Raw genomic sequence first — 56419 nt, 5'->3', positions numbered from 1 at the left:
GTGCAGTTCCCCAGCTTCGTCGCATTCGGTACGTTCTCCTGCGCGATGAGTACTCCCCCGGACCCCACCCGCATCGACGACCGCACCGCCTTCGCCGAGGCGCTCACCCAGCTGCGCGAGCGGGCCGGGCTCTCGGTCCGCCAGGTCGCCGCGAAGGCCGGCGCCCGCAACTCGCTGAGCACCCTCGGGGACTGGTTCTCCGGCAAGGGCCTGCCGTCGCTGAACTCCCAGCCGCTGTTCACGCGGGTGCTGGAGACGTGCGCGGTCCCGGCCGGCGAACTCCCGGCCTGGCTGGAGGCCTGGCACCGGATCCGGCACCGGCCGGTCGGGCGGGGCGCCGACGGGGAGCCGTACCGCGGCCTGGCGAGCTTCCAGCCCGAGGACGCCGCCTGGTTCTTCGGCCGCGAACGGATGACCGCCGCCCTGCGCGAACGCGTCGAGGCCCGCCAGGCGGCCGGCGGCGGGCTGCTGCTCGTGGTCGGCGCGTCCGGCTCGGGCAAGTCGTCGCTGCTGCGCGCCGGGCTGGTCGCGGCGCTGCGGTCCGCGGGGTGGACGGCCGAGGTGGTGACCCCGGGCAGCGACGAGCCGGCGTTCCCGGCGATGGCGGCCGGGCGCGCCCTGCTCGTCGTCGATCAGGCGGAGGAGCTCTTCACCAGCGGTACCGAACCCGCCGCATTTCTGACCGCCTGCCATCCCCCGCCGGGCGCGGTCGTCGTGCTCGCCCTGCGCGCCGACCTCTACGCGCAGGCCCTCGCCGACCCGGCCCTGCTGGCGGCCGCGCAGGAGCACCAGTTCACGGTCGGCCCGATGACCCGCGAGGAGCTGCGCGCCGTCGTCGTGGAGCCCGCCCGCCGGGCCGGCGTGGACGTCGAGGCCGGCCTCGTCGAGCTCCTGCTGGCCGACCTGGGCACCGAGCAGGCCGGGCTGCCGCTGCTGGCGCACGTGCTGTACACGATGTGGAAGGCCGACCGCCGCCTGACCCTGGCCGGCTACCGGCGGGCCGGCGGGATCAGCGGCGCCGTCGCCGCCACGGCCGAGGAGGTCTACGCGGGCCTGCCCGACGACCGCCGCGCCCTCGCCCGCCGCCTGCTCACCGCGCTCGTGCACGTCGGCGTCGACACCGTCGACACGCGGCGGGTGGTGCCGACCGCCCGCCTGCTCGAGGAGCTCGCCGTCGACAGCGCGGACACCGCCGAGGCCGAGGCGATCCTGGAACGGTTCGTGCGGCACCGGCTCGTCACCGCCGAGGCCGGCACCGTCCAGCTCAGCCACGAGGCGCTGCTCACCGCCTGGCCCCGGCTGCACGACTGGCTGCGCGCCGGGCGGACCGGGCTGGTCGTGCGCCAGCAGCTCGCCGCGGCCGCCACCACCTGGCAGCAGGAACGCCGCGACCCGACCGCCCTCTACGCCGGCACCCGCCTCGCCGCGGCGCAGGACTGGGCCGCCGAGCACCCGGCCGAGCTGGCGCCGCACCTCGCCGAGTTCCTGCGGGCCAGTGCCCGACACTCCAGAAGAACGACCCGCCGTTTGTACCGCACGATCGCCGGCCTCACCGTGCTCGCCCTCAGCACGCTGTTCCTGGCCGGGTACGCGTTCCAGCAGCGGCACGCGGCCGTCGGCCAGCGCAACGAGGCCCTCTCCCGGATGATCGCCGGACGGGCCGACTGGCTGCGCGAGCGCGACCCCACCCTCGCCGGCCAGGTCGCCCTGGCCGCGTACCGGACGGCGCCGACGGTCGAGGCCCGCTCCAGCCTCCTCGACGCGGCCGCCACCCCGGCCCCGGCCCGCCTCGGCCCGTTCGAGCGCGCGGCGCAGGCGGTCGTGCTGCTGCCGACCCGTGGGCTGCTGGCCGCGGCGGGCGCGGACCAGACGGTGCGGCTGTGGGACACCTCGGTCAGCCCGCCCCGCGCCGGTGCCGCCCTGCAGGGGTCGACCGGCGCCCTGTTCGCGCTGGCCGCCAGCCCCGACGGCCGGCTGCTGGCCGCGGCGGGCGCCGACGCCAAGGTGCACGTGTGGCGCCTCGGCAGCCTCACCCACCCCGAGGCCCTGCCCGCCCTCGACGGACCGGGCGGCACCGTCTACGCCCTCGCCTTCAGCCCCGACGGGCAGACGCTGGCCGCGGCCGGAGCCGATCACGCCGTGCACCTCTGGCACGTCGATTCCGCGGGTGTACTGCCTGTTGCCTCCCTCCCCGACTCCCCCGCCGTCCTGCAGTCCCTGGCCTGGAGCCCCGACGGGCGCGCCCTGGCCGCCGGGGCCGCCGACGGCGCCGTGCACCGCTGGGACCTCGCCGACCCCGCCCGCCCGGCGCACCTCGCGCCGCTGACGGGGCACACCGGCAAGGTCCTCGCCCTCGCCTACAGCCCCGACGGCGCGCTGCTGGCCAGCGGCAGCGGCGACGCCACGGTGCGGCTGTGGGACGCGGGCCCCGGCACCGCCCACGGCGCCCCGATCACCGGCCCGACCAGCTGGGTCAACGCGCTCGCGTTCACCCCGGCCGGGGACCGGCTGCTGGCCGGGTCCAGCGACAGGACCGTCGCCGTGTTCGAGGTCGCCTCCGGCCGCCGGCTGCAGTCGCTGCACCACCCGGCCCCGGTCACCGCCCTCGCCCTCACCGCCGACGGGCACGGCCTGGCCACCGCCGGCACCGACGGGTACGTGCGCACCTGGACCCTGCCCGGCCCGCTGCTCACCGGCCCGGCCGGCGGCGTGTTCGGCACCGCCTACAGCCCCGACGGCACCACCCTGGCCGTGGCCGGCAAGGACCAGACGGTGCGGCTGTGGCACGTCACCGACCCGGCCGGCCCGTCCCTGTGGGGCGCGCCGCTGCACCGCCCGGCGGGCGGCGACGGCTACGCGGGCACCACCGCGTACGCGCCCGGCGGCCGGCTGCTCGCCGCCGCCACCCGCAAGGGCGAGATCGACCTGTGGAACGTCGCCGATCCGGCGCACCCGGTGCCGGCCGGCGCGCCGCTTACCGGGGCCGAGGACCTGATCGAGACCCTGGCGTTCGCTCCGGACGGCTCGGTGCTGGCCGCGGCCGGCGACGACGGCAACGTGTACATGTGGGACGTCGCCGCCGCCCGCCTGCTCGCCACCGTCCCCGGCAGCAAGGCGATCGTGTTCTCGGTCGCGTTCCACCCGACCCGCCCGCTGCTGGCCGCGACCGACACCGACGGCAACGTGCGCCTCTTCGACCTCGCCGACCGGTCCCGGCCCCGGCTGGTGAGCACGCTCGGGGGGTTCGGCGGGTACGCGTACAGCGCCGCCTTCAGCCCCGACGGCCGCCTGCTCGCCGCCGGCAGCGCCGACAAGACCGTGCAGCTGTGGACGATCGCCGACCCGGCCCATCCGGTGCCGCTGCCCCGGCGGCTGACCGGGCCGGCCTCCTACGTGGACTGGGTCGCGTTCAACCCGCGCGGCGACCGGCTCGCGGCCGCCTCGACCGACGGGACCGTGTGGATCTGGGACGTGCACGACCCGGCCCGGCCGTCCACGGTCGCGACCCTGGGCCGGGCCGACGAGGCGTACTACGTCGTCGCCTACAGCCCGGACGGGCGCACCCTCGCTGCGGGCAGCGACGACGCCACCACCCGGCTGTGGCCGACCGATCCGGACGCGGTGGCGGCAACGATGTGCCGTTCCGTGGGGAGCGTGATGAGCCGGGCGGAGTGGGAGCAGTACGTGCCGTCGGCGCCGTTCACCCAGCCCTGCTGAGCCGGCCCGCGTGTCCGGACCTGTCCGGAGTGCTGGACGCGGACGGGGCCGGACGGTTGGCTGGATGGCACGCGTTCCGAGGGGGGCGCCGCCCGCCGGGGGAACTCCAGCTTCCCGGCGGGCGGCCTCACCCCGCCGCATACTGACCCGGTGACGCGGCCGATGATCAGGATCAATCAGCTCGGGTACCGCACCGGCGCGCCGAAGGTCGCCACCTGGGTGACGGACCGCGCCGCGCCGGCCGCGTTCGCCGTGACCCAGGGCGACGCCGTGGTCCTGCGGGGGCACTCGCAGCCGTGGGGGCGCGATGCCGGGTCGGCACTGGACGTACAACTGCTGGATCTTGGGGCTCTTGAGGACGGCGCCGGGTATCGCGTCGTCGCCGGGGACGACCGCAGCCACGAGTTCCGGGTCGGCGCCGGCCTCTATGCGGGGTTGCGCTCGGACGCCCTGCGGGTGCTGACCCGGCTGCGCTGCGAGCACACCGGGGACGTGGCCGTGCCCGGGTGGACCGGGCCCGACGCGGAGCGGCTGTACCCGGGGTGGCGGCCGACCGGCACCTTCGACGTGTCGGGCGGGTGGTACGACGCCGGGGACTACGGCAAGTACACGGTCAGCGGCGGGATCGCGCTGTGGCAGCTGCTGTTCGCGCTGCGGTGGCGGTGGGACGACGAGCTGGCGGCCGAGTGCCGGTGGCAGCTGGAGTGGATGCTGCGGATGCGGGTGCCGGCCGGGCAGCCGTACGCGGGGATGGCGTTCCACCGGGTGCACGGGACGACGTGGTCGCCGATGCCGGGGCGGGCCGGCGACGATCCGACCGTGCGGGTGCTGCACCGGCCGTCCACCGCGGCGACGTTGCACGTGGCGGCCGTGTGCGCGTACGCGTACCGGGTGTTCCGGGAGGAGCGCCTGCTGCACAGCGCGCTCTCCGCGTACGCGGCCGCCGCCGCGCATCCGGTGCTGATCGCGCCCGACGATCAGGGGCGGTTCGGCGGGGGGCCGTACGGGGATCCGGACGTCCGGGACGACTTCTTCTGGGCCTCGGCGGAGCTCTGGCTGGCCCGTGGTGGCACCTTGGACGAGTTCGAGCCGACGTTTCCGCTCGACGGGTTCGACTTCGATCGGGTCGCGCCGCCGGCGTGGCTGGACCTGGCGCTCGAGGGCGGGCGGGGGGTCGAGCACGTCCTCGCCGCCGGGGAGCGGCTGCTCGCGGTGCAGGCGGGGCAGGCGTGGGGGCAGCCGTACGCGCCCGGGGACGGCTGGCAGTGGGGGTCGAACGGGCGGATCCTCAACAACCTCGTGGTGCTGGCCGCCGCGCACGAGCTGAGCGGTGCGCGGCGGTTCCGCGACGGGGTGGCGACCGGGATGGACTACCTGCTCGGGCGCAACGCACTCGGGCAGAGCTACATCGTCGGGTACGGTCCGGACGCCACCCGGCACCTGCGGACCCGGCAGTTCGGGCACGACCTCGACCCGACCCTGCCGCCGCCTCCCCCGGGCGCCGTGGCGGGCGGCGCGAACTCGGTGCCGACGCCGGGCTTCCCCAGCGATCCGCGGCTCGCCGGGCTCGCGCCGCAGCTGTGCTACCTGGACGAGCCGACCTCGGAGACCACCAACGACCTGTGCATCCGGTGGAACGCGCCGCTGGTCTTCGTGGCCGGCTTCCTCGCCTAGTTGGTGGTCTGGGACAGCGCCTCGCGGCGGTTCGCGATCAGGCTGGTGGCCGTGACCGCGACCAGGGTCACGATGATGACGATCAGGGACAGCGGGGTCGGCACGTCCGGGACCCAGGACCACACCGTGTGCGCCCAGTGCAGGACCAGCTTGGCGCCGATGAACGCCAGGATGATCGCCAGCCCGTGGTTGAGGTGGCGCAGCTTCGACAGCGCGTTGCGCAGCACGAAGTAGAGCGCGCGCAGGCCGAGCAGGGCGAACGCGTTGGTGGCGAACACCAGGTACGGGTCGCTGGTCACGCCGTACACGGCCGGGACGGAGTCGACCGCGAACACCACGTCGGTGAGGAACACCGCCGCGACGACCAGGGCCATCGGGGTGAGCGCGCGCTTGCCGGCCTGGCGGATCGTGAGCTTGGTGCCGTGGTACTCGTCGGCGACCGGCATGAGCCGCCGCAGCAGCTTCGTCGCGCGCATGTTGCCGGGGTCGACCGCATGCTCGGTGTGCCGGACCGCGTCCCGCATGACCTTGATCGCGGTCACGATGAGCACCGCCCCGAACAGCAGGAACGCCCAGGTCCCGGCCGACAGCAGGGCCGCCCCGGCCGCGATGAAGATGCCGCGCAGCACCAGGGCCCCGACGATGCCGTAGAGCAGGACGCGCTGGGTGAGTTTCGCCGGTACCGCGAAGGCGCTCAACAACAGCATGAACACGAACAGGTTGTCGACGGAGAGCGACTTCTCCACGACGTAGCCGGTGAAGAACTCGACCCCGGGCTCGCTGCCGTGCGCCAGCCACACGTAGACGCCGAACACCGCGGGCAGCGCCAGATAGAACACCGACCACGCGACGGCCTCGCGCATCGGCACGTCATGCGGCTTGCGGGTGAGCACGAAGTCGAGCGCCAACAGCCCAAGCAGGACCGCAATGGTCACCGCCCAGAGCTGCGGCGACGCGATGGACTCGGTAGGCATACGGGTCTCCTCGAACGCAGCGTGACACGTTCGAGGTCTCCCCCACCCGCCTTGGTGCCGCGGCGGGTGTCCGCCCGGGAACCGCAACGGCGGCTCGTACTGACCGGGACAGCGCTTACGGGGTACTCCCCTCAGCCCCGAACTATACGGGCCGTCCCTGGACGTTTCCTGAAAGCGCCCGGTTGCCTTCGGGTTGCCGCCACTTTTCCGCCCACTTTCCTCACCCCACCAGCCAGTTTCCTCACCCACCCCGCCGAGTTGCCGCCCCTTTCCGCAACCCATCACGCGCTTTCCTTCGTTTGCCGCAGCACGCCGCCAAGTTGCCGCCGCTTTCCGCAAGCCATCGCCGAGTTGCCACCGAGTTTCCGCAGACGATCGCCAAGTTGCCGCCGATTTCCGCAACACCACGCAGAGTTGCCGGCCAGTTTTCCAAGCCCGCGACGGAGTTGCCGCTGCGTTGGGCGCGATGTGTCCCATTCGCCGTCGGGGTTTCCATTCCCCGCGGGTGATTTTCCGCCCATCGCCGGGCGTCGAACGGCGGGCTGGTTTTCCGTCCGTCGCCGCGCGTCTAGCCGTGGGCTAGTTGGAGATGACCTCGAAGCCGGGCGGTGGCGAGGCGGCGCTGGTTTCGGTCTGGGGCTGCGGGTTGGTCCCGGTCGCCGGTTCGGTGCCGGTGCTGGCCGGGGTCGACTCGGTCGGTTCGACGGTGGCCGTCGGCGTCGGGTCGGAAGTCGGGGTGGCCGTCGGCGTCGGGGAGGCTGTGGCCGTAGGAGTCGGCGACTTGGTCGGCGTCGCCGAGGCGGACTCGGCCGGGCGCGTGGTCGGCGCCGGGTTGCCCGGGCCGCCGCCGTTCGCGGGCCGGGTCGTGCTCGTCACCGGGCGGTTTTTCGTCGTCGTGCCGGTCGCGGTCGGCCGGGGCGCGTCCACGGTCGGGTCGGCGGTCTTCCCAGGCGGGGCGACGTCCTGCCCGGTCGGCGGGGCGTCAATGGGGGGCGGCACGGCGGCCACCTCCGGAGAGTGGCCGAACCACGGCACCACGCCGCTCTGCGACGAGCCCAGGGCGCCGACCGCACCGGCCAGCACGACGGCGACGCCCACGCTGACAGCTCCCGTGCGGAACGCCCAACGCCGAGTACGGAAGCGCTCCGACTGCTCCCAGGCCCGGCGGCCCAGCGCGCGGGCCGAGGCGACCAGAGCGGTGCCGTCGAGCATGCCGCCGCTGCCGAACAGGCCCGCCGCACGACGGTCGCCGGCTGAGCCACGACTCCCCAACAGCCCGAAACGGCCAGCGGTCGGCTGCACGCCCGAGGCCGCGCCCGAAGCTGCGTCCGAAGCCGCGTCCAGGGCAGCGTCCGGGGCAGCGTGGTCGACGACCGGGCCGCGATTACCCAGGCGGCCGAATCGCGCGAACCGCCCACCGGCCCCACCAGCCGAACCGCCCCCAAGAGCCGAGCCAGCGGCCGCACCCGACCCAGCAGCGGCCAGGTCGGAGTCCGCCCCCGCGCGATCGGCAAGTGAGCCGCGATCAGCGTTCGGCCCGCGGTTGCCGTAGCGACTCAAGCGCGAGAAGCGGCCCGCAGCCGGCGGCGCAGCGTGAGCAGGCTCGCCGGCCTGCGCCGCACGCATCCCGGCGAGATCCGCGGACGACATCGGGCTGGTCGGCTCATAGTCAGACGCCGACATCGCCGAACTGAACTCGTCCGCCGACATCGCGCGGGTCGGTCCGAAGTCCGACATCGCCTCGTCGGCCGCCCGGGCCAGCCGCTCAGACGCGAACCCACCCCCGGAAGCGCCCACCCGCGGAGCATCCCCCGACGCGAACCCGCCGGAAGCAGCCAACCGCGAAGCATCCCCCGCCGCGAACCCACCGTCGGACGCCAACGCGCCGCCGATCACGCCGGCCTGCGCAGAGTCCACAGCGCCGAAAGCGGCCGCGCCGTCAAAGGAGTCCGCGCCGTCAAAGGCAGCCGGGGCCAAGGCCGAGCCGGTGTCGGACAGCCCGGCCCGGTACGCCCCCTCCGCGTCCGACATCCGCTGGTCCAGCCACGTCTCACGGACGGCGCGCGACGGGCGTTCCGACTCGTAGGTGGTGTCGTGCCAAGAGGCCTGGGCGGACTTCGCGGCGCGGCGGGACTGCCGGTCCGACCAGGTGCCGGCGCCGTCGGTCTGGGCGTGGCGGCCGGGGCGGGCGAAGCGGCCGGCGATGGCGGTGCCGCCGAAGAGGATGGAGCGGCCCAGGCGGGAGGCGAGCGACGGGCGGGAGTCGTGGTCGAACTCGGCCGGGCGGATCGTGGCCAGGACCGCGGTGCGCCGCGACTCGGCGGCCTCGCTCAGCCAGGCGGGCAGGTCGACGGTGGTGCCCGACAGTTCGGCGAGGATCAGGGCGACCTCGTCGCTGGAGGGGCGAGCGGCCGCGTCGGCGGCGAGGCAGCGGTCGACGAGGTCGTAGAGCTCGGCGGGTGGCGCGCCGGTGATGCAGCGGGACAGGACGCCGCCCAGGGCGTGGATGTCGGCGGCGGCCGCGGCCGGGTCGTACTCGGTGCGCTCGGAGAAGCCGACGACCTTGGCGCCGAGCTCGCCGATGAGGATCTTGGAGGTGCTCAGGGTGCCGTGCAGGACCCACTGGCCGTGTGCGTGGGCCAGGGCGGCGGCGACCTGGGCGCCGAGGCGGGCGGCCTCGCGCCAGGTCATCGGGGCGTCGGCGAGGCGGGCGTCGAGGGACGGGCCGTCGGCGAGCTCCATCACGACGTACGGCGTGCGGCCCCGCTCCGGCAGCTCGGCGATGCCCACGTCGTAGACGGCGGCGATGTTCGCGTGGACCAGCCGCGCGGCGGTCCGCCCGTCGGCGAGGAACTGCTCGGCGACATCCAAGTCGGCGGTGTGCGGGATGCGAACCGCGACCGGCCGATGCAGCAATCGGTCGGCGCCATGCCAGATCTCCGCGGTGCCACCGGTCCCGGCCAGCCGGTCCAGGCGGTACCGCCCCTCAAGCTCCATGGTCTCCTGCAACGCCCCCCAGCTCTGCCCGGATGCCACCCTCTGCCGCACTGCAACAGTACCGTCCGCCGACCAGCCACCACGTGACGGTTAGGTGTCGATTCGGCTGGTCTCGGCGCATCTTGTTCCCCGGTCAGGGGCCCATTCACCCGCTCGGGGTGTGGCCCGTGTCACCGGACCGTGTGACGCCGCCCGCCACACTGGAGCGATGAGCGCACGCGCCGCCTACCGACTGGCCGTCCTGGGGGTCATCGCCGTGTGCGTCATCGTGTCCTGGACCGTCATCCGGCACCGCCTCGGCAACAAGCCGCCGCCCGCGCCGCCCGGCCCGCGGCCCGCCTTCCAGCTGCCGTTTCCGTGCGGGGAATCGTGGACGCTCACGACGTACAGCGGACACCACGACTTCGACATCGACTTCTTCGCGAGGTCCGGGAACACCGGCGGGCGCACGGTGCTCGCCTCGGCGGCGGGGACGGTCACGTGGGCGGGCTGGAGCGCGACGCTCGGTGACGGCAAGCCCGCCCCGCCGGGGTCGTCGGGGACCCGCGGCGGGCTCGGCTACGGCGTGATCCTCGACCACGGCGGCGGCTGGTTCACCGAGTACGGGCATCTCGCCGCCGAGCCCAAGGTGCGCACCGGCGACACGGTCGGGCTCGGGCAGCCGCTCGGGGTGGTCGGGCACACCGGTTCGACGACCGTCGACCACCTGCACTACGAGCAGCTCAACGACCGCCTCGACGCGCGGCGCACGCGGGGCAACGGCGACAAGGTCGAGGCCGTGTTCGACGGCGTACCGTCCGGCATCACCGCCGACGACACCTCCAAGGACCAGGTCCGCACCAGCCGGAACTGCCCGCCGGCCGGTCCGTGAATCGGCACCCGCCGGGCAACGGCACGGCACCGCGGACGCACTCGACGATCCCCACGCTCATGGTCGACGCCATCCCCGAAACCCAGGAGGCCCGCCATGAAGCTCGTCCGACCGCTCACCACCGGGATCGTCGCCGTGGCGGCGTTCCTGGCCCTGCTGCCCGCCACCGCCGAGGCCGCGCCGACTGGCACCGCCAAGGGCCAGGTGCTGCACTCGACGGCCTGCAAGTTCCGGTCGCCCTCGTGCCGCTGGAGCTGAACGTCAAGACACTGTCATGATCCGGCGGATTGTCCGTCGTACAACGGTCACGTCCATCACGACGGCTCCGGCGCGGGTTCGAGCGCCGGGCCCTCGGCCCCGCCGCCGCGCCGGCGGGCGATGCGCCGGCTGAGCGGTTCCAGGGACCGGGCCAGGATCGGGCCGAGCACGGCGAGCACGAGGACGTACGCGGCGGCGAGGGGGCCGATGCTCTCGTTGAGCCCGGCCGACACCGCGAGCCCGGCGATGACGATGTTGAACTCGCCGCGTGGGCTGAGGGCCACGCCGGCCCGGGCCCGGCCGATCGGGCTGATCCCGGCTCTTCGCGCCGCCCACCAGCCGGTGGCGAACTTGGTCAGCACGCCGACGAACGCCAGCAGGACCGCGATGCCGAGCATCGGCGGCAGCGCCCGCGGGTCGGTGTGCAGGCCGAAGAAGACGAAGAACACCGCGGCGAACAGGTCCCGCAGCGGGCTGAGCAGCTGCCGGGCGGTGTGCGCGAGCGGGCCGGACAGCGCGATGCCGACGAGGAACGCGCCGACCGCCGCCGAGACCTGCAGCAGCTGCGCGACGCCCGCCACCAGGACGGTCAGGCCGAGCGCCTTGAGCAGCAGCACCTCCTCGTTCGGGGAGGCGACGAACATTTCGACGTACCGTCCGAAGCGCAGCGCGATCACGAGGATCACGGTGATCGTGGCGGCCGCGATGGCGAGGGTCGTGAGGCCCGCCACGAGGCCGACTCCGGCGAGCAGGGCGGTGAGGATCGGGAGGTACACGGCCATCGTCAGGTCTTCGAAGACCAGCAGCGACAGCACGATCGGCACCTCGCGGTGGCCGAGCCAGTTGAGGTCGGCGAGGACCTTCGCGGTGATGCCGGACGAGGTGACGTAGGTGACGCCGCCGAGCGCGACGGCGGCCACCGGGCCCCAGCCCAGGATGAGCGCGGTCGCCACCCCGGGTGCGGCGTTGAGCACGAGGTCGACCACGCCGGCCAGCGCGTTGTGGCGCAGGGTGCCGACGAGCTCCGGCGCGGTGTACTCCAGGCCGAGCGTGAAGAGCAGGAGGATGACGCCGATCTCGGCGCCGGTCGCGGTGAACTCCTCGCTGGTGGCCAGCGGCAGGATGCCGCCCTGCCCGAAGGCGAGCCCGGCGATGAGGTAGAGCGGGATCGGCGAGATGGCGAACTTCGCCGACACCGCGCCGAGGAGTCCCAGACCGAGGATGACCGCCCCGATCTCGATCAATGCGGCAGCACCGTGCATGCGCTCAGCCGTTGGCGAGGATGTCGGTGACCGCGGCGGTGCCCTCGGCCGTGCCCACGACGACGACGAGGTCGCCCGGGAAGAACGTGAAGTCGGGGCGCGGGCTGGCCAGGATCTGCCCGGCCCGGATGACGGCCACGATCGACGCGCCCGTGCGGGTGCGGGCCTGGGTGGCGCCGAGGTCCCGCCCGTCGTACGGCGAGCCGGCGGTGATCGGCACCTGGACCGTCTTGAGCCCGGTGACCTGGCGCTGCAGGTCGGCCAGCCGCTCGACGATGCGGGCCGTGCCGAGCAGCTCGGCGACGCCGTTGGCCTCGTCGGTGTTCAGCGACAGCGTGGCCACCACGGTGTCGGGATCCTCGCTGCTGTACAGCACGATGTCCCGCCGCCCCGACACGTGCGACACGACCGCCGCGCTCTGTCCCTTGGCGGTCTTGAACTCGTGCCGCAGACCGATGCCGGGCAGGGCGGTGCGTTCGACGTCCATGGTGCTCCTCTCAGGGACGCGGGCGGGTCACCGGTCGCCCGGTGCCCGCCCGCGTGGTGCCGCAGCAACCTTTACCGATCGATATGACCGAAATTCCGCGAGGCTGTGACAGTCGTGTGACGAAAGGCGGTCACGAGAAGTACCGCAGCCACACATACCCCCAGGCGATGACGGTCGTCATGACGGTGGTAATGATGCCGTACCGCGTGAACTGCCAGAAGCTGATCGGCTCGCCCGACCGCGCCGCGATGCCGAGCACGACCACGTTGGCGCTGGCCGCGACCGCCGTACCGTTGCCGCCGAAATCCGCCCCGAGCGCGAAGGCCCACCAGAGGGACCGGCCCGTCTCCGGGTCCGGGGTGGTGGCGACCATGTCCTCGACGATCGGGGCCATGGTGGCCACGTACGGGATGTTGTCGAAGAACGCGCCGAGCACGGCCGAGCCGAACAGCAGCCCGGTCGCGGCCACGAAATAGTCGTCGCCGACCTGGCCGACCACCCAGCCGCCGATGCGGTGGATGACGCCGGTCTCCACGAGGCCGCCGACCATCACGAACAGGCCCATGAAGAACACCAGCGTGGACCATTCGACCTCGGCGAGGTACTTCTCGGTCTCCACCCGCGAGACGAGCACCATGAGCCCGGCCCCCAGCAGCGCGACGATCGCCGGGTCGACGTGGATGACGGTGTGCAGCGCGAACCCGGACACGACCAGGCCCAGCACGATCATGCAGCGGACGAGCAGCCTGCGGTCGGTGATGGCGGCCTTCTCGTCGAGCTGCATGATCTCGGCGACCCGCTCGGGGTGATACTCGAAGCGCTTGCGGAACATCACCCACGACAGCAGGACGAACAGCACGAACAGCACGGCCACGATCGGGGCCATGTGCACCACGAAGTCGTTGAACGACAGGCCCGCCCGGCTGCCGATGATGATGTTCGGCGGGTCGCCGACGAGGGTCGCCGCGCCGCCGATGTTCGACGCGAGCGCCTCGGCGATGAGGTAGGGCGCGAACGGGATGCCCAGCTTGCGGCAGACCAGCACGGTCACCGGGGCCACCAGCATGATCGTGGTGACATTGTCCAGGAACGGCGAGGCCACCGCGGTGATGACCATGAGCATCACGAGCAGCTTGTACGGCCGCCCGCGCGAGCGTTTCGCCGCCCAGATGGCCAGGAACTCGAACAGCCCGGTCTGCTTGATGACCCCGACGATGATCATCATGCCGAGCAGCAGGAAGATGACGTTCCAGTCGATGCCGGCGTGCTCGGAGAAGAAGACGTCGTGCCCCGGGACCAGGCCGAGCAGCGCCATGGCCCCGGCCGCACCGAGCGCGACGGCGACACGGTGCACCTTTTCGGTCGCGATGAGGACGAACGCGACGGTGAAGATCGCGATCGCCAGGACAGCACTCATATGGGATGTACCTCCTGAAGGCAAACGGGAATCGGCCGTCGACCCGGAGGGGGCCACGGCTGGGTGGTGCTGGAATGCCTTCAGGAGTTGGGTGGGCCCCGGCAGCCGGCGGCCTCCCCGGACCACCCGGCGTGGGTCCGGTCGGGTTCGGATTCCGGTGTACCGTCGGCAAAGCGCGGTTCGTCGCCGCCCTCGCCCGCCACGGGTGATTCGGCCGCGGTGTCACGGACCTCGGCCACGGCGACCGTCTGGCCGTGCGCGGCGCGCAGCACCTGGAACGTGTCCCCCGGCACCGCGTGGTGGGCCATCGTGAGCCCGAGCAGCAGCGCGCAGACCGACAGCGCAAGGCTGACGGCGGTCGCACGCATTCGCATAGGCTTACCTTACCAGGCGCCGTAAGTCCACAATGGACGGTTTGACCCGCCGGCAACGGGGTAGTCGCGCGCGCATGACACCCAGGCCGCCGCTGCCGCCGTTCACCCTCGAGACCGCCCGCGCCAAGGTGCAGGCGGCCGAGGACGCCTGGAACACCCGCGATCCGGAGAAGGTCGCGCTCGCCTACACCGAGGACTCCGTCTGGCGCAACCGCGACGAGTTCCTCACCGGCCGCGCCGAGATCGTGGCGTTCCTGACCCGCAAGTGGGAGCGGGAGCTGGACTACGCGCTGCGCAAGGAGCTGTGGACGTACCACGACAACCGCATCGCCGTGCACTTCCAGTACGAGTGCCACGACCCGACCGGGCACTGGTACCGCAGCTACGGCAACGAGCTGTGGGAGTTCACCGAGGACGGCCTGATGGCCCGCCGCGAGGCCAGCATCAACGACGTCCCCATCCTTGAGCACGAACGGCGCATCTTCGGGCCCCGCGGCTCGTAGGAGCTCAGCCGGCCGGGCCGGTGGCGAGGCGGATGTTGGCGGTGCGGGTGCGGCCGCCCTGGTCGATCCAGGTCACGCGGACGGTGTCGCCGGGCTGGTGGGTGTCGATGAGGCCGGTGAGGGCGGCCGCGTTCTGGACGTCGCGGCCGTCGAAGGTGCGGATGACGTCGCCGGCGCCGATGCCGGCGCGGGCGGCCGGGCCGTCGGTGAGGACGCCGGTGACGGCGGCGCCGCCCGTGCGGCCGTCGGCGTCCTTGGTGCTGACGCCGAGCAGGGCGGTGGGTCCGATGTGGACGGTGTCGGAGGACTCGCCGTTCTCGATGCGCTGGGCGATGGCCAGGGCGGCGTTGCTCGGGATGGCGAAGCCGATGCCGGCGCCGGTGTCGGTCGACGCGGCGGTGTTGATGCCGATGAGTTTCGCGTTGCGGTCGACGAGCGGGCCGCCCGAGTCGCCCGGCTTGATGTCGGCGGCGACCTGGATGAGACCGGTCAGCCGGCGGGAGCCCTCGCCCTCCGGGTCCTGGGCGGTGATGGTTTTATTGAGGCCGGTGACGGAGCCGGACACCGCCTCCGGGGTGCCGCCCTGGCCGCCCGCGTTGCCAACGGCGACGATCGGGTCGCCGACCTGGACCTTGGCCGAGTCGGCCACGCCGAGGCGGGTCAGGCCGGTGGCGTTGGCGAGCTGGATGACGGCGATGTCGTGGGTACGGTCGAATCCGACCACGGTCGCCGCGAACGTGCGCCCGTTGGCGACGGTGACGCCGCTGATGGCGGTGGCGCCCGCGATCACGTGGTTGTTGGTGAGCACCAGGCCCGTCGAGGAGAGGATGACGCCGGTCCCCGCGGCGCGGGAGTTGCGCAGGCCGAGGGTGCTGGTGATGTTCACGACGCTCTTGTTGACGGAGGCGGCGATCGTGGCGGTGTCGGGCGGTACCGTTGCCGCGCTTGGAACCGGCTCGGACGGCTGGTCGGAAAGCGCGTCGCCGGGCGTGGCGGGGGCCGCCGCGCCGGGCCGCACGGCGGTTGGCGTCGGGCGCGGCTTCGGGGATTCCGAGCGCGCCTGCAACGTTGCCACCAGCCCGGCGACGCTGACCATGGCGGCGAGACCGACGAGCATGATCACGCCGACGATCCACTTGAGCACCGACCGGCCGCGGTGCGCCGGGGCCGGCCGCTCCAGGAAACGCGGCGGGCGGTCCGGCGGGGGTCCCCAGTCGGGGCCGCCCCACTCCGACGGCCGGGACCACTCCGGCGGGCGGGGCGGCGGCACCGGCCCGTCGCCCCACCCGGTCCAGCGCCCGGACCCGACCACGGCGGTCACCGGCACCGCCGTCACGGGTGCGTCGGTGTCACGGGCGACCGCGGCACCCTGCGCGTAACGCGCTGCTGTCATGCGTTCCACCACCGCCCGGAGTCGGCCATCTATCCGGGACTACGGCGCCGACGGGTGAACGGTTCGATACGGAGGGTCAAAAGCTGTCGCCGGTACGGCTGATTGGTTAGGCTTACCTACCTGCGGATTCATCCGCCGTTCATCGCACGGTCATCAATGCGACAAACGTCGACGCATCTGCATTCGGCTGTGGCGTAGCAGAGTGCCACCATGACCATTTCTCGTCGTCAAGTGCTCTCCGGAACGGCTGCCGCGGGTGTCGGTCTGACCGTCGCGGGTGCGCTCCCGACCCTGGCCGAGCCGGCGGCCGCCTCGCACGGCCAGGACGATTACCGCCCCGGACACGGCAACGGCCACGGCGGCAACGGCCGCCCCTTCCCGCCGCTGCAGGACGACCCCAAGGGCATCCTCGCGCTGCCCGCGGGCTTCTCGTACAAGATCGTCACCCGCGAGGGTGAGACCGACATGGCCGGTGGGCAGGGCAAGACTCCCGCGTACCACGACGGCACCGGTGTGGTCGGCTCCGACCGCAACGGCCTGACCATCATCCAGAACCACGAGATGACCCCGTACATGTCGACGTACGGCGTGCCGCACATCGAGGGCACCGTCTACGACCCGGGTGCGGAGAACGCCAGCGGCTGCACGGTCATCACCACCGACCGCGACGGGCGCAAGAAGAGCGAGTGGGTCGGCATCTCCGGCACCGTGCGCAACTGCGCCGGCGGCGTCACCCCGTGGGGCACCTGGCTGACCTGCGAGGAGACCTTCATCAACGCGGGGACCGCCTGGTCGGCGGCCGGGCACACCGGCACCTACCAGAAGGACCACGGCTACGTCTTCGAGGTGCTCACCACCGACTCGAAGCACCAGCTGCCCAAGCCGATCAAGGCGTTCGGCCGGTTCGAGCACGAGGCGCTCGCGGTCGAGCCGAACCTCAAGCACGTCTACCTCTCCGAGGACGCCTCCGGCCCCAACGGCCTGTTCTACCGCTGGACCGCGCCCAACGGCACCCGCCTGCGCCAGGGCCTGGCCAACCAGCTCAGCGACACCGCGGGCAAGCTCGAGGCGATGCAGATCCGCCTCGACGACGGCAGCATCCTGCCGGACGTGGCGTTCCTGACCTCCGCCCAGCTCGGCCGCCCGTTCAAGGTCAGCTGGATCGAGGTGCCGGACCGCGACGCGCGCACCAAGACGATCCGCACCCAGTTCACCGACGAGCAGGTGACCCGCGGCAAGAAGTTCGAGGGCGTCTGGAGCACCTCCAAGGGCTGCTACATCGTCAACAGCTTCGCGTTCGGCGCCAGCGACCTGCCGGCCGGCGCGACCAAGCACGACGGCATGGTGTGGTTCTACGACTACGAGGACCAGACCATCACCCTCGTGACGTACTTCCCGCACAACCCGGAGTCCGAGGGCGAGGGCGCCTTCCCGAAGTTCGCCGACATGGTCTTCGACGGCCCGGACAACGTCACGGTGACCCCGTGGGGCACCCTGGTGCTGGCCGAGGACGGCGTGAAGGCGTCGCACGTGCTGAGCTCCGTCCCGGGCGGCCCGACCTACGCGATCGCCCGCAACATGATCGTCAACGGCACGTCCAACGGCGCGTCGACGTACTCGGAGTTCACCGGCCCGACGTTCTCCCCCGACGGCCGCGTCCTGTTCGTCAACATCCAGGCGCCGGGCGTGACGCTCGCGATCACCGGCCCGTGGGAGAAGTACCTCGGCTGATCCTGGCGATTTCGCCCATGGCCGTCGTTGTGCCCGCCACGGCACAATGGCGGCCATGTTCGCTTTCGGGGTCGACCGACAGGACTTCACCGCCACGACGATCGTCGAGGCCGCGGCGCCCGAGGCGGGCGACGGCGAGGCGGTGCTGCGCGTGGACCGGGTCGGGGTGACGGCCAACAACGTGACCTACGCGGTCCTGGGCGATGCCATGCGCTACTGGCAGTTCTTCCCGCCCGCCGCGTTCGGCCTGGAGCCGCGGTGGGGCCTCGTGCCGCTGTGGGGTTTCGCCGAGATCGTTGCTTCTCGTGTACCGCACGTGCCGGTGGGCGGCCGCGTCTACGGCTACCTCCCGCCCGCCGGGCACCTGGTCGTGCGGCCGGGCCGGATCGACGGGACCGGGTTCCGCGACGAGAGCCCGCACCGGGCCGGACTGGCGTCGCCGTACAACGCCTACCGGCTCACCACCGGCGACCCCGTCTGGCGGGCGGAGCAGGAGGACCTGCTCGTGCTGTACCGGCCGCTGTTCTTCACCTCGTTCATGCTCGCCGACCAGGTGCTCGACCAGGGCGCCTACGGGGCCGGGCAGGTGGTGCTGTCCTCGGCGTCGAGCAAGACCGCGTACGCCGCCGCCTTCGAGCTGCGTGGCCACGGCCCGCGGGTGGTCGGCCTGACCTCGCCGGGCAATGTGGCCTTCACGGAGTCGCTGGGCTGCTACGACGAGGTTCTGCCCTACGCCGGGATTCGGGATCTGCAGGCGGTACCGACGGCGTATCTGGATCTTTCTGGTTCTGCCCCGACGCGGGAAGCGCTGCGGGAGCGCCTCGGCGACCGGCTGGTGCGCGACATCGCGGTCGGCCTCACCACCCAGTCCCCCAACGCCATGGCGGCCGGCGAGGTGTTCTTCGCCCCGACCCAGATGCGCAAGCGCTCGGCCGACTGGGGCCGCGACGGCCTGGACGCGCGCTTCGCGGTCGCCTGGGAACGCTTCGCCGCGGCCGTCGCGTCGTGGGTGGACGTCCGCCTCGGCCACGGCCCGGCCGGCCTGCGCGAGGCGTGGCTGGAGGTGGCGGCCGGCCGCACCCCGCCGCGAGTGGGACACGTCATCCAGTTGTGAGCGGCACGACGTACTGGATGAAGCCCCGGTTCTCCGCCACCTTGTCATAGAGCCGCCGCGCGGTCGCGTTGTCCTCGCGGGTGTGCCAGTAGACGCGTTCGCAGCCCTTGCGCCGGGCCTCCTCGGCGACGGCGGCGATCAGTGCCCGGGCGACACCCCGGCCGCGCAGGTCGGCGTCGGTGAAGAGGTCCTGCAGATAGCACACGTCGCCGGCCGTGGTGCTGGGGTGGAACAGGAAGTGCGTGAGCCCGACCGCCCGCCCGTCGAGGCGGGCCACGAGCGCGTGGATACGGTCGTCGCGGCGGAAGTCGTGCCAGGCCTGCTCGTACCGCTCCTCGGGCCATTCGCGGCCGTAGAAGGCGTTGTAGCCGCGGAACAGCTCCTGCCACGCGGTCCGGTCGCCGTCTTCCAGCCCGCCGATCTCGATCTCTGCCACGCGGGTCAGCGTAGGCCCTGCCCTGCCGCGGTTGTGCGGGCGGACCAGCACAGTGCTGGAGCCCGGCAACAGGGGGTCCACCGGCGGTGCGGCGATCCCTGCCGCAACTTCGGGATGGCGAGCTCGACCGTGCCGGCCCGGGTGTCCCAGTCCCGCTGCCGACACCCGTTGCGCTGATTCGTCCGCTCCTCGCTGCGTTCGCCGCAGGGCGCGCCGCAGACCGCGTCAGCCTCCGCCGACATGAGCGCCTCAGCGAACATCTTCACCATCGAACGCAGCAGATCGGGTGACGCCGAGCCGAGGTCCTCACACAGGAACCGCCCGACGTCCGCACTCTTTGGGTGCGGTCATTGCTTGATCTCTCCTTCGCACTTTGGTCAGTTCGAAGGACGGATGCGGAACATCTCTCTGGCGATGTAGCGCTTGAGGCAGCGGCGGATCTCCTTGGTCGACCTGCCTTCGGCTCGGCGTCGGGCTGCGTAGTCCTGGGTGCGGGCGTCGACTCGCAGCCAGGTGGTGACGATGTCGTACAGCGCGCGGTTGAGCTGCCGGTCGCCGCCGCGGTTGAGCCGGTGCCGGGTGGTCCAGCCGCTGCTGGCGGGTAGTGGGCTGACACCGGCGAGGGCAGCGAACGCAGCGTCGTTGCGGCAGCGGCCGGCGTGGGACCACGACACGATCGCCTGGGCAGCACTGACCGGTCCGATCCCGGCCCGCTCGAGGAGCTTCGGCGCCACCAGCGCGACGGACGTGGCGAGTTGGTGCTTGTTGTCGGTCAACTGCCGGTCGGCCTCCGCGATCGCCAGGGCCGAGCGGCGAGCTTCACCTCGGCGGATCGCGTGTTCCCGCGCTTCCGTGCGTGCGCCGCGCCGACGAGCGATCGCGGTCAGCCGCAGACCGCTCACCGGACCCCGGAGTAGTGCCCGATCGGCGTCGGTTCCGGTCAGCAGCAGCGCGGAGCCTGCTGACCTGGGGGGTCTCGGTTGTCACAAGTTCCTGCCGAGCGCTCAGCAGAATCCGCAGCGCTTCACGCTCGCCGTCGCAGCGCGGCACCGGCAGTTTTTTCACCGGCAATTGCAGCGTCCGCAGCACTGCCAGGTGGGCGTCCAGTGCATCGCTCTTGCCTTTCCGGCGTGCCGACCGGCTGGGCCGTTCCACCTCCACCACCGGCAGCCCGGCCGCGCCTACCGCTCGGGCCAACCCGATGCCGTAGCTCCGGGTGCCCTCCTACGCCACCAGCACCCGCGGGCCGGGTGCCAGCTCGGCGATCCAGGCCAATGCTGCAGCAAACCCATCCGCGTCGTTGCTGATCTGCAGCGTTGCCAGCGGCACGCCAGCGGGCGACGCCATCTCCAACGTGTGGGTGTCCAAGTGCGTGTCGCCACCCACAACCACATCGAACTGCTCGGCCACAACAGCCACTACGAGCTCCTTCCGCCAACAGCAGGGAAACGCTCCTGGCAGGAGACACCGAGCGGCACATCTGTGACGGGTCTCGCGAGACCTCGCGGACAAGCTTCTGATCAGGCCAGCCGGTGCGCCAGGTCGGCGCCGACGCCCGAGGTCCTTCGAAAGGCACACCAGAAGCGGCCAAATCAAGCGTGAGTCAGTCGCGGGCATCGGCATCGATCATGGCAACGATCCCGCCGGGACCGCACAACACACTCACAGATCAAGCGGTGACCGCCTGCATCCCCTCAACCACCACGCCAGACGCGCTGCGATCTACCGAGCCAGCCTGCAACCCATCACGAAATGTCGGGCGCTGGCGCGCCACAACATTTCGGACATTTCGGATATGCCCTACTTCAGGCGCGGCGTGGCGAGCTTGAAGATCTGGGTTGCGACGGCGGCCTGGTGGCCGATCATCAGCTGCGAGGCGAAGTCGATGGAGAGCTGCCCCGCGGGCACGTCGACGAGGACCTTGCCGAACTGGCCGAGGTCGGCGTGCCAGGCCCCGTCGACCCCCGCCAGCCGGGTGGCCCCCGGGTACGGCTGGTCCTTCCCGCCCGGCTTCCACGTGAGCGTCACGCTGCCCGTGCCGCCGGTGTACTCGGAGATCACGTAGGCGCACGAGTTGTCGTCGGCCTTGCCGGTGCCGACCAGCATCACCTGCCCGAACTCGGCGTTGAGGGCCTGGATCAGCTCGCCCGCCTCGAGGAACCGGCAGCCGGGCGGCAGCGAGGGCGGCGGCGCCGACGACTCGGTGTGGGGCACCGGCGCGGACGGCGGCCCGCCGGGCGACTTGAGCGGCAGCGTCAGGGTGGTGCCGCAGATTCCGTACGCACCGGCCGCGCTGTACGCCGACCGCCCGTCCACGTCGATCCCGCACCGCAGCCGGTACGTGCCGGGCGTGGTGCCCTTGACCGACAGCTGCAGCTGGACGTACGCGATCCCGGCCGGCACCTCGACGTCGGCGCGCCACGACGGCACGATCGTCGGATAGGACTCGGTCTTCGTGGCGGTGCCGGCGGTGTAGGTCACCTGCTGATCGCTGTTGATGTTCCCACCGCCGGAGGTGTACCAGTACGTGACCTTGTACGGCGGCCCCTCGGTCGTCGCGGCGCGCGGCGTGGAGTAGTCCTTGGTGAACGTCAGCCAGAGCGGCACCAAGCCGAGCACGGCCCCGGCCGCGACGATCCCGGCGATGATGAGCACGATGGCCCGCGCGGAGAGCTGCCCCTTGGGCCCCCGCTCCAGCGGCGGTCCTTGCGGCGGTCCCGGACGCATAGATCCGATCGTATATGAGGACCTAGTCGCCCGAGGTCCAGCGGACGATGGCCTCGGTGCGGCTGCGGACCTGGAGCTTGGCGAACACGTGGTTGAGGTGGTTCTTGACCGTCTTCTCCGTGAGCCGCAGCCGGTGGGCGATCGAGGCGTTCGACAGCCCCTCGCACAGCAGCCGCATCACGTCCTCCTCGCGGTCGGTCAGGCCGTAGTTGCGCCGGGCCAGGTGCTGCTGATGGCGTACCCGCTCCCGGGCCTGCTGGTCGCGCACCATCGACGCGGCCACCGAGGCGGCGATCGGGGACAGCCAGCCGCGCCCCCCGGCCACCTCGCGGACCGCGCGCAGCAGCTCCGGCGGGTCGAACTCGCCGTGCACGAGGTACCCGCGGGCGCCCTGGTGCAGCATGCCCGCGATCAGTTCGGCGTCGGAGTCGCTCGTCAGGACCAGCACCGAGCTGTACTGCGAGATCGTCGCGATCACCGACAGCCCGTCCGCGATCGGCATGCGGTGGTCGAGCAGGGTCACGGTCGGCTGGAAGCGGCGGGCGGCGGCGATGGCCTCGCGACCGTTCGCGGCCTCGGCCAGCACCCGCATGCCGCCGTCGCTCTCGATGATCCCGCGCAGCGCGGCGCGGACGATCGGGTTGTCGTCGACGATCACGAGGTCGGTCATGGCGCGCCGTCCACGGCCGCGTACGCGCTGGTCGGCACCCGGACGGTGATCGTGGTGCCGGCGCCCGGAGCCGAGTCCACGTGCAGCTCGCCGCCGACGTTGCGCGCGCGTTCGGTCATGCCCACGATGCCGAAATGGCCGGCGGTCTGCAGGCGGGTGAGATCGCGCGGTACCGCGAAACCCTGACCGTCGTCGGAAATCTCCAGCAGGATGCCGCGCCGGGTCGGGGCGAGCCGGACCGTGACCCGCCGGGCGTAGGCGTGGTTGGCGATGTTCGCCAGCGCCTCGCGCACGATCCGGCTCAGCTCGTAACCCACGGTGATCGGCGGGTCGAGGTGCTCCAGCACGGTGCGGACGGGCACGCCGGTGGCCGCCGTCCAGGCGGCACAGAGCTCGCGCAGGCTGGTGGCGAAGTCGCGGTCGGGCACGTCCAGCCGCATCTCCTCGAGCAGCTCGCGGGCCTGCCGGGCGGCGGCCGTGGCGCCCGCGGCGACGGTACCGGCGAGCTGCTCGGCCAGGGCGGGCTGGCGGCGCAGGGAGGTCGGCAGGGCCAGGGCGGCCAGGGACACCCCGCGCAGCGTCTTGCTCACCGAGTCGTGCAGCTCCCGCGCGAGGCGGGCGCGCTCGGAGGCGGCGGCGGAGCGCTGGGCCGAGGCGACCAGGCTGCGCGAGAGCTCCAGGTATCGCGTCAGCGCCGACGTCAGGATCGACGCCCCCAGCCCGGCCAGCGCACCGGCGAGCGGGAACGCGACCACGAACGCGGCCAGCTCGGCGGGCGGGTCGAGGCGGTGCAGGACCCGGCCGATCACGGCGAAGCTCAGCGCGGCCTGCACGGTCCAGACCGGCACCGCGCGCAGGCCGAGCACGACCCCGGCGAGGGCCCCGGCGCCGGCCGCGAACGCGAAGTACCCGACGTCGCCCCCGCTCAGCGCCAGCACCCCGAGCAGCAGCACCGAGTCGGCGGCGATCGCCACCAGCGGGCGCGCGGCCAGCCGCGGCCACCGGGCGAGCAGGCCGACCTCGACGCCCGTGCCCAGGGCCACCAGCGCCAGCACCTCGGCGACCCGCCACCGGTCGTCGACCAGCATCAATCCGGCCGCGGCCGCGATCATCGTCGCCACCGCACGGCCGATGAGCACCGCGCGGGCCAGCGCGGCTGCGGCGACCGAACGGTCGGTACTCACCACGGAGGCGACGCTACTGTGCGCAGGTTCCCGGTCGTATCGCGGGCTCGGCGCTTAACCGGGATTTGCACCCATCCTAAAGTCAACCTACGACAATTTCGTCGAGGTCCGGCGCCGGCGCGGAGTCGTTGTACAGCGTCAGCTCCACGGTCCCGGCCGGCAGCTCGGCGGTGAACCGGAACGACTGCGGCACCGTCCAGTCCGGCCCGCTCGCCGGGAACGTCCGCGCCGCGCCCCCGTTCACCCGCACCTTGAGCGACCGGTCGCCGTCCGACTCGTAGTACACGGTCACCGTGCGTGCACCGGCGCTCGGCAGCGTGAAGCGGACCACGAGGGTGCAGTCCGCGCACATGTACCGCACCCGCTTCCCGCCCCGGCACGTCGAGCACGACACCGCGGAGGCCCCGCCGGTGAGCTTGTTGTCCGGGTCCTCGGCCTGGATGGCCACAGGCGCAAAGCTGGGACTCGCGCCCGGCTGAAATGCACTAGCCGGAGGGTTGAAGGAGGGCGAGAGCGACGGCGCGACGGGCTCGTGGTCGGGAAGGATCAGGGGCGGCACGATGATCGCGGCGCCGGCGATGCCGACGGCCACCACCGTCACGCCGATCCACTGCCGCACACGCGCTCCTCGCTCGCCGATCCGGCGTCAGACAATACGCCACGACGGCGCCGCCGCCCCAGCATCGGGACGGCGGCGCCGCTTCTTACCAGAGGGGGGTTACGGGAGAACGTAGTTGTTGTTCAGCACGTACGGCGCGGGCTGCTGGTCGTCCCGCCCGTCGTGACCCTGGGCGTCGCACTGCCGGGCCGCCACGATGCACCCGTCGATCATCGCCTTGAGGGTCCGGTCGTCCCACGCGTTGACGAAGTCGTAGTGGAACGTCGGGCCGGCGCCGCTGGCGAAGTGCACCTTCGACATGTCACCGTTGACCGGCCACGCCATCTTGAACTCGAGCTTCGGCACCGCCACCGGGTGGTCGTCGGGGCAGACCACGCCGGCCGCCGTGTGGGTGTCGATCGGGTACGCCATGTGCGACTGGTGGTCCGGCGAGTCCAGGTGCAGGCCGTCCCAGCAGCTCGGCGCCTGGTACCGGATGTTGAGCTTCACGCTGCGCTCGGTCGGGCAGCTCAGCGGGATGTTCTTGTTCTCGTAGCTGTCGCCGCACTCGAAGCCCTTCTCGGTCGCGGCGAGGAACTTGTCGGCGTCGGTGTTCTTGGCGTTGCCGACCACGAAGCGCAGGCCCTTGGGGAACGGCCGGACCGAGCGGTAGTCGTACACGCCGGTCTTGTAGTAGATGGTCTGCAGGCCCTCGGGGTTGACCGCGACGTCGCCGTTGTACAGCGTCGGCATCCAGTACGCGGACAGGTCGCCCTTGGCCTTGCAGGTCGTCTGGCCCTTGGTGAGCGAGTCGACCGTCGAGGCCGCGTTCGTGGTCGTGTTGCCCATGAACGTGTGCATGTGCGAAGCGCCGGCGAGGCCCGGGAAGACGATCGGGTCGTCCTGCAGGTTGCTGCGGCTGACCGAGCAGTTCGCCTGGAACTCGTGGAAACCGCCCTTGTTCGGGGGTACCTCGTGCGAAGGCTTGACGTTCGTCACCGGGTTCGGCGCGTCGATCCAGCCGGCTGCCCCCGAGGTGGCGGTGCCGGTCGCGGTGGGCGTCGCGCCGCCGGTGGTGGGCACGGGCCCGGCGCTGGAGGGGCCGGAGGTCACCGGGCCGACCGTCGCGGTGGCCGGGGTGCCCACGGCGCCGAAGACCTGGAACTCCCAGAGGGAGAAGCCGTAGCCGCTGGAGCGCGCGGTGCCGTAGAGGCGCACGTACCGGGCCATGCCGGAGACGTTCAGGGTCTCCTTGCCGCCTTTGGACGCTTCAGTGGAGTACACCGTGGACCACTGGGCGGCATCGGAGGAGATCTGGATCTGGTAGGCCTTGCCGTAGGCCCGCTCCCAGTTCAGCACCACCTTGCCGATGGAGGTGTTGGCGCCGAGGTCGACCTGCAGCCACTGCGGGTCGCTGAACGCGCTGGACCAGCGGGTGCCGGTGTCGCCGTCGACGGCGGCCGAGGCGGGGTAGGCCCGCCCCTCGCTGGACGAGGCGGTGGCCGGCTTGCCCTGGGACACGGGCGTGGCGTCGGCGCTGGCGGCGCGCAGCGGGCCGGTGGCGAACCAGCCGAGCAGCCCGAGCAGCGCGACCGCGACGCCGGCCAGCACCAGCAGCCGTGACCGCGGCTGGCGTCGGAGGGACAGGGTCATCGAATTCTCTCCCGTTTGGGGTTTGGATCACCGTTTTCGCCCCGAACGCTAGTGATCGCGGGAGCGCCGATCCTGGGCCCAAAGACCCAGGACGGGTCCCAATCCATGGGCATTCATGCGGTGATTCCCCCCACCACATCGCGGTCCTCCGAAGCGGCGTTCCTTGGCTACGCTCGGTGGATGGGCAGTGAGCGGGAGGACGGGTACGTGCCGCGGTCCCGGGTCGGGACCGTGTTCGTCGCGCTGCTGGCGGGCGACGAGGACGCGGCGGCGCGGGCGGCCGAGCAGCCGCCGGACGAGCACGACACACCGGTGCTGGCGGCCGCGATCCGCCTCGCCGTGCGCAGCCTCTTCGACGAGGACACCCCGCCGGAGGCGATCGCCGAGTTCGTGGCCACCATGGCCCAGGACGTGGAGATCGACCCGGCCGTCGCCGAGGCGCTGCTGCGCACCCAGCTCGGCGAGGAGGGGCTGCTGGACGACTACGGCCCGCAGGACGTCTCCGACGCGACCTGGACGATGCTCGGGTACCTCTGCGAGCGGCGCCTGGGACCCGAGGACTCCCTCGAACTGGTCGAGCTGGCGGAGCGGGAGACCCTGCCCCAGACCTGAGCGTGACCACCAGCGCTGCGGCGTTGCGCGAGGCGAGTTACGCTGCCCTCCTCATGAACAATGACCAGCGTTCCGGTTCGGGGCTGCACATCACGACCGGTGCCGGCCCGGAGGGCGTGGTGCTGGGGGTCTCGGGCGCCCTGGACTACACGTCGGCCGAGCGCTTCGGCGCCGCCGTCGGCAAGGCGTACGCCGAGGGCGCGGCGGTGGTCACGGCCGACCTCGGCGCGCTGGGCTACTGCGACTCGTCGGGCGTGGCGTCGCTGGTCCGCGCGCACAAGCTCGCCGTGCGGGAGGGGCGCCGGTTCGTGGTGCGCGCCCCGGACACCACCCTGGCCCGGGTCTTCGCCCTGACCGGCCTGGACGCGGTGCTGGAGATCGAGAGCTGAGCGCTCAGCTGGGCAGGCGCGCGGTGTCGAGCCAGAACTGGTTGATCTGGCGGACCACGTCGACGAACTCGTCGTAGCCGGACGGCTTCGTGATGTACGCGTTGGTGTGCGCCCCGTAGCAGGCCACCACGTCCTCGACCGCGCTCGACGTGGTCAGCACGACGACCGGGATGCTCGCCACCGCCGCGTCGGACTTGACCTGGCGCAGCACCTGCCGCCCGTCCACCCGCGGCAGGTTCAGGTCGAGCAGGATGAAGTCGGGCCGCGGGGCCTCGGCGTGCTGCCCGCGCCGGTACAGGAAGTCCAGCGCCTCCTGCCCGTCCCGCGCCACGTGCAGCTCGCTGGTCTGCGCGTCGTCCTCGAAGGCCTCGCGGGCCATCAGCTCGTCGCCCGGATCGTCCTCGACGAGCAGGATGGTGGCGGCGCGGTCGGCGGTCGGCATGTGGCGGTTCCTTTCACCGATCGTCGGCAGGGTGCGCCGAACTGTACGGCATGCCTCCCCAAGCCGCACTCCGAGCGCGCCCGTCGGATGCGAGCAGCCGCGCGAGCGTCCCGGCGCTGGGCAGCACGGCCCCGACGATCGCGTCGAACCCGCCCAGCGGCCGCCGGATCGAGCGCAGATCGCTGAGCCGGACGTGCACCCGCCCGGCCACGCCCGCCGCGACCACCTTGCGCACCGCCGCCGCGCGCAGCACGGCCGACGACGTGACACTGTGGACGATCGCCCCGCGCCGCGCGGCCCGGATCGCCAGCTCCCCGCCGTCGCTGCCCAGCTCGAGCAGGCGCGTCCCCGGCCCCACCCCCACGGCGTCGAGCAGCCGATCGATCCGGCGCCGCCGCGCCGCGCTGAAGTCCAACACGCCGGTGATTCGGCGCCGGCCCGGCTTCGGATGGGAGTGTCACCCGCTTCCCAGCGGACCGCCGGGTCCGTGGTGTCGAATGATCGGCATGAGCCCGTCGCCCCGCCTGGCCGTCCGCGGCCCCACCGCCCCGAGCGTGCTGGTCCTGCTGCTGCCCGGCGGCCGCACCCGCAGCACGGCCCCGGGCGGCCGCGGCCTGGCCGACCTGCGCATGCTGCCCTTCGCCGGGGCCGCCGCGGGACCGGGCGTCGGGGTCTGGCGGCTGCGCTACCGTTACCAGGGCTGGAACGAGCCGGCCCGCCATCCGGTCGCGGACGCGCGCTGGGCCCTGACCGAGGCCGCACGCCGCCATCCGGGCGTGCCGGTCCTGCTCATCGGCCATTCGATGGGCGGGCGGGTGGCCCTGCACGTGGCCACGGAGCCGGGCGTCGCCGGGGTCTGCGGGCTCGCACCGTGGATCGAGCCTGAGGATTTCCAACTGCCAACCGATTCGCTTGTACCGCTTGTGCTCGCCCACGGATCCCGCGACCGCACCACGGACCCGGTGGCCACGGCCCGGTTCGCCGCCGACCACGGCGCCCGGTTCGTTCTGGTGCCCGGCGAGAACCACACGCTCCTGCGGCACTACCGCACGTGGAACCGCCTGGTCACCGACTTCGTCACCACCCACCGCACCACCGACTCCCGATGAGACCGAACGTTCTCCCAGCCACAGGCGCACCCGCACGACGCACGGCCCGCACGACGCGCGGCGCCCGAACGGCCCGCACGACGCACGGCGCCCGAACGACCCGCACGACGCACGACGCACGGCGCCCGAACGGCGCTCGCACGGCGCGGGCGGACGGCGGACGTTCTCTGAACATGCGTGCGGCGGACAGAACGTTCTGCCATTCAATTTCCGCTGGAGGCGGGCTTCGGTTCTCAGTAGCCGCGGTCGCGGTCGTAGACGTTGCGCAGCGGTTCGCCGGCCAGGTAGCGGCGCAGGTTGTCGCAGAACAGGTCGGTGATCGCCGCGTTCTCGGTCGCCACCGTCGACGCGGAGTGCGGCGAGACCAGCACCGAGTCGAGGTCCCACAGCGGCGACCCGGCCGGCAGCGGCTCGGTCGCGAACACGTCCAGCCCCGCACCCGCCAGCCGGCCCTCGACCAGCGCCGCGACCAGGGCGGCTTCATCCACGACCGGGCCGCGGGCGATGTTGACCAGGATCGCGCCCGCCGGCAGCAGCTCCAGCCGCCCGGCGCTGATCAGGCCCTCCGTCTGCGGGGTGAGCGGGCAGCACAGCACGAGCACGTCGGTGCCGGGCAGCACGTCGTCCAGCTCGGCGATCCGGTCGCGGCCCAGGCCGAGCACCTTGCAGCCCAGCGCCGCGAACGCGCTCGCCACCTGCCGGCCCATGCCGCCGAGGCCGATGACGGTGACCGTACGCCCGGCCAGCTGGGCGGTCGTGTACCGCTCCCACTCGTGCCCGGCCTGCCGTCGGCGCAGCTGCGGGATGCCCTTGACGAAGTAGAGCGCGGCGGCGACGGCGAACTCCGCGAGCGGTACCGCGTGGATGCCCGCCGCCGTCGTGAAGACCATCCCGCTGCGATCCAGCCCGGTGCGCTGGACGAACCCGCCGATGCCGGCACTGGTGGCCTGCACCCAGCGCAGGTTCGGCGCGCGGACCGGCAGTTCGGCCGGCGCCTGCCAGTCGAAGTCCCAGGCCACGTCGGCCCGTCCGAGCATCGTGACCCACCGTTGCTGATCGGCGACGCTCAGTTCCCTGGCCGCGCCGATGTGGTCGCACTTGTACCGCGGAATCGGCAGCAACTGCGGCTCGTACAGCACTTCGACGCCCGGTGCGACCGAGGCGATCCGGTCCACGTGCTCCGGCTCCAGGTAGGTCGCGATGAGGACGGCCGTGCGGGGCATGCCTGCACCCTAGTACCGGCGAGGCTTTTGCGGGTTATTGCGAGAAAAGCGGGGGTTCGCTACTGGGAGCGGACAAGTTGGCGATTGGTCCTTGGCGTGTCGGCCATTCATCGACCAAGATGAACGCATTGTCGCGATCGGGGGTTCTGATGACTGCCGTGCGTGAGCACGAGAGCGAGTTGCCGCCGCTGCCGCTGGCCGGCGAACAGGGTTGCCCGTTCGGGCCGCCGCCGGAGTACGCCGAGCTGCGCGCCGAGCGCCCGGTGCTCCGGGTGGCCTGCCCGACCGGCCTGAACGCGTGGCTGGTGACCCGGTACGAGGACGTGCGGGAGGTGCTCAGCGACCCGCGGCGCTTCAGCAACCGGCCCGGCACCGCCGCCCACATCCTGATGGGGTACGTCAGCGACCCACCCGGCGAGGGCGACTTCTCACGCATGGACGGCGCCGAGCACCTGCGCTTCCGCCGCCACATGGCGCCCGAGGTCTCCAACATGAAGCGGATCAACCAGCTGCGCCCGCTCGTACAGCATATCGTCGACCGCCGCCTCGACGCCCTGACCGACGCCGCCCCGCCGATCGACCTCTACGCCTCGTTCGCCCGTCCGGTCACCACCGGCGTCATCGCCGAGCTGCTCGGCGTACCGGAGCCGGATCAACCGCTCTTCCAGCGCGCCGCCGAGGCGCTGTTCGCGGGCACCTCCAGCGGCGAGGACGTGGCCGCGGCGATCGGGCCCCTGTTCCAGTACCTCTACGGCCTGGTCATGACCCGCCGCGCCGCACCGGGCGACGACATCCTGAGCCGGCTCATCGCCCGCAGCGACCAGACCGACCGCCCCTTCACCGACAACGAGCTCATCGCCATGGCCGCGGGCCTGCTCATCGCGGGGTACGACACCACGGCCAGCATGATCGCGCACGGCGTCCTCGCGCTGCTGGAACACCCGGCCGAGCTGGCCCGCCTGCGCGACGACCCGTCCCTGGCCGCGAACGGCGCCGAGGAGCTCGTACGCTACCTGGGCGTCGGCGGCGGCCTCATGCGCGAGGTCCTCGAAGACACCACGATCGCCGGCCAACCCCTGTCCGCGGGCGACTTCGTGGTGGTCGCCATCCAGTCCGCGAACCGCGACCCGGCCCTCTACGCCGACGCCGACCGCCTGGACATCGGCCGCAACCCCGGCCCGCACGTCGGCTTCGGCCACGGCCCGCACCAGTGCGTGGGACAGCAGCTCGCGCGGCTGGAACTGACCACCGTCCTGGCCACGCTGCCGGGCCGCATCCCGTCGCTGCGCCTGGCGGTACCGTTCGAGGACATCCGCTTCAAGACCGAGACCGCCGTGCTGGGCCCGCAGACGGTCCCGGTCACCTGGGACGCGGTGCTACCGGCGCCACCACCACCGGTCGAAGGCGGAGCCTGATGCGGGTGGTGGTCCACAAGGACAAGTGCATCGGCTCGGGCGTCTGCGCGCTGGTCGCCCCGGACGTCTTCGACCAGCGCGACGACGACGGCGTGGTGATCCTCCTGGAGGAGCACCCGCCGCCGAACCACCAGGAATCCGCGTACGAGGCGGCGACGCGTTGTCCGGCCTCGGTCATCGAGATCCACACCAACCGCGGCATGAGCTAACCGCGGGTCACGGCAGGAGCTTGCCGTCCCTCGCGGCGTTGGCAAGCCGCGGGTCACGGCGCACGCCAGCCGCCCCTCGCGGCTCTCTGGGCGTGAGCCAGCCGCGGGTCACGGCGTGATCCAGCCGCCGGTTGCGGCGGCTTCGCGGTCAGTCCAGGGCGGCCTGGAGGGCACCGAGCAGTTCGCCGTCCGGGGTGTCGCCGCCCAGTTCCCAGCAGAACACGCCGGCGAGCCCCTGATCGCGCGCGTAGGCCGCCTTGGACGCGAGCGTCTGCGGGGTGTCGTAGGACCACCACTGGTCGCCACAGCGCGCGTACGCCTGCCCGCCGACGGTGCCGCTCGCCGGGCACGCCGTGCGCAGCACCCGGTAGTCCTCGGCCCCCGGACCGCGGCTGCCGGGCGCCGGTCCGGTCGCGGTGCCGCCGGGCCCGTCCTGGGTGACGCCGCTCCACCCACGGCCGTAGAACCCGACCCCGAGCAGCAGCTTCCCGGCCGGCACGCCGTCCTGACGCAGCCGGGCGATGGCGGCGTCGGCGTCCGTGCCGGGCCGGGTCTGGCCGGAATACGACCGCAGCGCCGAGTGCGGCGCGGTCGGCCCGGCCGGGTCCCCGGTGCCGGCGTAGTCGTAGGTCATGGCCATCATCCAGTCCAGGCCCGCCGCCGCGGCGGCGTAGTCGGCCTTCCCGAGCCGCCCGCCACTCGTGGCGTCGGCGGTCACCGCCGCCGTGACGAGCCGGTCCGGACCCAGCGCCTGCCGCACCGCCGCGACGATCCGGGTCAGCGCGTCCGGCCCGCTGGTGTCGCACCCGGCGCCGCACGCGTTTGGGTACTCCCAGTCCAGGTCGATCCCGTCGAACACCCCGGCCCACCGCGGGTCGTCGAGCACCGCCTTGCACGAGGCCGCGAACGCTCCGGGGTCGCGCGCGGCGTCGGTGAACCCGGCCGAGCCGTTCCAGCCGCCGAACGACCACAGCACCTTCAGCGCCGGGTTGCGCTCCTTGAGCCGGCGCAGCTGGCCGAACTCCCCACCGTCTGCGGCCGCCCCGTCCACGCTGTCCCCCGCGGCGACGGCGTGCTCGTAGTCGGTCGCGGGCGACGCGGCGGCGCAGCGCCCTCCGGTCACGGCCCCGAACGCGTACACGAGGTGGGTGAGCCGCCTGGCCGCCCCGCTCCGCTCGACGTCGAGCACCCGGTAGGGCGCCGCTCCCCCGCGCGGCAGGTAGTACCCGACGAGCAACCCACCCGGCGCCGGCTTCCCGGGCTCGGCACCCGACCCACACCCGGCGAGCAGGAGCAGCACGACAACCAGCACTACCGCACGCGGCCGAGAGGATGGCATACCCGTCCAACGCGCCACTTCGCTCCGGGTCACGCCCAACCTCGTCGCCGTCAGCCGTAATCCGCAGCGCGACGCCGAACGCTCCCCATCAACGCGATGTCGTTCCTGGTCCCATCTGCCTCCCTTCCCGGCTGAAACCGATCCTTCCAGAGCGCCGGTGTCATCCAGGTGTCAACCGCGACCGGCCAGCAACCAACCAGAACGCCGCCGCAGCCACCCAGGCGCCACCCAGGCGCCAAGCACGACGGCACGACGGCACGGCGGTGCGACCGTGCGACCGTGCGACCGTGCGACCGTGCGACCGTGCGACCGTGCGACCGTGCGACCGTGCGACCGTGCGACCGTGCGACCGTGCGACCGTGCGACCGTGCGACCGTGCGACCGTGCGACCGTGTAACCGGAACGCCGCTGCCGTCCCTGCGTCAAGCGCGACGGGCAGCGACCAACCGGAACGCCGCAATCGCCCAGGCATCGAGCGCGACAGTGCGACGACCGACCGGAACTCCAGCGCCGCCCGGGTGCCGAGCGCGACCGGCAGCAACCAACCAGAACGACGGAGGAGTCGCTGACGTCGGCCGGCCCGGAACCGACTATGCGACGGGGGTGGAACGCTGCGCACGCCTGGCCGGCGAAGGAGGCGGGGCGGCGATCGACCTGAGCAAACGGCGTTGAGCCGCAGGTCACGTGCGGGGCGTGGGTGGTGGCCGGGCGAACGGCTCAGGTGCTCCGGCGCGCGGCCGATGGCCCGGCTGAAGCGGTCTCCGGCCGCACGGGAGGCGTCATGGCACCACGGTTGTCGCACGGCGCGCTCGCGCGTGACCCGGTCCTGCTCGCCATGGCGGTCGTTGCCGTGGCGGTGCCGGTGTGGTTCCTGGCCGGGCCCGGCGGGGCTGCGCTCTCGTGGGGCATCCAGGCGACGCTCGACGTCGGCATCATGTTGGTCGCGCGGCGGCTTGTGGCGCTCAACCGGTACGACAAAATGACGAGGCGTTTCTGGCGCGGGCTGGGTGTCGCCGGGTTGCTGTGCGCGGTCGGGGACGGCACGCAGACCGTGCTCGTCGCCGTGCGCGGGCCGGGGACGCCGATCAGTCTCGTGCAGTCGTGCGCCGTGGTGTGCGCGATGACGCTCATGATGGTGCTCATGCTCCGCCACCCGATCGGCGATGAGGGGCGGCTGCGGCTGCGGTTGTGGCTCGACGCGGCCACGGTGCTCGCGGGTGTGGCGGTGCTGCTGTGGTACTTCTCGATCGCCGGGCAACTCGACAACGCGCGCATCGCCGATCGGCTCGCCGCTGCGGCCGGGTCGGTGGTCATGCTCGTCATCGTGCTCGGGGCGCTCAAACTCATCCTGAGCGGTACGGCGCCGTTCACGCGGCTCGCCGGGGTGGCCGGATGCATCGGGGTGAGCGGCACGGCCCTGGGGTCGGCGGCCAGCATCGTCATCGTCGGCGGGCCCGATCCGCGCGTGGACGCGGTCACCTCCCTGCTGTCGTGCCTGCTCACCGTGGCCAGCCTGCGCATCCAGGAGGTGCAGCTGCGCCGCCCGCGGGAGGACGAGCGGCGGGGGCGGCGGCGGTTCAGCCTCATGCCGTACGTGGCGGTCGGGGTGACGGAGCTGCTGCTCGTGTACGCGCTGCACATGGCGGGCGCGGACGCACGGCTGTGGGGCGTGGCCGGCGGGGTGCTCGTCATCACCGGGCTGGTCGTGACCCGGCAGGTGATCGCCTTCCACGACAACGACCGGCTGCTCACCGACCTCGACCGCAGCGTGCTCGAACTGCGCGAGCTGCACGACGAACTGCGCCATCAGGCGACGCACGACTCGCTCACCGGGCTGGCCAACCGCGCCCTGCTGGCCGAGCACATGAGCACCCTGCCGCCTGCCGGCCGGCTCAGCATCCTCGTCCTCGACCTGGACGGGTTCAAGCAGGTCAACGACCGCCACGGCCACCACGCCGGCGACGAGCTGCTCGTGGTCGCCGCCCGCCGGCTCGCCGCGTGCGTGCGCGCCGAGGACCTCGCGGTGCGGCTCGGCGGCGACGAGTTCGCGGTGGTACTCCCGCACACCGACGCGGCCCGGGCCGGGCACCTGGCCGACGAGGTGACCGCCGCGCTGAGCCGGCCCTACGCGGTCGCCGGCACTGTGGCCCGCGTCGGCGCCAGCGTCGGTGTCGCCACCGGCACGCCGGCCGACCTCGACGCGCTGCTGCGCGATGCGGACACGGAGATGTACCGCATCAAGACCGCCCGCAAGACCGCCGCCGTCGCCACCGCGTGACGGGAACGCGTGACGCCACTGTATGCCGGGAACGCGTGACGGCGCTGTGCGAGGGGAACGCGCGACGAGAACGCGTGATGGCAGCGTGTGGCGGGACCGCGGGACGGGAACGCGTAACGCCGCTGTGTGACGAGACCGCGGCGACGTCGTGTGGCGGCGTTGTGCGGCGGCGTGTGCGCGGGGCAACGTCACGGGGCAACGTCACGGGGCAACGTCACGGGGCAACGTCACGGGGCAACGTCACGGGGCAACGTCACGGGGCAACGTCACGGGGCAACGTCACGGGGCAACGTCACGGGGCAACGTCACGGGGCAACGTCACGGGGCAACGTCACGGGGCAACGTCACGGGGCAACGTCACGGGGCAACGTCACGGGGCAACGTCACGGGGCAACGTCACGGGGCAACGTCACGGGGCAACGTCACGGGGCAACGTCACGGGGCAACGTCACGGGGCAACGTCACGGGGCAACGTCACGGGGCAACGTCACGGGGCAACGTCACGGGGCAACGTCACGGGGCAACGTCACGGGGCAACGTCACGGGGCAACGTCACGGGGCAACGTCACGGGGCAACGTCACGGGGCAACGTCACGGGGCAACGTCACGGGGCAACGTCACGGGGCAACGTCACGGGGCAACGTCACGGGGCAACGTCACGGGGCAACGTCACGGGGCAACGTCACGGGGCAACGTCACGGGGCAACGTCACGGGGCAACGTCACGGGGCAACGTCACGGGGCAACGTCGCGGGGCAGCGTTGCGGGGCAGCGTTGCGAGACCCGGGCGCTGTGTGACGAGACTGTGAATCCCACGTAACGAGAGAGCGCTCTCAGTAATTTTCGCAGTCTCACCAGGGGAAACATCGATATCCGTCGGTGATGGTCTGGACACTCGTGGTGATCTATGGAAAGGATGGTGATCGATGGCAATGCCAACGGGGAAGGAGGACAGAAAATGGCAGAGCTGTTCGCGTTCAACGTCGCCGTCCTGGAGCCCGAGCCGGCCGCGACGCCGGATCTCGGGTACTACGACCCGCAGCTCCAGCAGTTCGTGTGGGCCGGCGATGACGAGGTCACGCTCGGTGCGGCCCTGTGCAGCCGCGGTCCGGCCGGCTACAACCGGTGCAGTTCCACGGGCACGGCCTGCAACATGAGCGGCTCCGGGTGTCAGAGCCCGGGCTTTCCCAACTGTTACATCCGCTGCGACTACGGGTGATCCGACACCTGAGCCGTCGCACGTGACGTAGCGATCGATGGGAGTGTCATGGGGGAGAGCCGGATCCTGGTCGTCACCGACTATATCGACGCACACGCGGACCGCCTGATCGCGCTGCTGCGCGAGCGCGGTGCCGAACCGGTCCGGCTCAACTCCAGCGACCAGACCGCGACGCTGACCGGCCGCCCGCCGTACGGCGTCGCGCTGCACCTGCCCGAGGCCGGCCGTACCGCCGAGCTGGCCGGCCTCACCTCGATCTGGTGGCGCAAGCCCGGCCCGTTCGGGCTGCGCGCCGGCCTCGACGACCGGCAGCGCGCGTTCGCGATCGAGGAGACCCACCACGCGGTACTCGGCCTGCTCGGCAGCCTGGGCGCCCGCTGGGTGAGCCATCCCGACGCGATCCGCCGGGCCGGGTACAAGGCCGAGCAGCTGCACCGGGCGGCCGCCCTCGGCTTCGAGGTGCCGCGGACCCTGGTCACCAACGAGCCCGAGGCCGCCCGGGCGTTCCTCGACGCGTGCGGCGGGCGGGTCGTCTACAAGGTGCTCTCCGACCCGTACCTGGCCGCCCGCACCCAGACCGGGCATGAGCCGCCCGACAACCTGTTCGTGGCGACGACCCCGGTGACCGCGGCGACCCTGGGCGACGGCGAATCCGTACGCGCGGTGCCGTGCCAGTTCCAGGAGGAGCTGACGATCGCGAGCGAGCTGCGGGTGACCATCATCGGCGACGAGGTCTTCGCGGCCGAGGTGGTGGCCGGCACCATGGACTGGCGGCTGCCCGGCGCCGACGCGACCTGGCGCCCCGCGGTGCTGCCCGATGCCGTGGCGGGGCGGTGTGTCGCGCTGACCCGGGGGTACGACCTGGAATTCGGCGCCGTCGACCTCGTGCGGACCGCGGACGGGCGCCTGGTCTTCCTGGAGATCAACCCGAATGGGCAGTTCCTGTTCGTCGAGGACCGCGTGCCGCAACTGCGCCTCGGCGACGCGATGGCCGCCCATCTGATGCGCAGCAATGCCGCGCGAGTCCACGGCGGCACGGCGCAACCACCGCAAGCGCCCGGCGGCGCGGCGCAAACACCGCAAGCACCCGGCGGCATTGCGCAAACACCGCGAGACCACGACCGCGCGGCAGACGAGCCGCGGGACCACGACGGCGCGGTGCGGGCACCGCGAGTGCGGGGCGGTGTGGCGTGAGTCAGTTGAAGCCACTGCCGGAGCTGGGCAAGGTTCGCGACAGCCACGCCGTGCTGTTCCGCGGTCCGATCGACCACGACGCCGCGGCCAACTGCTACGAGCACCTGCGCGCGGCCCGACCAACCCCGCGGCTCGACCTGGTGCTGGCGACCACCGGCGGCCCGGCGACGGCGGCCAGGCGGCTGGCGTTGCTGCTGCACGAGTACACGGGAAAACTCACCATCCTCGTCCCGCATCGGGCCCGCTCGTCCGGCACGCTGCTCTGCCTGGCCGCGCACGAGCTGGTCCTCGGGCCGCTCGCCGAGCTGGGGCCGCTCGACCCGCAGATCGCCGCGGCCGGGCCGCCGCAGCCCGGGCAGCCCGCCGTGCTGTCGGCGGAGGATCTGCGCGCGTTCCGGGCCATGGCCGAGGACTGGTTCGGCGTCGACCGGCCCGAGGACCGTCTGCAGGTGCTGGCCCTCGTCGCCCAGCGGGTGTTCCCGGGCACGCTCGGCGCCTTCTACCGGGCCGAGCGGCTGGTCCGCGGGATCGCCGCCGAGCTGCTCGCCTTCCAGCTGCCCGACGCCGGCCCGGCCGCCCGGGAGGCGATCGTCGAGCACCTCGTCACCGGCCGGCACGCCCACGACGACGTCGTCACCCGCGGCCAGGCGCGCGCCCTCGGTCTGCGCGTCACATACCCGGACGCCGAGCAGGAAGACCTCCTGTGGGCCGCCCTCGAAGGGAGCACCGAGTGACCGCGCACCCGCTCGGCCAGCGCGTCACGTACCCCGACGCCGAGCAGGAGGACCTCCTGTGGGCCGCCCTCGAAGGGAGCACCGAGTGACCGCGCACCCGCTCGGCCAGCGCGTCACGTACCCCGACGCCGAGCAGGAGGACCTCCTGTGGGCCGCCCTCGAAGGGAGCACCGAGTGATCGCGCACCTGTTCGGCCTGACCGTCATCGCGCTCACATTCGCCGCCTCCGCCGTGAGCAAGCTGCGTGACCGCGGCGGGTTCGTGCAGTCGATCCGCGCCTTCCAGGTCGTGCCCGAGCGGCTGAGCGGCCCGGTGGCCACGCTGCTGACGGGTGTCGAGGTCGCCGTGGTGGCCGTACTGGCGCTCGGCACCGCGGTCCCGGCCGTCGTACCGCCCGCCCTGGTCGCCGCCGCGGCCCTGCTCGTGGCCTACACGGCCGGTCTGGTCTCGGTCCGGGTCCGCGGGCTGCACGTGCCGTGCCACTGCTTCGGCGCCAGCCCGGTGCCGGTCTCCTGGTACGACATCGCGCGCAACGCGCTCCTGCTCGGCATCGCCGGGCTCGCGCTCGCCGCCGGCACCCCGGCCGATCCGCTCGCCGGGGTCGACGCGGTGCTCGTCGCGCTGGCCGGCGCGGCCACCACCCTGGTGGTGACGAACCTCGCGAACGTCGTCCACACCGTTGTCACCGCCGCCGGTACCGACTGAGGAGCCCCCATGGACGCGAACTCCTTCGTCCTCGTCGCGCTGAGCCTGCTCTGCCTGCTGAACCTGGTGCTGGTGCTGCGCATCAGCGCGCGGCTGCGGGCCGCCGACCACGTGCGCTACGAGCGCGAGCACGACGGCGAGCCGCTGCCGCTGGGCTCGGCGGCGCCCCAGTTCAACGCGATGACCCTCGCCGGGCAGGGCATCACCGGGCAGCGGCTGGCCGGCCGGCCGGTGCTGTACCTGCTGCTCTCCCCCAGCTGCGACCACTGCCGCGACGTGCTGCCGCTGCTGGGCGACCTGACCCCGCTCGCCGGGCGGGCCGGGACCCAGGTCGTCGTCGTGGTCGACGTCGGGCCGGTGCGGGCCCGCGACTGGCTGGCCCTGGTCCGCGACGAGGACGGCGTGAACGTCACCGTGCCGGTGCTGGCCGCGCCCGCGACCCGCACCACGATGGTGGTCGACTTCAACCCACCGGGCCTGATGCCGTACTTCTGCCTCGTCGACGCCGCCGGCCGCATCGCCGCCCGCGGCCCGGTCGGCGGCCCCGACTGGCAGGCCCAGCTCGCCTCCTGGCAGGAGCCCGTCGGGGCGCACGATGCCCGCTGAGCTCTACCCCGGCTACGGCCCGGACCTGGCATTCGCCCATGCCGACGGCCACACGGGCTTCGTCGAGCTGGCGATCCCCACGATGCTCGGGTTCCTGCGGGAGGCCGGCATCCGCGACGGGCTGGTCGTCGACCTCGGCTGCGGCAGCGGGGTCCTGGCCCGTGCCCTGCTCGACGCCGGCTACGACGTGCTCGGGGTCGACCTGTCCCCCGCGATGGTGGAGCTGGCCCGCCACAACGCCCCCCGAGCGCGAATCGTGCAAGCGTCCTTTGTGGACGTTGAAGTGCCGGACTGCGCGGCGGTACTATCGGTAGGCCAATGCCTCGGCTACCAATTCGATCCGCGGGCCACGCTTCCGGCCCTCTTCCACCGTATCGGCGCCGCCCTGCAACCGGGCGGGCTGCTCGCCTTCGACCTCAACGCGCCCGACCCGGCCGAGCGCGGACACTCCATCCTGCACCGTGACGAACCCGGGTGGTCGCTCATCGCCGAGACCACCGTGGACACCGAGACCCTGACCCGGCGCATCACCCTGTTCCGGCGCGAAGGAGACGCCTACCGACGCAGCGACGAGCAGCACGTGGTCCGGCTTCACGAGGCCACATCCGTCCTCAGTGGACTGAAGGCGGCCGGATTCGACGCCCGCACGTTCCACGCCTACGGCGACTCGCCCTTCCCGGCCGGGCTGGTCGGCTACCACGCACGCAAGCCGTCATGAACAGACCAGCCGTCGTGAAGAGCAAGCCGTCATGAGAAGCAGCCGTCACGAACAGAGCAGCCGTCGTGAAGAGCAAGCCGTCATGAGAAGCAGCCGTCATGAACAGACCAGCCGGCGTGAAGAGCAAGCGGTCGTGACGAGACAAGTCGTTCTGAAGAGCAAGCCGTCATGAGGCTCCGGTCCGTGTTCGGGCTGGCCCTGCGCGCCGCGCCCGGGCACCTGATCGGCTACGTGGTGCTCGTCGTCGCCTCCGGCACCGCGCCGGTCGCGGGCGCCTGGCTCACCCGCGTCGTCGTCGACCGGATCGTCGGCGGTGGACAAAGCGGTAGCGGGCAAGGCGTTGGTGGGCAAGGCAGTGGTGGGCTCGGCGATGGCGTGTTCAGCGGCGGCTACCTCGGCCCGGCCGCGCTGCTCGCCGGCGTCGGGGTGGTGCTCGGGGCGACCCCGCACCTGGCGGCGTACCTGCGTCAGGAGCTCGACCGGCGGGCCGGGCGCACCGCCCAGCGCCGGCTGCTCGAGGCCGTCGACCGGCTCAGCGGGCTGCGCCGGTTCGAGGACCCCGAGTACCTCGACCGGCTCCGCCTCGCCCAGCAGACCGGCGACCTCACGTGCGGCGAGGTCGTCGACGGCACCCTCGGCGTGCTCCGCTCCGCCATCACCGTCGCCGGGTTCGCCGTCTCCCTCGCCCTCCTCGGCCCCTGGGTCACCGCGTTCATGCTCGCCGGCGGCGTACCCACCGTGCTCGCCGAGCTCGGCCTGGCCCGGCAGCGGGCCCGCATGTACTGGCGTATCGGCCCCGTCCAGCGCCGCGAGATGTTCTACACCCACCTGCTCACCACCATCGGCGTCGCCAAGGAGCTCCGGCTCTTCGCGGCCACGCCGTTCCTGCACGCCCGCATCCTCACCGACCGGGCCACCGCCGACACCGCCCGCCGACGCGTCGACCGCGTCCACGCCGTGGTGCAGACCGTGCTGGCCGTGCTCGCCGCCGCGATCGCCGGGGCCGGGCTGCTGTGGGCCGTCGCCGCCGCCCGCGACGGCCGGCTCACCCCCGGCGACGTCGTCGTGTTCGTGACCGCGATCGCCGGCGTCCAGGCCGCCCTGGCCACGCTCGCCGACGACGGCGCCCGGGTCCACTTCGCGCTGGAGAACTTCGCGCACTACGAGACCGTGGTCGGCGCCGGCCCCGACCAGCCGAGCGGCACCCGCGTGCCGGCCCCGCTGCGGGAGGGCATCGAGCTGCGCGACGTCTGGTTCCGCTACTCCGACGAGCACCCCTGGGTCCTGCGCGGCGTCGACCTCGTCATCCCGCGCGGCGCCGCCGTCGCGCTCGTCGGGCGCAACGGGTCCGGCAAGTCCACGCTGGTCAAGCTGCTGTGCCGGTTCTACGACCCGACCCGCGGCGCGATCCTGTGGGACGGGGTGGATCTGCGCGAGTTCGACGTGGCCGCCCTGCGCCGGCACATCGGCGCCGTGTTCCAGGACTACGTCACCTACGATCTCACCGCCGCCGAGAACATCGCCCTGTCCGAAGTGGATGGAGCGAACGAAACCAGAAAGACCAGCACAGCCATCAAGAACATCACACTGTCCGACGTGGACGGAGCAGACGAAACCAAGAAGATTCGCGCGGCGGCCGAGGCGGCGGGCGTGCACGAGACCGTCGAACGGCTCCCCCGCGGCTACGATACGCTGCTGTCCCGGGTCTTCGCGGCCGGCGAGGAGGACCACCCCGAGGCGGGCGTCGTGCTGTCCGGCGGGCAGTGGCAGCGCCTGGCCCTGGCCCGGGCGCTGTATCACGCCGGGCGCGACCTCATGGTGCTCGACGAACCGTCGGCCGGGCTGGACGCCGAGGCGGAACAGGCCGTACACCGGACGCTGTTGGAATCCGCCGCGGACAGCACGAAGCTGCTCGTCTCGCACCGGCTCAGCGCCGTGCGCCAGGCCGACCACGTGGTGGTGCTCGACGCCGGCGCCGTGGTCGAGCGCGGCGACCACACGTCCCTGCTCGCGGCCGGCGGCGAGTACGCGCGGCTGTTCACCCTCCAGGCCGCCGGCTACCAGTGACCGCTACAGGCTGCGCGGAAGGCTGACCGTCGCCGTCGTCGGGCCGCCCGGCGATGCCGCGCCGGACGGTGCCAGAGCCAGGTCCGCGCCGCCCCGGCCGTCGTCCCCCGGCCGTCGTCGTGCAACCAGATGCGCAGGGTCGTGGCCGCGCATTGCTTGACGACGTTGGCGAGCGGCTTCCAGTGACCGCTAGAGGCTACAGGCTGCGCGGAAGGCCGATCGCCGCCGTCGTCGGGCCGCCCGGCGGGCTGTCCAGGTGCAGGGTGCCGTCCACGGCGTCGAGGCGGTCGGCGATGCCGCGCAGGCCGGTGCCCAGAGCAAGGTCCGCGCCGCCCCGGCCGTTGTCGTGCACCGTGATGCGCAGGGTCGTGGCCGTGGCGGCGAAGGTGACCGTGGCCGCCGTCGCCGCGCTGTGTTTGACGACGTTGGCGAGGCATTCGGCGATGGCGAAGTACGCCGAGGTCTCGACCGCCGGCGGCAGCTCGTCCGGGACGTCGCCGGTGACCGTGACCGGGACGGCCAGGTCCAGCGCGAGGGCCCGCACGGCGTCGCGCAGGCCGCGGTCGGCGAGCACCGCCGGGTGGATGCTGTGCATGACCGCGCGCAGGTCGTCCAGGGCCGCGACCGCCGTGGCCCGGGCCTCCTCCACGAGCTTGGCCGCGCCGTCCGGGTCGAGCCGGACCAGGCCGCCGGCCAGGCCCAGGGTCAGCGACAGCGAGACCAGCCGGGCCTGCGCCCCGTCGTGCAGGTCGCGCTCGACCCGTTTGAGCTCGGCCGCCTGCCGGTTCACGGCGCCGCGGCGGGAGCGGGTCAGGGCGGTGACCCGGCCGGCCAGCCGTGCCTCGCGGGTGCGCACGAACACGAAGGCGCCGAACAGCAGGGTGAGGCCGAGCCAGGTCCAGGCGGGCCAGAAGTACCCGCCGCCGGTGAGCACCCAGACCGCGAGGTCGACCACCGCCAGCGCGGCGGCGGCCAGCCCCACGGTCCGGGTCGCGAACCTGGTCACCGGTAGGCGAACTTCCGCAGCGGGACCTCGGCCAGGCCGCGCACGCCCCGGAGCGCCAGCGCCTGCGCGCCGAGCGCCGACCCGACCCACACGCCGATCGCGGCGAACAACGCGGCCCACGTCCCGCCCAGGCCGAGCGCCCACGGGCTGAAGAGGACGAGCCAGCAGACGGACTGCAGCAGGTACCCGCTGAGCGACCGCTGCCCGAGCGCCACCACCGGCTGCAGCGCCCGCGGGGTGCCGCCGGACAGCCGCAGCGCCAGCAGGCCGAAGAGGGCGACGTAGCCGGCGCCGCCGTATTCGCCGGTGATCGCGTGGACACGGGCCATGGCCTCGACGGTACCGGGAGCGGCGTGCACGAGTCCCGCCGCCGTCAGCGCGTACGGCAGCGCCCCCACCGTCGAGATGCCCAGCCCGACGCCGGCGGTCCAGCGCAGCAGGGTCCGGTGCGCCGCCGGGTCCTCGAGCACCCGCCGCCGCGCCGCCCAGATGCCGAGCCAGACGATGACGATGAACGGCAGCACGGTCGCGGTGTGCACGGGCCACTCGGCGAGACGGTCCAGCACCGACGCCCAGTACGACGGGGCGGCCAGGGACGGGTTCGGCGCGTTGGAGATGCCGGCCGTACCATCGCGGAACCCGGTGGCGGCCAGAACGGCCAGGATCACCGCGTTGACGGTCTGGATGGCCCACAGCCACAGCACGATCCGGTGCACGCGGTCGCCGCGGCGCACCAGCAGCACGGTGGCGACCAGCCCGACGATGCCGTAGGCGCCGAGGAAGTCGCCGAAGTACAGCAGCGTGGCGTGCACGGCCCCGAACACGATGAGCATGGCGTTGCGGCGCAGCAGGACGCGGTCGGACCGGCGCCGGGCGAGCTGCACCAGGCCGTAGCCGAACATGATGGCGAACACCGGATACGCCCGCGCGTCGACGAACGTGGCCATCAGGAAGTTCACGACCCGGCCGGGGCCGTGCGGGTCCGGGTCGAGTCCGGGCTGTCCGGCGAAGGCGCAGTTGGCCGCGTTGGCGAGCGCGATGAACAACAGCATGGCGCCACGGGCGAGATCCGGCGCGAGCACGCGGGGTTCCTTGGTCATGGCCCCTACGCTCGTCGGTGCGCGCGGGCGATTCGAGGACACTAAAACCCCGGCGACGGAGGTACTACTACCCCTGTTCCAGATACGCGAGCACGGCGAGCACGCGCCGGTTGTCGTCCTCGGACGCCTGCAGGCCGAGCTTGGTGAAGATGTTGTTCGTGTGCTTGGCCACGGCCTTCTCGGTGATGAACAGCGCCCCGCCGATCGCCGCGTTGGTGCGCCCCTGCGCCATGTGCGCGAGCACCTCCCGTTCGCGCGCGGTCAGCCGGTCGAGCGGGAGTGTGCGCGCCCGGCTGTCGAGCAGTTTCGCCACGACCGTCGGGTCCAGCGCGGTGCCCCCGTCGGCGACCCGGCGCACGGCGGCCACGAACTCGTTGACGTCGGAGACGCGGTCCTTGAGCAGGTACCCGATCCCGCCCCGCCCGTCGGCGAGCAGCTCACGGGCGTAGAGGCGCTCGACGTACTGCGACAGCACCAGCACCGGCAGCCCCGGCACCTCGGCCCGGGCGGCGAGCGCCGCGCGCAGCCCCTCGTCGGTCAGGGTCGGCGGCAGCCGTACGTCCACCACGGCCACGTCCGGCCGCTCGTCGACGAGCGCGCGGAGCAGATCGGGCCCGTTGTCCACGGCCGCGACGACCTCGAAGCCGTGCGCCTCCAGCAGCCGGATCAGCCCGTCACGCAGCAGGGCAAGGTCCTCGGCCACCACGACTCGCACCAGCGTCACCCTACCGCGCCGCGCGACCGTCCCGCGAGCCGCCGCGCGACCGTCCCGCGAGCCGCCGCGGGGCCCGGCCGGGAGTAGCCGTTCGCGGGGCGGAGAAGGTGGCGGACATCGCGTAGGGTCACGGCGTGAGCTCGTTCGCGCTGGCGGTGGACTACGGGACGTCCAACACCGTCGCCATTCTGCGGTGGCCGGACGGCAAGACCCGGCCGCTGCTGTTCGACGGCTCGCCGCTGCTCCCCTCCGCCGTGTACGCCATGGTCGACGGGCATCTCGCCACCGGCCGCGACGCGCTCAACAGCGCCAAGCTCGACCCGGTCCGGTTCGAGCCCAACCCCAAGCGGCACGTCGACGAGCCCGAACTGCTGCTCGGCGACGCCACCGTGCCCGTGGTCGCCGCCGTCGGGGCCACCCTGCAGCGGGTCGCGGACGAGGCGCGGCACGTCTCGGGGCAGGCCGTGCGCGAGATCGTGCTGACCCATCCGGCCGAGTGGGGCGCGACCCGGCGCACCGTGCTCGTCGAGGCCGCGCGGCGGGCCGGGTTCCAGGCGCCGCGGCTCGTGCCCGAACCGGTCGCCGCCGGGCTGTACTTCACCGCCGTGCTCGGGCAGAAGGTGCCGCCCGGCAGCTGCGTCGTCGTGTACGACCTCGGGGCGGGCACGTTCGACGCCTCCGTCGTGCGGCGCACCGCGGGCGGCTTCGAGACCCTCGCGTACCACGGGCTCGACGACGTCGGCGGGGTCGACCTCGACGAGCTCGTCGTGCAGCAGATCGGCGGCGTCGTGGCCACCGGCCATCCCGAGGCCTGGGACCGGCTGTCCACCCCCCGGACGGCGAGCGACCGGCGCTCCGCGCGGGCGCTGCGCGACGACGCGCGGATGCTCAAGGAGCGGCTCTCCCGCGAGTCGTCGGCCGGCCTCCTGGTGCCGATCCTCGACCGCGACCTGCACGTGACCCGCGAGGAACTGGAGCTCGGCGCGCGGCCGCTCATCGCGCAGACCGTCGCCGTCACCACCGCGACCATCGCCGCGTCGCGGGTGCCCCGCGAGCAGATCGCCGGGCTGTTCCTCGTCGGCGGCTCGACCCGGATGCCGCTGGTCGCCACCGAGCTGCACCGCGCCACCGGCATCACGCCCACGGTGCTCGACCAGCCCGAACTCGTCGTCGCCGAGGGAGCCCTGGTCACCGACCCGGCGGGAGGACCGGCCCGGAGCGTCGCGCCGATCTCCGCCGCGCCCGTGTCGCCCTACCCGGTCTCCCCCGGCTACCCCAACACCGCGCCGGTCAGCCCGCCCGTCGTGCAGCGGCCGATGATGCCCCAGCAGCCGATCGTCGCCCAGCGCCCGATGACCCAGCCGATCACGCCACCGGTCGGCATGCCACCGGTCGGCCTGCCACCGCAGCCCGCGCCGCTGCGGCCGTTCTTCCCGGCCGGTGGGCGCGTCCCGGCCGTGTTCCTGACCAGCACCGGTGTCATCATCGGCAAGGCCGCGGCCCGGCTGCTGTGGCTCCTGCCCTTCTTCCTCGGCAGCATCCTCGCCTTCGGGGCGGTCTACGAGCCGACCGGCAACGACGACCTGGGCATCATCCCGACGCTGCTGATCTGGGTGTACGGCCTGATCTGGATCGGCAGCTGCATCGCGCGCATGGTCCGGGCGCCGTCCGAACCCCAGCGCCTGATCATCGACGAGGCCGGCCTGACCGTCTTCGTGCAGAACCGGCCGATCCACATCCCGTACGGCGAGGTCGAACGCATCGAGGTCCGGCACCGCGGCTTCTTCCTGCGCCCGACGCTGCTGGTGGTGCCCCGGCCCGGCTCCGGCCTCGCCGCCCACCCCGACCTGCGCAACCGCCTCACCCGCGACGGCACCGCGATCCGCCTGGCCGACCTGCGCACCCTGGGCGCGAACAAGAACTCGGTCCGCTCCGCGATCCGGCAGTATTACGGAGCATGAGGATCCCCAGCGACGACGAGATCCGGGACCTGCACGAGCGGCTGGCCCCCACCCCGCAGGCGTTCGCGAGCGTCTGGACGCACTGCCGGATCGTCGCCCGGATCGCCGCGCAACTCCCCGCGCCCGACGTGGACCCCGCGCTGGTCCGAGCCGGCTGCCTCCTGCACGACATCGGCGTCTACCGCCTGCGGCCCGGCGAGCACTACATCCGCCACGGCCTGCTCGGCCACGAGGTGCTCGCCGGCCTGGGCTACCCCGAGACCCTGTGCCGCTTCTGCTCCCACCACACCGGCGTCGGCCTGACCGCCGAGGACGTCATCGCCCAGCAGCTCCCGCTCCCGCCCGGCGACTACCAGGCCGGGACCGGGGCGGAGCGGCTCGTGATGTACGCCGACAAGTTCCACAGCAAGTCGACCCCGCCGCGGTTCGTCTCGGCCGCCGCCTACACCCTCGCCGTGACGCGCTTCGGCGAGGACAAGAGCGCCGCGTTCAAGGCCATGGTCGCCGAGTACGGCGAGCCGGACCTGCCGGACCTCGCCGCCGAGTACGGCCACCTGCTGGTTTAGGGCCTGTTTCGGAACGCCCCGCGGGCGCCCGGGCGGGTCTGCGCGAGGCGCTGGGCGATCAGCGGACCAAGCGTGTCGGCCGGCGCCGAACCATCCTCCAGCGACGCGGGCAACTGCCCGCCGGACAGGTCCGGGGTGTGCACGGTGTGCCCGCCGGCCCGCAGCCCGTCGGCGAACGTCAGCACGGCTGTGGTGCCTCCTGGACGGGATCGCCGCCCAGGAGGCACCACCGGCTAGTTCGGCGAGCCGTTGAACACGAACTGCGAGCCGGGTTCCTTCACGACGCTGCCCGTGGCCGAGTTGGTGATGGTCACGTTGGTCAGCGTGGCGCTGCCGCGGGCGCTGCCCATGGCCAGGATGCCCGCCCCGTTGTTGGACTTGTCGATGCGGACGTTGGTGATGGCCACGTTCGGGTACTGGCCGCTGCCCGCCTTGAACTGGATGCCGTCGTAGGTCGAGTCGATGACGTCGGTGTCCTTGATGGTGACGCCGACGATGTCGCTCGACGGCGCGAACAGCGTGATCGCGCCGAACTTCTGCTGCTCACCCCAGAACACGCCGCCGCACCGGTACAGGCCGTTGTTCGCGATCGTCGTGGTGCCGGAGAAGGCGATCGGCGAGTGGTCGGTGGCCAGCATGATGCCCGGGTAGTTCATGGTGTCGGAGATCAGGTTGTTCTCGATCCCGTTGCCGTAGCCGCCGTAGATGGCGATGCCGTTGGCCCGCCACGGCAGCTGGATGGTGTTGTTCGTGAAGTGGTTGTCGTGCCCGACGTCCACCGACTGGTCCTTGACGTAGGTGCTGGACCAGACCGCGAGCGAGTCGTCGCCCGTGGTGCGGAACGAGGAGTTGAACACCTTGGAGTTGCGGGTGCCGTTGGAGAAGTTGATCCCGTCGGCGTAGGTGTCGCGGATGCGCATGCCGGAGAACTCGAGGCCGTCGCCCGGGTTCCAGTAGGCCGGGGTGTCGCTGTAGTCGCGCCCGACCCAGGCCCCGACGTTCGTGTGCTCGATCCACACGTTGGAGACCTTGGTGTTCTTGCCGAAGCGCCCGTTGAGGCCGTGGCCGCGGTCCTTGCGGTTGGTGGTGCCACCCCAGATCGAGAGGTCGGAGAGCTGGACGTTGTCGTCGATGTCGAAGCCGACGTTGCCCTCGTGCGGGTGGTTGATGCCGCCGACCACGTTCTGCGGTTCGGTGGTGGTGTACAGGTTGGAGTACCACATCCCGGCGCCCTTGATGACGACGTTGCGGATGCCCTTCTGGTTCCACTGGCCCCGCGTCGGGTCCGGCGTGAGGATCTTCTGCTCCTGCCGCCACTGCCCGGCCGGAATCCACACGCAGCTGATGACGCCGTTCTGGTCGTCCATCACCGCGCGCTGGATGGCCGCCGTGTCGTCGACGCCGTCGTTGGGCACCGCGCCGTACTGCGTGATCGACGTGCACCCCGCCGGCTGCGACAGCGCCGGGGCGACCTGCTCGAGGTCGATCAGGTCGATGTAGTAGAACGACGCGTTGTCGCCGCTGTCCCGCTGCAGCTTGAACTTCGTGCCGACCGGGTAGCTCGACGTGAGCAGCGCGTGCGACTCGTCGAACAGGCGCCGGGCGTCGCCGCCGGGCGAGTTGGACAGGCTCTCGGTGTCGTCGCTCGTGCCGTACAGCCAGCTGAAGTGCGACGAGAGGGTCAGCTTCTGCACGAACACGTTGTTGGCGTACAGGCTGAGCGTGTAGTCGGCGCCGCCGCCCGAGGGCGAGTCCGGCACCGAGTTGCGCACCACGATCGAGTTGGCCTGGTTGGTGGAGGTGAACTCGACGTACTGCCCGGTGCTGTTGAGCCGCACCGACGCCCGGCCCGAGCTCTCGGTGCCGAAGTTGGTGTGCCCGAACGTGCGCAGCGAGTCGGCGGTCACCAGGGTGCCGTTGTAGCTCGCGGCCTCGGCCTCGTACTCGGTGTACGGCACTGCGGCGCCGCGCCCGACGACGATGGAGCGGGAGACGGCGTTGTTGTCCTCGCGGGTCTCCGCGACCACGTTCGTCGCGTCGGCCGTGGCGGTGATCGTCGCCCCGCCGGCGACCGCGGTCCACGTGCCGGGGACGGCCACGGTGACCGTCTGGCCGGCGCCGATCGCGCCCGTGCTGGCGTTCAGCGTCGTACCGCCCACGCTCACCCGGGTCACGGTCGTCGCGCTGACCGCGGTGGTGCCGGTGTTGGTGACCGAGACGGTGAAGGAGACCGCCGCGCCGGCCGCCGGGCTGGCCGGGTTGGAGGCGACCGCGGTCACCTGCAGGTCCGGGCCGGGCGCCTGGGTCACCACGAGCGGGCTCGCGGTGGTGAAGCTGTTGTTGTCGTTGTTCTGCTCGACGACGGTGTTGGCCGGGTCGACCGTGGCGGTCAGCGGGTAGCTGCCGATCGGGCGGGTGCCGGCGTTGAAGGTGACGGTGGTGGTCGCGCCGGCGGCGAGCGCGCCGACGTTCGCGGTGCCGGCGAGCGAGCCGCCGAGCGAGAAGTTGAGCGTGGTGGCGGCCGATGCGGCGGTACCGCTGTTGCGCACCGTGGCCGACAGGGTGATCGCGGTCGCCTCGTTGACCGACGCCGGCGACCAGGAGGCGGCGGTGACCACGAGGTCGGGGTTGGGCGCCATCGTGCCGAACACCTGGAACTCGGCGACCTGGCCGCCGGGGGCTCCGGTGTTGGTGAAGAACTGCAGCTGCACGTCGGCCACCCGGGCGCTCACCGAGATCGTCACGGTGTTCTGGGTGCCGCCCGGCGCGAACGCGTAGTCGGCCCGCGCCTTGAGGGTGGTGAACGTCGTGGCGGACTGGTCCCGGCCGAGCACGGCGATGCTCTGCGTGCGCGCGCCCCAGGCGGTGTCCGGGTTGAGCTTCACGACGATCGAGTTGATGTCGGCGTTGGCGCCCAGGTGCACCGTGAGGGTGCCCGGGAAGCCGCTGGACTCCCAGTAGCTGCCCACGTTGCCGTCCACGGCGTTGGCGGCCACGAACGAGAACACCGAGGAACTCGCGTCGACCGGCTTGCCCTGCGACAGGTTGGTGCCGCCCGGCGGCTGGGTGCTGCCGTTGCGGGTGACGTGGTTGCTGTCGGCGCTCTCGGTGCCGGCGGTGTCACGGGCGCGGACGAAGTACTCGACGGTGGTCCCGCTGGGCTGGGTGTCGGTGTACGTCAGGGTGCCCGCGGCGACCGTGGCCCGCGCGGTGCCGTTGGCGTAGACGGTGTACCCGCCGATGCCCAGCGACGACGAGGACGCGGTCCAGGTCAGCTTGATCTGCCCGTTGCCGGGCTCGGTGAACGCGAGGTTCCCGGGCGCGGTCGGCGGGTTGGTGGTGGTCGTGGCGCCGTAGACCTCGAACTCGGACACCTGCCCCGCGGGCCAGCCGGTGTTCGCGGTGATGGTGGCGCGCACGTAGCGTACCGTCGCGGCATTGAAATTGATCGTGGCCGTGTTGGCGGCGGCCGGGTCGAACACCCGCCCGGCCGAGGCCGAGAGCGTGGTGGTGAAGTTGGTGCCGTCGGTGCTGCCGGTCAGGGCCAGGGTCTGCGTGCGGGCGCCCCAGCTGCCGGTCGGAAGCTTGAGTTTGACCTGGTCGACGCTGACCGCCGAGCCGAGGTCGACCTGGATCCACTGCGGGAACGCGTTGTTGGCGCTCTCCCAGTAGGTGCCCTGGTTGCCGTCGGTGACGTTGCTCGCGCGGTAGACGTCGGCGAAGCTGCTGGCGGTGGCGGTCTTGCCCTGGGCGAGGTTCGGCCCGCCGGCGGCGGCGGCGGGCTGGGCGGCGGTGAGCCCGACGGCGCCGGCGACGGCCAGCATGACCGTCAGCGCACCGGCGGTGAGTCTTCTTCTGGGCATGGTTGTCCTCTGCTCGGATCAGAGTGTGGGGTGTGCCCAGCGGACGGTTGGCGGTGCGTCAGCCGGAAGTTGCAGATCTTTGCCTCGTTTTTGCGGACGGGGACTATAAGGTTGCAGACATCCGGCCCATTCGTCAACGTCTACATGCAAAAGGCCGACCCCGCGAGGGGTCGGCCCTGGTATCGCGACTGCTCAGATCTGTGCGCCTCCGTCGGCGCCGCCGTCGGTGCCGTGCGGGTCCGCGCCGCCGTCGTTCGGGCCCTCGGCCGAGACGTGCGAGCGCACCTCGTGCTCGTCGTGCTCCGAGTCGTGCGGCACACCGTTCACGTTCGAATGATGCTCCGAGTGCGAGTGGTGCTCGTGGTGCTCCGAGTGGGAGCTGTGCGAGGTCGTGGTGATGTCGTTGTCATTGAGTCCCATGTCGCCTGGGTACCCGTCCGCGCTCCCGCGCAACCGCTCAGCTTGCCGCCCCGACCGCCGATGACCCGGACGTCGACGGGGAGGAGTGCTCGTGGTCCGGCCGTTCCGGCTCTCCGCCGGCCTGCTGACCGCCGCGGCCGCCGTGCTCGTGCTCGCGGTCTGGCTGACCGGCGTGCTGCTGCGCGCGTGGCAGGCGCCGCTGGTCGGCTGGGCGATGCTGCCGATCCTGGCCGGGGTCGCCGCCGCGCAGTGCTGGCGCGCGTCCAACGCCGGGCTGAGTCCTTCGGCGCGCAACTTCTGGCGGTACGTCGCGGTGTCCTCGGCCATGCTCGGCGCCGGCGCGGTCAGCAACGCCTTCGACGCCCTCGCCGGACCCGGCGGCCCGACCCAGCGGCTGAGCGCCCTGACGCTCGGCTGCTTCATCAGCGCCTCGTTCATCACGCAGTGGGGCCTGCTGCGGCTGCCCGGCACCGGGACCCACCGCGGCGGCACGGTGCAGCTCGTCCTCGACAGCGGCACCGTGATGATCTCGATCGGGCTGGTCGCCTGGCACTTCTCCTTCCGCGACGCCGACGCCTGGGCGAAGGTCTCCGGTTCGGTCTGGCCGGCCGTCGTGGCCGTGGTCGCCGGCTGCGCCACCGTCGCGGTGTTCGTGAAGCTCTCCTCGACCGGGATCGGCGCGATCGAGCGGGTCGCGCTGCGCATCCTCGCCTTCGCCACCGTCGCCGCGGCCACCGCCGGCGCGATGGCCCCGATCTACATGGCGTACCCGGCGATCAGCGACGCCCACGTGACCGTCGCCGTCGCCGCCGTCTTCATCGCGCTCGCGGCCGACCGCCAGCGCCGCGCGGCCGACCTGCCGCCGCCCCCGCCGCTGCCGGCCCGGCGCTGGAGCGTGGTGCCGTACCTCGCCGTGGCCGGGGCCAACGGGCTGCTGCTGGTGGCCGGGCAGGGCAGCGACGGGCGGATCCTCACCGCCGGGGCGGTGCTGCTGACGCTGGTCGTGGTGGCCCGGCAGGTGCATGCGTTCCGGGACAACGCGCGGCTTTTGGAGACGGTCGACCGTACCGTCGCCCAGCTGCGCGAGGCCCGCGACCAGCTCGCCAGCCAGGCCGCCCAGGACGCGCTCACCGGCCTGGGCAACCGCCGGATGCTGAGCCGGCGGATGGAGGAGATGGCCGGCACGCCCCCGCACCGGCTGCACCTGGCGATCATCGACCTCGACGACTTCAAGCAGGTCAACGACCGCCTCGGCCATAACGTTGGCGACGAGCTGCTGCTCGCGGTGGCCGAGCGGCTGACCGGCGTGGTCGGCACCGCCGGCACCGTGGTCCGCCTCGGCGGCGACGAGTTCGCGGTCCTGGTCGACGCCGACCCGGCCGCGGCCGACGCGCTCATCGCAAGGATCGCCGAGGCCCTGCAGCAGCCGCTGACCGCCGGCGACGTGGACCTCATGATCCGCGCGAGCATCGGCCTGACCAGCTCCGCCGGCGGCGCCGACCCGCGCGAGCTGCTGCGCCGGGCCGACGTGGCCATGTACGCGGCCAAGGACCGCGGCAAGCACCGCACCGCCCGGTTCACGCCGGACCTGGACGCCGTGGCCACCGAGGACGCCCGGATCGCCGCCGAGCTGCGCCGGGCGATGGACCGGGGCGAGCTGCACATGGTGTACCAGCCGATCGTCCGCCTCCCCGACGGCAGCATCGAGGCCGCCGAGGCCCTGATCCGCTGGCGCCACCCGGAGCGCGGGTTCGTCCCGCCGTCGGTCTTCATCCCGGTCGCCGAACGCACCGGCCTGATCGCCCCGCTCGGCGAGTGGATCCTGCGCACCGCCGCCGCCCAGGCCGTCGAGCTGGGCCGCGCGGGCCGCCCCGACGTGCGCGTCACGGTCAACGTCTCCGCCCGCCAGCTGCGCGACCCCGACTTCCCGGCGACGGTGCGCCGCATCCTGACCGAGACCGGCACGGGCCCGCACCAGCTGACCGTCGAGGTCACCGAGACCGCCGTGTTCGACGACGACCTGGCCCTGGCCTCGGTGCGCACCCTGCGCGAGATGGGCCTGCGGATCGCCCTCGACGATTTCGGGACCGGCCACTCCTCGCTGGGCCTGCTGCAGATCTGCCCGGTCGACGTGCTCAAGGTCGACAAGAGCTTCGTCGACGAGCTCGGCGCGGGCGGCTCCCCGGCGGTCATCGCCACCGCCCTGCTCCAGATCGCCGACGGGCTGCAGTTGCGCGCCGTCGCGGAGGGCGTCGAAACCCAGGAACAAGCGCAGCAGTTGTACTCCCTGGGCTACCGCTACGCGCAGGGCTACCACTTCCACCGCCCCATGCCGGCCGACGAGCTGATGAAAGTCCTCGCCCAACCGGTCCCCGCTTGAGTCTCCGCGCCACATCCGACCGACGGCAGCACGTCATCTTGGCGCGATGGCTGCACCTGGCTGGGCTTTGCTGGAGCCGTTGCTGCCTGCGCCGTGCGGTTGCTGCCTGCGCCGTGCGGTTGCCGGCGCCCGCGGCATGCGGGCCGACCGCACTGCCATCCGGTCACGGCGCCCGGCTCGCCCTCGGACGCCAGCACGCGGCCGGCGCGCACCTGCTTCCACCGACCCCGGAGAACCGTCGCCGCGCACCGGCTTCGAGCGGCCCGTAAGACCGTCGGCGCGCACCCTGCTACGAGCGGCGTCGTAAGACCGGCGGCGCGCACCCGACTACGAGCGGCTCGTGCGACCGTCGGCGCGCACCCGAATACGAGCGGCTCGTGCGACCGTCGGCGCGCGGCTGTTGCGAGCGGCGTCGTAGGTCTGTCGGGCGGTTGTTACGAGCGGCCGCGTAGGTAGGAGACGGCTTCGGTCAGGGCGAGGTCGGTCAGCACTGGGTCGTGGCGGGCGCCCACGTCGCGCATGAAGGCGTGTTCGCCGCCCGAGTAGACGTGCAGCTCCAGGTCGTCGTGGCCGGCCTGGTAGAGGGCGTCGAGGATCTGGATCCGGGCCGGGGCGGGGACGTGCGGGTCCTGGGCGCCGAAGACGAGCATCAGGCCGCCGCGGATGTCGGCTGCCTGGGCGAGCGAGCCGGCGTCGTCGGAGCCGAGCTTCCCGTCGTGCAGGCCGGTCGGGTAAAAGCATACGGTCGCGGCCACCCGCGCGTCGAGGGCGGCGCGGAAGGCGAGGTGGCCGCCGATGCAGAAGCCCGTCGCGTACAGGTCGGTCAGGTCGGAGCGCGCCGCCAGGAAGTCCAGCACCGCGGTGCGGTCGGCGTCGAACTCGGCGGTGCTGGTGGCGGCCGCGGCGGCGAGACCGGCGGCCTTGCCCTCGTCGTCGAACTCCAGCGCCACCCCGGCGAGGCGGCGCGGATAGATCTCCGGGACGCAGACCAGGAACCCGTCGGACGCGAGGCGGCGCGCGGTGCGCAGGGTCGACTCGGTCAGCTGGAAGATGTCCGTGTACAGCACCACCCCCGGCACCCGCGCCGGCCCCACCGGCGCGATGACCCGCGCCCGGATCTCGTAGCCGGCGGCCGGAACCGTCACGTCTTCCTCGCGCAGCTTCATGCCCCGAAACCCTACCGGCGCGCTCAGTGCAGCGTCGCCAGGTGCGGGACCACCACACCGAAAGGACTTCTGCCGCCAGTCGGACCGGCCGCGGTTTTGAGGGGGTGTGGGTGGAGCGGAGCTCCCCCACGGACTGGCGACACAGCCGGCGCGCTCAGTGCAGGGTCGCCAGGTCCAGGCTGTGCCACACGTCGCCGCGGGACCACCAGAGCAGGTGGCCGCGGGCGAAGACCTGGTCGGCGTCGTCGGCCACGGTGATCAGGCGGTCGGTGCGCAGGTCGTACAGGGCGAGGCGGTGCGAGGAGTCGTATGCCGTGCGGGTGCCGGTCTGCAGCACCGCCGAGAAGCGGTCCAGCAGGGCGGGCGGGCCGGCGGCCGGGAAGGTGTCGACGCCTCCGACGCGGCGGCGGAACGTGCCGTCCGGGTGGAGGAGCGCGAGGCTGGTGTCACCGCCGGTACCGGCGGAGACCACGGAACGGCACCAGGACGGGCCGCAGTCGACGGTCTCGGCCGCCGACTTCACGATCGTGATGCGCTTGCCGGTGGTGAGGTCGCGCAGCTCCTGGCGGCCGGCCGCGCGGGCCGCGGCGCTGGTCTGCAGCCAGGGCCAGGCCGAGAGCTCGTAGGAGCCGTCGACGGTCGTCGTGGTCACCGGGCCGCCGGCCAGCGGGACCGAGCGGATCTCGGTGGCCGGGCCGGCGACGGCCGCCCAGGACAGCAGGCCGTCGTGGACGACGAGGTCGTACTCGCCGCCGGTGAACTCGGCGGCGGCGGTGTCGGCACTGAACGGTACACCCGCGGAATCCTGGCGCCAGGCCAGCCGGAAGATCCGGTGTTGCAGCGGCTGGGTGGTCGTGGCCGTGGACTCGACCCAGAACACGTCGTCGCCGGCGGCGGTGAAGGCGGCGAAGCGCGGATAGTGGTCCTGTCCGGCCCGCGCCACC

General features: G+C 72.6%; 50 protein-coding genes and 1 pseudogene (1 of these 51 running past the window's edge). 23 read left to right on the top strand and 28 right to left on the bottom strand.

Features of this window, described 5'->3' with window-relative positions; genetic code table 11:
- Window positions 1–45 precede the first annotated feature (45 nt).
- Together ACQP00_RS16695 and ACQP00_RS16690 are read left to right on the top strand one after the other, a co-directional pair.
- Window positions 46–3717 carry a helix-turn-helix domain-containing protein gene (locus tag ACQP00_RS16695; protein ID WP_433219974.1) on the top strand — a complete coding sequence of 1224 codons (3672 nt, stop codon included), beginning with the start codon at window positions 46–48 and terminating at the stop codon, window positions 3715–3717.
- 150 nt (window positions 3718–3867) lie between these two features.
- The gene (locus ACQP00_RS16690; RefSeq protein ID WP_433219972.1) at window positions 3868–5391 is read left to right on the top strand and encodes a glycoside hydrolase family 9 protein; all 1524 of its coding nucleotides are present in this window, start codon (window positions 3868–3870) and stop codon (window positions 5389–5391) included.
- On the opposite strand, the gene ACQP00_RS16685 is transcribed toward ACQP00_RS16690, so the two are convergent.
- On the bottom strand, window positions 5388–6365 hold the full coding sequence (locus ACQP00_RS16685) for a TerC/Alx family metal homeostasis membrane protein (RefSeq protein ID WP_433219970.1): 978 nt from the start codon (window positions 6363–6365) through the stop codon (window positions 5388–5390). The genes ACQP00_RS16690 and ACQP00_RS16685 overlap by 4 nt on opposite strands.
- Before the next feature lie 579 nt (window positions 6366–6944).
- Window positions 6945–9362, bottom strand: a complete 2418-nt coding sequence (locus tag ACQP00_RS16680; RefSeq protein WP_433219968.1) for a protein kinase — start codon at window positions 9360–9362, stop codon at window positions 6945–6947.
- Window positions 9363–9570: 208 nt separating this feature from the next.
- Here ACQP00_RS16680 and ACQP00_RS16675 point away from each other — a divergent pair, with 208 nt between their 5' ends.
- Window positions 9571–10233, top strand: a complete 663-nt coding sequence (locus tag ACQP00_RS16675; protein WP_433219966.1) for a M23 family metallopeptidase — start codon at window positions 9571–9573, stop codon at window positions 10231–10233.
- 96 nt (window positions 10234–10329) lie between these two features.
- A complete protein-coding gene (locus tag ACQP00_RS16670; RefSeq protein ID WP_433219964.1) occupies window positions 10330–10491 on the top strand; it encodes a hypothetical protein in 162 nt (53 codons plus the stop codon).
- Window positions 10492–10547: 56 nt separating this feature from the next.
- Here ACQP00_RS16670 and ACQP00_RS16665 read toward each other — a convergent pair whose 3' ends face one another.
- The 4 genes from ACQP00_RS16665 to ACQP00_RS16650 all read right to left on the bottom strand — a co-directional run bounded on the left by ACQP00_RS16665 (window position 10548) and on the right by ACQP00_RS16650 (window position 14031).
- The gene (locus ACQP00_RS16665; RefSeq protein ID WP_433219962.1) at window positions 10548–11753 is read right to left on the bottom strand and encodes a cation:proton antiporter; all 1206 of its coding nucleotides are present in this window, start codon (window positions 11751–11753) and stop codon (window positions 10548–10550) included.
- A 4-nt stretch (window positions 11754–11757) separates the two neighbouring features.
- Window positions 11758–12240 (bottom strand): cation:proton antiporter regulatory subunit, encoded by a 483-nt coding sequence (locus ACQP00_RS16660; RefSeq protein WP_433219960.1) that lies wholly within the window; start codon window positions 12238–12240, stop codon window positions 11758–11760.
- Window positions 12241–12370: 130 nt separating this feature from the next.
- The gene (locus ACQP00_RS16655) at window positions 12371–13657 is read right to left on the bottom strand and encodes an SLC13 family permease (protein WP_433219958.1); all 1287 of its coding nucleotides are present in this window, start codon (window positions 13655–13657) and stop codon (window positions 12371–12373) included.
- Between the two features lie 80 nt (window positions 13658–13737).
- Window positions 13738–14031, bottom strand: a complete 294-nt coding sequence (locus tag ACQP00_RS16650) for a hypothetical protein (RefSeq protein ID WP_433219956.1) — start codon at window positions 14029–14031, stop codon at window positions 13738–13740.
- Window positions 14032–14105: 74 nt separating this feature from the next.
- On the opposite strand from ACQP00_RS16650, the gene ACQP00_RS16645 reads away from it, so the two are divergent.
- Window positions 14106–14534, top strand: a complete 429-nt coding sequence (locus ACQP00_RS16645; protein WP_433219954.1) for a nuclear transport factor 2 family protein — start codon at window positions 14106–14108, stop codon at window positions 14532–14534.
- A gap of 4 nt (window positions 14535–14538) precedes the next feature.
- Here ACQP00_RS16645 and ACQP00_RS16640 read toward each other — a convergent pair whose 3' ends face one another.
- Window positions 14539–15927, bottom strand: coding sequence for a S1C family serine protease (locus tag ACQP00_RS16640; protein WP_433219952.1), 1389 nt, complete (start codon window positions 15925–15927; stop codon window positions 14539–14541).
- 210 nt (window positions 15928–16137) lie between these two features.
- Between ACQP00_RS16640 and ACQP00_RS16635 the strand changes: the two genes are divergently transcribed.
- Together ACQP00_RS16635 and ACQP00_RS16630 are read left to right on the top strand one after the other, a co-directional pair.
- On the top strand, window positions 16138–17658 hold the full coding sequence (locus ACQP00_RS16635) for an alkaline phosphatase PhoX (RefSeq protein ID WP_433219950.1): 1521 nt from the start codon (window positions 16138–16140) through the stop codon (window positions 17656–17658).
- A 55-nt stretch (window positions 17659–17713) separates the two neighbouring features.
- Window positions 17714–18772, top strand: coding sequence for a DUF2855 family protein (locus tag ACQP00_RS16630; RefSeq protein ID WP_433219948.1), 1059 nt, complete (start codon window positions 17714–17716; stop codon window positions 18770–18772).
- On the opposite strand, the gene ACQP00_RS16625 is transcribed toward ACQP00_RS16630, so the two are convergent.
- From ACQP00_RS16625 to ACQP00_RS16585, 9 genes and pseudogenes are all read right to left on the bottom strand, one after another.
- Window positions 18759–19208, bottom strand: a complete 450-nt coding sequence (locus tag ACQP00_RS16625) for a GNAT family N-acetyltransferase (protein WP_433219946.1) — start codon at window positions 19206–19208, stop codon at window positions 18759–18761. The two genes, ACQP00_RS16630 and ACQP00_RS16625, sit on opposite strands and share 14 nt — an antisense overlap.
- 77 nt (window positions 19209–19285) lie before the next feature.
- Window positions 19286–19522 (bottom strand): annotated as a pseudogene (locus ACQP00_RS16620) (transposase); the annotation flags it as partial.
- Window positions 19523–19585: 63 nt separating this feature from the next.
- Entirely contained in the window at window positions 19586–20110 is a 525-nt protein-coding gene (locus tag ACQP00_RS16615) for a transposase (protein WP_433219944.1), read from the bottom strand.
- A gap of 322 nt (window positions 20111–20432) precedes the next feature.
- The gene (locus ACQP00_RS16610) at window positions 20433–20627 is read right to left on the bottom strand and encodes a hypothetical protein (RefSeq protein WP_433219942.1); all 195 of its coding nucleotides are present in this window, start codon (window positions 20625–20627) and stop codon (window positions 20433–20435) included.
- A gap of 381 nt (window positions 20628–21008) precedes the next feature.
- Window positions 21009–21935 carry a hypothetical protein gene (locus ACQP00_RS16605; RefSeq protein WP_433219940.1) on the bottom strand — a complete coding sequence of 309 codons (927 nt, stop codon included), beginning with the start codon at window positions 21933–21935 and terminating at the stop codon, window positions 21009–21011.
- A 22-nt stretch (window positions 21936–21957) separates the two neighbouring features.
- The gene (locus ACQP00_RS16600) at window positions 21958–22605 is read right to left on the bottom strand and encodes a LuxR C-terminal-related transcriptional regulator (protein WP_433219938.1); all 648 of its coding nucleotides are present in this window, start codon (window positions 22603–22605) and stop codon (window positions 21958–21960) included.
- Window positions 22602–23792: a sensor histidine kinase gene (locus tag ACQP00_RS16595; RefSeq protein ID WP_433219936.1), complete on the bottom strand. Its 1191-nt coding sequence runs from the start codon at window positions 23790–23792 to the stop codon at window positions 22602–22604. Before ACQP00_RS16595 ends, ACQP00_RS16600 begins: the two co-directional genes overlap by 4 nt.
- 79 nt (window positions 23793–23871) lie before the next feature.
- On the bottom strand, window positions 23872–24408 hold the full coding sequence (locus ACQP00_RS16590) for a hypothetical protein (protein ID WP_433219934.1): 537 nt from the start codon (window positions 24406–24408) through the stop codon (window positions 23872–23874).
- 99 nt (window positions 24409–24507) lie between these two features.
- The gene (locus ACQP00_RS16585; RefSeq protein WP_433219932.1) at window positions 24508–26040 is read right to left on the bottom strand and encodes a DUF1996 domain-containing protein; all 1533 of its coding nucleotides are present in this window, start codon (window positions 26038–26040) and stop codon (window positions 24508–24510) included.
- Window positions 26041–26220: 180 nt separating this feature from the next.
- Here ACQP00_RS16585 and ACQP00_RS16580 point away from each other — a divergent pair, with 180 nt between their 5' ends.
- Entirely contained in the window at window positions 26221–26652 is a 432-nt protein-coding gene (locus tag ACQP00_RS16580) for a hypothetical protein (RefSeq protein ID WP_433219930.1), read from the top strand.
- A 53-nt stretch (window positions 26653–26705) separates the two neighbouring features.
- The gene (locus ACQP00_RS16575) at window positions 26706–27041 is read left to right on the top strand and encodes an STAS domain-containing protein (RefSeq protein WP_433219929.1); all 336 of its coding nucleotides are present in this window, start codon (window positions 26706–26708) and stop codon (window positions 27039–27041) included.
- Window positions 27042–27045: 4 nt separating this feature from the next.
- Here the strand turns inward: ACQP00_RS16575 and ACQP00_RS16570 are convergent, their stop codons facing one another.
- Both ACQP00_RS16570 and ACQP00_RS16565 read right to left on the bottom strand, forming a co-directional pair.
- The gene (locus ACQP00_RS16570) at window positions 27046–27483 is read right to left on the bottom strand and encodes a response regulator (RefSeq protein WP_433219927.1); all 438 of its coding nucleotides are present in this window, start codon (window positions 27481–27483) and stop codon (window positions 27046–27048) included.
- Window positions 27484–27496: 13 nt separating this feature from the next.
- Window positions 27497–27901 (bottom strand): SAM-dependent methyltransferase, encoded by a 405-nt coding sequence (locus tag ACQP00_RS16565; RefSeq protein ID WP_433219925.1) that lies wholly within the window; start codon window positions 27899–27901, stop codon window positions 27497–27499.
- 88 nt (window positions 27902–27989) lie between these two features.
- Here ACQP00_RS16565 and ACQP00_RS16560 point away from each other — a divergent pair, with 88 nt between their 5' ends.
- Window positions 27990–28592, top strand: coding sequence for an alpha/beta hydrolase (locus ACQP00_RS16560; RefSeq protein WP_433219923.1), 603 nt, complete (start codon window positions 27990–27992; stop codon window positions 28590–28592).
- 233 nt (window positions 28593–28825) lie between these two features.
- Here ACQP00_RS16560 and ACQP00_RS16555 read toward each other — a convergent pair whose 3' ends face one another.
- Window positions 28826–29815 carry a D-2-hydroxyacid dehydrogenase gene (locus tag ACQP00_RS16555; protein WP_433219921.1) on the bottom strand — a complete coding sequence of 330 codons (990 nt, stop codon included), beginning with the start codon at window positions 29813–29815 and terminating at the stop codon, window positions 28826–28828.
- A 158-nt stretch (window positions 29816–29973) separates the two neighbouring features.
- Here ACQP00_RS16555 and ACQP00_RS16550 point away from each other — a divergent pair, with 158 nt between their 5' ends.
- Entirely contained in the window at window positions 29974–31230 is a 1257-nt protein-coding gene (locus ACQP00_RS16550; protein ID WP_433219919.1) for a cytochrome P450, read from the top strand.
- Window positions 31230–31439 (top strand): ferredoxin, encoded by a 210-nt coding sequence (locus ACQP00_RS16545; protein WP_433219918.1) that lies wholly within the window; start codon window positions 31230–31232, stop codon window positions 31437–31439. Before ACQP00_RS16550 ends, ACQP00_RS16545 begins: the two co-directional genes overlap by 1 nt.
- Window positions 31440–31587: 148 nt before the next feature.
- On the opposite strand, the gene ACQP00_RS16540 is transcribed toward ACQP00_RS16545, so the two are convergent.
- A complete protein-coding gene (locus ACQP00_RS16540) occupies window positions 31588–32751 on the bottom strand; it encodes a glycoside hydrolase family 18 protein (protein ID WP_433219917.1) in 1164 nt (387 codons plus the stop codon).
- Between the two features lie 808 nt (window positions 32752–33559).
- Between ACQP00_RS16540 and ACQP00_RS16535 the strand changes: the two genes are divergently transcribed.
- The 8 genes from ACQP00_RS16535 (at window position 33560) to ACQP00_RS16500 (ending at window position 42298) form a co-directional block, all read left to right on the top strand.
- A complete protein-coding gene (locus ACQP00_RS16535) occupies window positions 33560–35056 on the top strand; it encodes a diguanylate cyclase domain-containing protein (protein WP_433219915.1) in 1497 nt (498 codons plus the stop codon).
- Window positions 35057–36013: 957 nt separating this feature from the next.
- Entirely contained in the window at window positions 36014–36274 is a 261-nt protein-coding gene (locus ACQP00_RS16530; RefSeq protein WP_433061440.1) for a hypothetical protein, read from the top strand.
- A gap of 48 nt (window positions 36275–36322) precedes the next feature.
- Window positions 36323–37468, top strand: coding sequence for a hypothetical protein (locus ACQP00_RS16525; protein WP_433219913.1), 1146 nt, complete (start codon window positions 36323–36325; stop codon window positions 37466–37468).
- The gene (locus tag ACQP00_RS16520; protein WP_433219911.1) at window positions 37465–38202 is read left to right on the top strand and encodes an SDH family Clp fold serine proteinase; all 738 of its coding nucleotides are present in this window, start codon (window positions 37465–37467) and stop codon (window positions 38200–38202) included. The genes ACQP00_RS16525 and ACQP00_RS16520 overlap by 4 nt, the downstream gene beginning before the upstream one ends.
- 174 nt (window positions 38203–38376) lie before the next feature.
- Window positions 38377–38907, top strand: coding sequence for a MauE/DoxX family redox-associated membrane protein (locus tag ACQP00_RS16515; protein WP_433219910.1), 531 nt, complete (start codon window positions 38377–38379; stop codon window positions 38905–38907).
- 9 nt (window positions 38908–38916) lie between these two features.
- The gene (locus tag ACQP00_RS16510; protein ID WP_433219908.1) at window positions 38917–39513 is read left to right on the top strand and encodes a TlpA family protein disulfide reductase; all 597 of its coding nucleotides are present in this window, start codon (window positions 38917–38919) and stop codon (window positions 39511–39513) included.
- Window positions 39503–40231: a class I SAM-dependent methyltransferase gene (locus ACQP00_RS16505; RefSeq protein ID WP_433219906.1), complete on the top strand. Its 729-nt coding sequence runs from the start codon at window positions 39503–39505 to the stop codon at window positions 40229–40231. Before ACQP00_RS16510 ends, ACQP00_RS16505 begins: the two co-directional genes overlap by 11 nt.
- Before the next feature lie 168 nt (window positions 40232–40399).
- Window positions 40400–42298 (top strand): ABC transporter ATP-binding protein, encoded by a 1899-nt coding sequence (locus tag ACQP00_RS16500; protein ID WP_433219904.1) that lies wholly within the window; start codon window positions 40400–40402, stop codon window positions 42296–42298.
- A 196-nt stretch (window positions 42299–42494) separates the two neighbouring features.
- Here the strand turns inward: ACQP00_RS16500 and ACQP00_RS16495 are convergent, their stop codons facing one another.
- The 3 genes from ACQP00_RS16495 to ACQP00_RS16485 all read right to left on the bottom strand — a co-directional run bounded on the left by ACQP00_RS16495 (window position 42495) and on the right by ACQP00_RS16485 (window position 45119).
- Entirely contained in the window at window positions 42495–43304 is an 810-nt protein-coding gene (locus tag ACQP00_RS16495) for a sensor histidine kinase (protein WP_433219902.1), read from the bottom strand.
- Window positions 43301–44404, bottom strand: a complete 1104-nt coding sequence (locus tag ACQP00_RS16490) for a DUF418 domain-containing protein (RefSeq protein WP_433219900.1) — start codon at window positions 44402–44404, stop codon at window positions 43301–43303. The genes ACQP00_RS16495 and ACQP00_RS16490 overlap by 4 nt, the downstream gene beginning before the upstream one ends.
- A 67-nt stretch (window positions 44405–44471) precedes the next feature.
- Complete coding sequence (locus ACQP00_RS16485; RefSeq protein ID WP_433219898.1) at window positions 44472–45119, bottom strand: LuxR C-terminal-related transcriptional regulator; 648 nt, start codon at window positions 45117–45119, stop codon at window positions 44472–44474.
- 134 nt (window positions 45120–45253) lie between these two features.
- Between ACQP00_RS16485 and ACQP00_RS16480 the strand changes: the two genes are divergently transcribed.
- Together ACQP00_RS16480 and ACQP00_RS16475 are read left to right on the top strand one after the other, a co-directional pair.
- Window positions 45254–47080, top strand: coding sequence for an Hsp70 family protein (locus ACQP00_RS16480; RefSeq protein WP_433219896.1), 1827 nt, complete (start codon window positions 45254–45256; stop codon window positions 47078–47080).
- Complete coding sequence (locus tag ACQP00_RS16475) at window positions 47077–47646, top strand: HD domain-containing protein (RefSeq protein WP_433219894.1); 570 nt, start codon at window positions 47077–47079, stop codon at window positions 47644–47646. The genes ACQP00_RS16480 and ACQP00_RS16475 overlap by 4 nt, the downstream gene beginning before the upstream one ends.
- Here ACQP00_RS16475 and ACQP00_RS16470 read toward each other — a convergent pair.
- From ACQP00_RS16470 to ACQP00_RS16460, 3 genes are all read right to left on the bottom strand, one after another.
- On the bottom strand, window positions 47643–47831 hold the full coding sequence (locus ACQP00_RS16470) for a hypothetical protein (protein WP_433219892.1): 189 nt from the start codon (window positions 47829–47831) through the stop codon (window positions 47643–47645). The two genes, ACQP00_RS16475 and ACQP00_RS16470, sit on opposite strands and share 4 nt — an antisense overlap.
- 48 nt (window positions 47832–47879) lie before the next feature.
- Complete coding sequence (locus ACQP00_RS16465; RefSeq protein ID WP_433219890.1) at window positions 47880–51509, bottom strand: CARDB domain-containing protein; 3630 nt, start codon at window positions 51507–51509, stop codon at window positions 47880–47882.
- A gap of 192 nt (window positions 51510–51701) precedes the next feature.
- Window positions 51702–51929 carry a BatC protein gene (locus ACQP00_RS16460; protein ID WP_433219888.1) on the bottom strand — a complete coding sequence of 76 codons (228 nt, stop codon included), beginning with the start codon at window positions 51927–51929 and terminating at the stop codon, window positions 51702–51704.
- A gap of 91 nt (window positions 51930–52020) precedes the next feature.
- On the opposite strand from ACQP00_RS16460, the gene ACQP00_RS16455 reads away from it, so the two are divergent.
- Entirely contained in the window at window positions 52021–54309 is a 2289-nt protein-coding gene (locus ACQP00_RS16455) for a putative bifunctional diguanylate cyclase/phosphodiesterase (RefSeq protein WP_433219886.1), read from the top strand.
- Between the two features lie 434 nt (window positions 54310–54743).
- On the opposite strand, the gene ACQP00_RS16450 is transcribed toward ACQP00_RS16455, so the two are convergent.
- Window positions 54744–55475, bottom strand: a complete 732-nt coding sequence (locus ACQP00_RS16450; RefSeq protein WP_433219884.1) for a dienelactone hydrolase family protein — start codon at window positions 55473–55475, stop codon at window positions 54744–54746.
- 154 nt (window positions 55476–55629) lie between these two features.
- A protein-coding gene (locus ACQP00_RS16445; RefSeq protein ID WP_433219882.1) for a hypothetical protein crosses the window boundary here: on the bottom strand, window positions 55630–56419 show its 3' portion. 299 nt of this gene lie beyond the right edge of the window; only the last 790 of its 1089 coding nucleotides appear in the window; its start codon lies beyond the right edge, outside the window — the gene reads right to left on this strand; the stop codon is at window positions 55630–55632.

It is taken from the genome of Dactylosporangium sp. CS-047395 (assembly GCF_050942185.1).
Classification (GTDB): Bacteria; Actinomycetota; Actinomycetes; order Mycobacteriales; family Micromonosporaceae; genus Dactylosporangium.
This window is presented reverse-complemented; position numbering and strand designations above follow the sequence as displayed.

What these genes read in the sequence shown, in the direction of transcription:
- ACQP00_RS16695 (WP_433219974.1), top strand. Translation starts at nt 46, where the DNA reads ATGAGTACTCCCCCGGACCCCACCCGCATCGACGACCGCACCGCCTTC.
- ACQP00_RS16685 (WP_433219970.1), bottom strand. Translation starts at nt 6,365, where the DNA reads ATGCCTACCGAGTCCATCGCGTCGCCGCAGCTCTGGGCGGTGACCATT.
- ACQP00_RS16680 (WP_433219968.1), bottom strand. Translation starts at nt 9,362, where the DNA reads ATGGAGCTTGAGGGGCGGTACCGCCTGGACCGGCTGGCCGGGACCGGT.
- ACQP00_RS16675 (WP_433219966.1), top strand. Translation starts at nt 9,571, where the DNA reads ATGAGCGCACGCGCCGCCTACCGACTGGCCGTCCTGGGGGTCATCGCC.
- ACQP00_RS16670 (WP_433219964.1), top strand. Translation starts at nt 10,330, where the DNA reads ATGAAGCTCGTCCGACCGCTCACCACCGGGATCGTCGCCGTGGCGGCG.
- ACQP00_RS16665 (WP_433219962.1), bottom strand. Translation starts at nt 11,753, where the DNA reads ATGCACGGTGCTGCCGCATTGATCGAGATCGGGGCGGTCATCCTCGGT.
- ACQP00_RS16660 (WP_433219960.1), bottom strand. Translation starts at nt 12,240, where the DNA reads ATGGACGTCGAACGCACCGCCCTGCCCGGCATCGGTCTGCGGCACGAG.
- ACQP00_RS16655 (WP_433219958.1), bottom strand. Translation starts at nt 13,657, where the DNA reads ATGAGTGCTGTCCTGGCGATCGCGATCTTCACCGTCGCGTTCGTCCTC.
- ACQP00_RS16650 (WP_433219956.1), bottom strand. Translation starts at nt 14,031, where the DNA reads ATGCGAATGCGTGCGACCGCCGTCAGCCTTGCGCTGTCGGTCTGCGCG.
- ACQP00_RS16645 (WP_433219954.1), top strand. Translation starts at nt 14,106, where the DNA reads ATGACACCCAGGCCGCCGCTGCCGCCGTTCACCCTCGAGACCGCCCGC.
- ACQP00_RS16640 (WP_433219952.1), bottom strand. Translation starts at nt 15,927, where the DNA reads ATGACAGCAGCGCGTTACGCGCAGGGTGCCGCGGTCGCCCGTGACACC.
- ACQP00_RS16635 (WP_433219950.1), top strand. Translation starts at nt 16,138, where the DNA reads ATGACCATTTCTCGTCGTCAAGTGCTCTCCGGAACGGCTGCCGCGGGT.
- ACQP00_RS16630 (WP_433219948.1), top strand. Translation starts at nt 17,714, where the DNA reads ATGTTCGCTTTCGGGGTCGACCGACAGGACTTCACCGCCACGACGATC.
- ACQP00_RS16605 (WP_433219940.1), bottom strand. Translation starts at nt 21,935, where the DNA reads ATGCGTCCGGGACCGCCGCAAGGACCGCCGCTGGAGCGGGGGCCCAAG.
- ACQP00_RS16600 (WP_433219938.1), bottom strand. Translation starts at nt 22,605, where the DNA reads ATGACCGACCTCGTGATCGTCGACGACAACCCGATCGTCCGCGCCGCG.
- ACQP00_RS16585 (WP_433219932.1), bottom strand. Translation starts at nt 26,040, where the DNA reads ATGACCCTGTCCCTCCGACGCCAGCCGCGGTCACGGCTGCTGGTGCTG.
- ACQP00_RS16580 (WP_433219930.1), top strand. Translation starts at nt 26,221, where the DNA reads ATGGGCAGTGAGCGGGAGGACGGGTACGTGCCGCGGTCCCGGGTCGGG.
- ACQP00_RS16575 (WP_433219929.1), top strand. Translation starts at nt 26,706, where the DNA reads ATGAACAATGACCAGCGTTCCGGTTCGGGGCTGCACATCACGACCGGT.
- ACQP00_RS16570 (WP_433219927.1), bottom strand. Translation starts at nt 27,483, where the DNA reads ATGCCGACCGCCGACCGCGCCGCCACCATCCTGCTCGTCGAGGACGAT.
- ACQP00_RS16560 (WP_433219923.1), top strand. Translation starts at nt 27,990, where the DNA reads ATGAGCCCGTCGCCCCGCCTGGCCGTCCGCGGCCCCACCGCCCCGAGC.
- ACQP00_RS16555 (WP_433219921.1), bottom strand. Translation starts at nt 29,815, where the DNA reads ATGCCCCGCACGGCCGTCCTCATCGCGACCTACCTGGAGCCGGAGCAC.
- ACQP00_RS16545 (WP_433219918.1), top strand. Translation starts at nt 31,230, where the DNA reads ATGCGGGTGGTGGTCCACAAGGACAAGTGCATCGGCTCGGGCGTCTGC.
- ACQP00_RS16535 (WP_433219915.1), top strand. Translation starts at nt 33,560, where the DNA reads ATGGCACCACGGTTGTCGCACGGCGCGCTCGCGCGTGACCCGGTCCTG.
- ACQP00_RS16530 (WP_433061440.1), top strand. Translation starts at nt 36,014, where the DNA reads ATGGCAGAGCTGTTCGCGTTCAACGTCGCCGTCCTGGAGCCCGAGCCG.
- ACQP00_RS16525 (WP_433219913.1), top strand. Translation starts at nt 36,323, where the DNA reads ATGGGGGAGAGCCGGATCCTGGTCGTCACCGACTATATCGACGCACAC.
- ACQP00_RS16510 (WP_433219908.1), top strand. Translation starts at nt 38,917, where the DNA reads ATGGACGCGAACTCCTTCGTCCTCGTCGCGCTGAGCCTGCTCTGCCTG.
- ACQP00_RS16505 (WP_433219906.1), top strand. Translation starts at nt 39,503, where the DNA reads ATGCCCGCTGAGCTCTACCCCGGCTACGGCCCGGACCTGGCATTCGCC.
- ACQP00_RS16500 (WP_433219904.1), top strand. Translation starts at nt 40,400, where the DNA reads ATGAGGCTCCGGTCCGTGTTCGGGCTGGCCCTGCGCGCCGCGCCCGGG.
- ACQP00_RS16490 (WP_433219900.1), bottom strand. Translation starts at nt 44,404, where the DNA reads ATGACCAAGGAACCCCGCGTGCTCGCGCCGGATCTCGCCCGTGGCGCC.
- ACQP00_RS16475 (WP_433219894.1), top strand. Translation starts at nt 47,077, where the DNA reads ATGAGGATCCCCAGCGACGACGAGATCCGGGACCTGCACGAGCGGCTG.
- ACQP00_RS16465 (WP_433219890.1), bottom strand. Translation starts at nt 51,509, where the DNA reads ATGCCCAGAAGAAGACTCACCGCCGGTGCGCTGACGGTCATGCTGGCC.
- ACQP00_RS16460 (WP_433219888.1), bottom strand. Translation starts at nt 51,929, where the DNA reads ATGGGACTCAATGACAACGACATCACCACGACCTCGCACAGCTCCCAC.
- ACQP00_RS16450 (WP_433219884.1), bottom strand. Translation starts at nt 55,475, where the DNA reads ATGAAGCTGCGCGAGGAAGACGTGACGGTTCCGGCCGCCGGCTACGAG.